At 61.5% G+C, this 56422-nt stretch carries 55 protein-coding genes and 2 tRNA genes (2 of these 57 only partly in view); 22 read left to right on the top strand and 35 right to left on the bottom strand.

Annotated features, from left to right (window positions below; all coding sequences use genetic code 11):
• Nucleotides 1-289, bottom strand: partial view of an IclR family transcriptional regulator gene (locus CHC01_RS26220; RefSeq protein WP_089267268.1) — the start only. It extends 680 nt beyond the left edge of the window; only the first 289 of its 969 coding nucleotides appear in the window; it begins with the start codon at nt 287-289; its stop codon lies off the left edge, out of view.
• A 238-nt stretch (nt 290-527) separates the two neighbouring features.
• Between CHC01_RS26220 and CHC01_RS26215 the strand changes: the two genes are divergently transcribed.
• The 3 genes from CHC01_RS26215 (at nt 528) to CHC01_RS26205 (ending at nt 4330) form a co-directional block, all read left to right on the top strand.
• On the top strand, nt 528-749 hold the full coding sequence (locus tag CHC01_RS26215; protein WP_068730696.1) for an acyl-CoA carboxylase biotin carboxyl carrier protein subunit: 222 nt from the start codon (nt 528-530) through the stop codon (nt 747-749).
• Between the two features lie 179 nt (nt 750-928).
• Entirely contained in the window at nt 929-2080 is a 1152-nt protein-coding gene (locus CHC01_RS26210; RefSeq protein ID WP_089267267.1) for a TAXI family TRAP transporter solute-binding subunit, read from the top strand.
• Nucleotides 2081-2125: 45 nt separating this feature from the next.
• Complete coding sequence (locus tag CHC01_RS26205) at nt 2126-4330, top strand: TRAP transporter permease (protein ID WP_089267266.1); 2205 nt, start codon at nt 2126-2128, stop codon at nt 4328-4330.
• A 35-nt stretch (nt 4331-4365) separates the two neighbouring features.
• Here CHC01_RS26205 and CHC01_RS26200 read toward each other — a convergent pair whose 3' ends face one another.
• Nucleotides 4366-4818 (bottom strand): hypothetical protein, encoded by a 453-nt coding sequence (locus CHC01_RS26200; RefSeq protein ID WP_089267265.1) that lies wholly within the window; start codon nt 4816-4818, stop codon nt 4366-4368.
• Nucleotides 4819-4977: 159 nt separating this feature from the next.
• Nucleotides 4978-6495 carry a threonine ammonia-lyase, biosynthetic gene (gene ilvA, locus CHC01_RS26195; protein ID WP_068730692.1) on the bottom strand — a complete coding sequence of 506 codons (1518 nt, stop codon included), beginning with the start codon at nt 6493-6495 and terminating at the stop codon, nt 4978-4980.
• 228 nt (nt 6496-6723) lie between these two features.
• Between ilvA and CHC01_RS26190 the strand changes: the two genes are divergently transcribed.
• Nucleotides 6724-7797 (top strand): acyltransferase family protein, encoded by a 1074-nt coding sequence (locus tag CHC01_RS26190; RefSeq protein WP_089267264.1) that lies wholly within the window; start codon nt 6724-6726, stop codon nt 7795-7797.
• Here the strand turns inward: CHC01_RS26190 and CHC01_RS26185 are convergent.
• Nucleotides 7794-9224, bottom strand: a complete 1431-nt coding sequence (locus tag CHC01_RS26185) for an O-antigen ligase family protein (RefSeq protein WP_210421712.1) — start codon at nt 9222-9224, stop codon at nt 7794-7796. The two genes, CHC01_RS26190 and CHC01_RS26185, sit on opposite strands and share 4 nt — an antisense overlap.
• Before the next feature lie 105 nt (nt 9225-9329).
• On the opposite strand from CHC01_RS26185, the gene CHC01_RS26180 reads away from it, so the two are divergent.
• Nucleotides 9330-9406 (top strand) — tRNA-Arg (locus CHC01_RS26180).
• 46 nt (nt 9407-9452) lie between these two features.
• On the opposite strand, the gene CHC01_RS26175 is transcribed toward CHC01_RS26180, so the two are convergent.
• Nucleotides 9453-10376: a hypothetical protein gene (locus CHC01_RS26175; protein WP_089267263.1), complete on the bottom strand. Its 924-nt coding sequence runs from the start codon at nt 10374-10376 to the stop codon at nt 9453-9455.
• Between the two features lie 275 nt (nt 10377-10651).
• On the opposite strand from CHC01_RS26175, the gene CHC01_RS26170 reads away from it, so the two are divergent.
• Entirely contained in the window at nt 10652-10963 is a 312-nt protein-coding gene (locus CHC01_RS26170) for a pilus assembly protein PilZ (RefSeq protein WP_089267262.1), read from the top strand.
• Between the two features lie 420 nt (nt 10964-11383).
• A complete protein-coding gene (locus tag CHC01_RS32770) occupies nt 11384-11722 on the top strand; it encodes a hypothetical protein (RefSeq protein WP_176454711.1) in 339 nt (112 codons plus the stop codon).
• Here the strand turns inward: CHC01_RS32770 and CHC01_RS26155 are convergent.
• A complete protein-coding gene (locus CHC01_RS26155; protein ID WP_089267261.1) occupies nt 11691-11930 on the bottom strand; it encodes a hypothetical protein in 240 nt (79 codons plus the stop codon). The two genes, CHC01_RS32770 and CHC01_RS26155, sit on opposite strands and share 32 nt — an antisense overlap.
• Before the next feature lie 497 nt (nt 11931-12427).
• Between CHC01_RS26155 and CHC01_RS26150 the strand changes: the two genes are divergently transcribed.
• Complete coding sequence (locus CHC01_RS26150) at nt 12428-13630, top strand: MFS transporter (protein WP_210421711.1); 1203 nt, start codon at nt 12428-12430, stop codon at nt 13628-13630.
• A gap of 4 nt (nt 13631-13634) precedes the next feature.
• On the opposite strand, the gene CHC01_RS26145 is transcribed toward CHC01_RS26150, so the two are convergent.
• A complete protein-coding gene (locus CHC01_RS26145; RefSeq protein WP_089267260.1) occupies nt 13635-14087 on the bottom strand; it encodes a hypothetical protein in 453 nt (150 codons plus the stop codon).
• 402 nt (nt 14088-14489) lie between these two features.
• Here CHC01_RS26145 and CHC01_RS26140 point away from each other — a divergent pair, with 402 nt between their 5' ends.
• Nucleotides 14490-14849 carry a GrlR family regulatory protein gene (locus CHC01_RS26140; protein ID WP_089267259.1) on the top strand — a complete coding sequence of 120 codons (360 nt, stop codon included), beginning with the start codon at nt 14490-14492 and terminating at the stop codon, nt 14847-14849.
• Between the two features lie 9 nt (nt 14850-14858).
• Here CHC01_RS26140 and CHC01_RS26135 read toward each other — a convergent pair whose 3' ends face one another.
• On the bottom strand, nt 14859-17540 hold the full coding sequence (locus CHC01_RS26135) for a PAS domain S-box protein (RefSeq protein ID WP_089267258.1): 2682 nt from the start codon (nt 17538-17540) through the stop codon (nt 14859-14861).
• A 102-nt stretch (nt 17541-17642) separates the two neighbouring features.
• A complete protein-coding gene (locus tag CHC01_RS26130) occupies nt 17643-19823 on the bottom strand; it encodes a PQQ-dependent dehydrogenase, methanol/ethanol family (protein ID WP_089267257.1) in 2181 nt (726 codons plus the stop codon).
• Nucleotides 19824-20066: 243 nt separating this feature from the next.
• Between CHC01_RS26130 and CHC01_RS26125 the strand changes: the two genes are divergently transcribed.
• The gene (locus tag CHC01_RS26125; protein WP_089267256.1) at nt 20067-21635 is read left to right on the top strand and encodes a long-chain-fatty-acid--CoA ligase; all 1569 of its coding nucleotides are present in this window, start codon (nt 20067-20069) and stop codon (nt 21633-21635) included.
• 9 nt (nt 21636-21644) lie between these two features.
• Here CHC01_RS26125 and CHC01_RS26120 read toward each other — a convergent pair whose 3' ends face one another.
• The 9 genes from CHC01_RS26120 to CHC01_RS26080 all read right to left on the bottom strand — a co-directional run bounded on the left by CHC01_RS26120 (nt 21645) and on the right by CHC01_RS26080 (nt 30641).
• On the bottom strand, nt 21645-22445 hold the full coding sequence (locus tag CHC01_RS26120) for an NUDIX hydrolase (protein WP_089267255.1): 801 nt from the start codon (nt 22443-22445) through the stop codon (nt 21645-21647).
• Nucleotides 22446-22606: 161 nt separating this feature from the next.
• Nucleotides 22607-23563 carry a dihydrodipicolinate synthase family protein gene (locus CHC01_RS26115; protein ID WP_089267331.1) on the bottom strand — a complete coding sequence of 319 codons (957 nt, stop codon included), beginning with the start codon at nt 23561-23563 and terminating at the stop codon, nt 22607-22609.
• Between the two features lie 79 nt (nt 23564-23642).
• Nucleotides 23643-24521, bottom strand: coding sequence for an SDR family oxidoreductase (locus CHC01_RS26110; RefSeq protein ID WP_089267254.1), 879 nt, complete (start codon nt 24519-24521; stop codon nt 23643-23645).
• A 203-nt stretch (nt 24522-24724) separates the two neighbouring features.
• Complete coding sequence (locus CHC01_RS26105; RefSeq protein WP_089267253.1) at nt 24725-25585, bottom strand: MaoC/PaaZ C-terminal domain-containing protein; 861 nt, start codon at nt 25583-25585, stop codon at nt 24725-24727.
• A 242-nt stretch (nt 25586-25827) separates the two neighbouring features.
• Nucleotides 25828-26217 (bottom strand): Zn-ribbon domain-containing OB-fold protein, encoded by a 390-nt coding sequence (locus tag CHC01_RS26100; protein WP_089267252.1) that lies wholly within the window; start codon nt 26215-26217, stop codon nt 25828-25830.
• Nucleotides 26217-27365 (bottom strand): thiolase family protein, encoded by a 1149-nt coding sequence (locus tag CHC01_RS26095; protein WP_089267251.1) that lies wholly within the window; start codon nt 27363-27365, stop codon nt 26217-26219. The genes CHC01_RS26100 and CHC01_RS26095 overlap by 1 nt, the downstream gene beginning before the upstream one ends.
• 1029 nt (nt 27366-28394) lie before the next feature.
• Entirely contained in the window at nt 28395-28832 is a 438-nt protein-coding gene (locus CHC01_RS26090; protein ID WP_089267250.1) for a DUF1489 family protein, read from the bottom strand.
• A 50-nt stretch (nt 28833-28882) separates the two neighbouring features.
• Nucleotides 28883-29836, bottom strand: a complete 954-nt coding sequence (locus tag CHC01_RS26085; RefSeq protein ID WP_089267249.1) for a hypothetical protein — start codon at nt 29834-29836, stop codon at nt 28883-28885.
• Nucleotides 29837-29984: 148 nt separating this feature from the next.
• Complete coding sequence (locus CHC01_RS26080) at nt 29985-30641, bottom strand: glutathione S-transferase family protein (protein WP_089267248.1); 657 nt, start codon at nt 30639-30641, stop codon at nt 29985-29987.
• A gap of 128 nt (nt 30642-30769) precedes the next feature.
• Between CHC01_RS26080 and CHC01_RS26075 the strand changes: the two genes are divergently transcribed.
• Nucleotides 30770-31486 (top strand): DUF599 domain-containing protein, encoded by a 717-nt coding sequence (locus CHC01_RS26075; protein WP_081421764.1) that lies wholly within the window; start codon nt 30770-30772, stop codon nt 31484-31486.
• On the opposite strand, the gene tolA is transcribed toward CHC01_RS26075, so the two are convergent.
• A complete protein-coding gene (gene tolA / locus CHC01_RS32765) occupies nt 31461-32396 on the bottom strand; it encodes a cell envelope integrity protein TolA (RefSeq protein ID WP_089267247.1) in 936 nt (311 codons plus the stop codon). The genes CHC01_RS26075 and tolA overlap by 26 nt on opposite strands.
• A 116-nt stretch (nt 32397-32512) precedes the next feature.
• Here tolA and CHC01_RS26065 point away from each other — a divergent pair, with 116 nt between their 5' ends.
• Nucleotides 32513-32827, top strand: a complete 315-nt coding sequence (locus CHC01_RS26065) for a DUF3253 domain-containing protein (RefSeq protein ID WP_089267246.1) — start codon at nt 32513-32515, stop codon at nt 32825-32827.
• 4 nt (nt 32828-32831) lie between these two features.
• Here the strand turns inward: CHC01_RS26065 and CHC01_RS26060 are convergent, their stop codons facing one another.
• The 5 genes from CHC01_RS26060 to CHC01_RS26040 form a co-directional block, all read right to left on the bottom strand.
• The gene (locus CHC01_RS26060; protein ID WP_089267245.1) at nt 32832-33635 is read right to left on the bottom strand and encodes a YdcF family protein; all 804 of its coding nucleotides are present in this window, start codon (nt 33633-33635) and stop codon (nt 32832-32834) included.
• A gap of 86 nt (nt 33636-33721) precedes the next feature.
• Nucleotides 33722-34540: an aldo/keto reductase gene (locus tag CHC01_RS26055; protein ID WP_089267330.1), complete on the bottom strand. Its 819-nt coding sequence runs from the start codon at nt 34538-34540 to the stop codon at nt 33722-33724.
• A 96-nt stretch (nt 34541-34636) separates the two neighbouring features.
• The gene (locus CHC01_RS26050) at nt 34637-34969 is read right to left on the bottom strand and encodes a helix-turn-helix domain-containing protein (protein ID WP_089267244.1); all 333 of its coding nucleotides are present in this window, start codon (nt 34967-34969) and stop codon (nt 34637-34639) included.
• 278 nt (nt 34970-35247) lie between these two features.
• A complete protein-coding gene (locus CHC01_RS32040; protein ID WP_141137168.1) occupies nt 35248-35910 on the bottom strand; it encodes an HAD family hydrolase in 663 nt (220 codons plus the stop codon).
• A gap of 186 nt (nt 35911-36096) precedes the next feature.
• The gene (locus CHC01_RS26040) at nt 36097-36582 is read right to left on the bottom strand and encodes a lysozyme inhibitor LprI family protein (RefSeq protein ID WP_089267242.1); all 486 of its coding nucleotides are present in this window, start codon (nt 36580-36582) and stop codon (nt 36097-36099) included.
• A gap of 562 nt (nt 36583-37144) precedes the next feature.
• Between CHC01_RS26040 and CHC01_RS26030 the strand changes: the two genes are divergently transcribed.
• Nucleotides 37145-37540 carry a hypothetical protein gene (locus CHC01_RS26030; RefSeq protein ID WP_089267240.1) on the top strand — a complete coding sequence of 132 codons (396 nt, stop codon included), beginning with the start codon at nt 37145-37147 and terminating at the stop codon, nt 37538-37540.
• 89 nt (nt 37541-37629) lie between these two features.
• Here CHC01_RS26030 and CHC01_RS26025 read toward each other — a convergent pair whose 3' ends face one another.
• Entirely contained in the window at nt 37630-38853 is a 1224-nt protein-coding gene (locus CHC01_RS26025; protein WP_089267239.1) for a CaiB/BaiF CoA transferase family protein, read from the bottom strand.
• 285 nt (nt 38854-39138) lie between these two features.
• Between CHC01_RS26025 and pstS the strand changes: the two genes are divergently transcribed.
• A complete protein-coding gene (gene pstS / locus CHC01_RS26020; RefSeq protein WP_244558525.1) occupies nt 39139-40422 on the top strand; it encodes a phosphate ABC transporter substrate-binding protein PstS in 1284 nt (427 codons plus the stop codon).
• Between the two features lie 322 nt (nt 40423-40744).
• On the opposite strand, the gene CHC01_RS26015 is transcribed toward pstS, so the two are convergent.
• Nucleotides 40745-41137, bottom strand: a complete 393-nt coding sequence (locus CHC01_RS26015; RefSeq protein ID WP_089267237.1) for a hypothetical protein — start codon at nt 41135-41137, stop codon at nt 40745-40747.
• Between the two features lie 411 nt (nt 41138-41548).
• On the opposite strand from CHC01_RS26015, the gene CHC01_RS26010 reads away from it, so the two are divergent.
• Nucleotides 41549-42439, top strand: coding sequence for a tetratricopeptide repeat protein (locus tag CHC01_RS26010; RefSeq protein ID WP_244558524.1), 891 nt, complete (start codon nt 41549-41551; stop codon nt 42437-42439).
• A gap of 189 nt (nt 42440-42628) precedes the next feature.
• On the opposite strand, the gene mgtE is transcribed toward CHC01_RS26010, so the two are convergent.
• The gene (mgtE, locus tag CHC01_RS26005; RefSeq protein WP_089267235.1) at nt 42629-44059 is read right to left on the bottom strand and encodes a magnesium transporter; all 1431 of its coding nucleotides are present in this window, start codon (nt 44057-44059) and stop codon (nt 42629-42631) included.
• Between the two features lie 172 nt (nt 44060-44231).
• Between mgtE and CHC01_RS26000 the strand changes: the two genes are divergently transcribed.
• Nucleotides 44232-45005 carry a polysaccharide deacetylase family protein gene (locus CHC01_RS26000; RefSeq protein ID WP_089267329.1) on the top strand — a complete coding sequence of 258 codons (774 nt, stop codon included), beginning with the start codon at nt 44232-44234 and terminating at the stop codon, nt 45003-45005.
• A gap of 117 nt (nt 45006-45122) precedes the next feature.
• Nucleotides 45123-46421: a polysaccharide deacetylase family protein gene (locus CHC01_RS25995; protein ID WP_089267234.1), complete on the top strand. Its 1299-nt coding sequence runs from the start codon at nt 45123-45125 to the stop codon at nt 46419-46421.
• 11 nt (nt 46422-46432) lie between these two features.
• Here CHC01_RS25995 and CHC01_RS25990 read toward each other — a convergent pair whose 3' ends face one another.
• Together CHC01_RS25990 and CHC01_RS25985 are read right to left on the bottom strand one after the other, a co-directional pair.
• Entirely contained in the window at nt 46433-46804 is a 372-nt protein-coding gene (locus CHC01_RS25990) for a hypothetical protein (protein ID WP_089267233.1), read from the bottom strand.
• A 152-nt stretch (nt 46805-46956) separates the two neighbouring features.
• A complete protein-coding gene (locus CHC01_RS25985; protein ID WP_089267232.1) occupies nt 46957-48171 on the bottom strand; it encodes an ABC transporter substrate-binding protein in 1215 nt (404 codons plus the stop codon).
• 207 nt (nt 48172-48378) lie between these two features.
• Between CHC01_RS25985 and CHC01_RS25980 the strand changes: the two genes are divergently transcribed.
• A complete protein-coding gene (locus tag CHC01_RS25980; protein WP_089267231.1) occupies nt 48379-49245 on the top strand; it encodes a helix-turn-helix domain-containing protein in 867 nt (288 codons plus the stop codon).
• 42 nt (nt 49246-49287) lie between these two features.
• On the opposite strand, the gene CHC01_RS25975 is transcribed toward CHC01_RS25980, so the two are convergent.
• Nucleotides 49288-50934 carry a UGSC family (seleno)protein gene (locus tag CHC01_RS25975; protein WP_141137167.1) on the bottom strand — a complete coding sequence of 549 codons (1647 nt, stop codon included), beginning with the start codon at nt 50932-50934 and terminating at the stop codon, nt 49288-49290.
• Between the two features lie 334 nt (nt 50935-51268).
• Between CHC01_RS25975 and CHC01_RS25970 the strand changes: the two genes are divergently transcribed.
• From CHC01_RS25970 to CHC01_RS25955, 3 genes are all read left to right on the top strand, one after another.
• On the top strand, nt 51269-52465 hold the full coding sequence (locus CHC01_RS25970) for an MFS transporter (RefSeq protein ID WP_089267229.1): 1197 nt from the start codon (nt 51269-51271) through the stop codon (nt 52463-52465).
• 187 nt (nt 52466-52652) lie between these two features.
• A complete protein-coding gene (locus CHC01_RS25960) occupies nt 52653-52964 on the top strand; it encodes a type II toxin-antitoxin system RelE/ParE family toxin (RefSeq protein WP_176454710.1) in 312 nt (103 codons plus the stop codon).
• Nucleotides 52951-53295: an addiction module antidote protein gene (locus tag CHC01_RS25955; RefSeq protein WP_089267228.1), complete on the top strand. Its 345-nt coding sequence runs from the start codon at nt 52951-52953 to the stop codon at nt 53293-53295. The genes CHC01_RS25960 and CHC01_RS25955 overlap by 14 nt, the downstream gene beginning before the upstream one ends.
• 48 nt (nt 53296-53343) lie before the next feature.
• On the opposite strand, the gene CHC01_RS25950 is transcribed toward CHC01_RS25955, so the two are convergent.
• Nucleotides 53344-53428: transfer RNA gene (locus CHC01_RS25950), tRNA-Leu, on the bottom strand.
• Nucleotides 53429-53529: 101 nt separating this feature from the next.
• On the bottom strand, nt 53530-53772 hold the full coding sequence (locus CHC01_RS25945; RefSeq protein WP_068730739.1) for a FliM/FliN family flagellar motor switch protein: 243 nt from the start codon (nt 53770-53772) through the stop codon (nt 53530-53532).
• 81 nt (nt 53773-53853) lie between these two features.
• Here CHC01_RS25945 and lipB point away from each other — a divergent pair, with 81 nt between their 5' ends.
• Nucleotides 53854-54582 carry a lipoyl(octanoyl) transferase LipB gene (gene lipB / locus CHC01_RS25940; protein ID WP_089267227.1) on the top strand — a complete coding sequence of 243 codons (729 nt, stop codon included), beginning with the start codon at nt 53854-53856 and terminating at the stop codon, nt 54580-54582.
• 15 nt (nt 54583-54597) lie between these two features.
• On the opposite strand, the gene CHC01_RS25935 is transcribed toward lipB, so the two are convergent.
• The 3 genes in view from CHC01_RS25935 to CHC01_RS25925 are tightly spaced (at most 56 nt apart) and all read right to left on the bottom strand, a layout consistent with a single transcriptional unit that may run on beyond the window.
• Nucleotides 54598-54897, bottom strand: a complete 300-nt coding sequence (locus tag CHC01_RS25935; RefSeq protein WP_089267226.1) for an acylphosphatase — start codon at nt 54895-54897, stop codon at nt 54598-54600.
• Nucleotides 54898-55704, bottom strand: coding sequence for an isocitrate lyase/PEP mutase family protein (locus tag CHC01_RS25930; RefSeq protein WP_089267328.1), 807 nt, complete (start codon nt 55702-55704; stop codon nt 54898-54900).
• 56 nt (nt 55705-55760) lie between these two features.
• Nucleotides 55761-56422 carry the 3' end of an acetyl-CoA carboxylase biotin carboxylase subunit gene (locus CHC01_RS25925; protein ID WP_089267225.1) on the bottom strand. The gene runs 1354 nt beyond the window's last position, so 662 of the gene's 2016 nt are visible here — the last part of the coding sequence; its start codon lies beyond the right edge, outside the window; its stop codon occupies nt 55761-55763.

Here is a 56422-nt window from a genome sequence, read left to right as displayed (position 1 = left end):
TCATCGAAGCACTCATCGCGACCGCACTCGATCCGATGCGGTACTTCTGATCTGCCGGCAGATAGGCGAGCTGGCCCATGCGCGTCAGCGTATGCGTCAGGCGCGATACGGTGGAGCGCGGCAGGCCGCAACGATTGGAGATTTCGAGATTACCAAGCCGGGCATCATGGCCCTCGAAGCAGCGAAGAATATCAAAGGCGCGCGAGACCACCTGGATCACATCGCCGTCGCCTGCCAAGTCGCTGGCGAGCATGCCTTGTTTGCTGAGCCGTTCCGAACGTCGTCCCATGATGCGTTTCCCTTAAAACGACGCATCTCGCGGGGAGCCAATCCGTTGGATTGCCCCGATGTGCGCCGCCGTCCCGTTCCACTGTGCGGAATTATATTCCACTTGCGGGCTACGCTACCTCAGGCAATCTGCGGCGACAACACCAAGCTGCTCGTTTCTTCTCATTCTTAGGAATTGTCCGGTCGCGTCGGCGCTACACCTATAGCGAGCAGCCGCCCACGTGATCGCGGAGAACACCATGCCAGAGATCAAGATCCTCAGCGAAGTCGCCGGCCGCATCTGCTCACTGCCGCTCGCAACCGGCGATTCCGTGAATGAAGGAGACGAAGTGGCTTTTGTCGAAGCCATGAAGATGGAAATTCCGGTCGCTTCTCCTGCCGCAGGTAAAATCAAATCGATGATCGTCGCGGTCGACGACGTGGTCGCTGAAGGACAGTTGCTCGGCACAGTCGAGACGTGAGCAGACATGCAGTCACGGCCTCGACTGCCGTACCAATGTGCTGCGGCATTCTGTCTGAGATGGTGACCGCTCCCATCATCCAGCGAACAGCCTCAGGACATTGCCAGCGCCTGACGGCGATGACATGATCGCCGGACAATAAAAAGCAATTCGCAAAGCGAATGCATCTGGAGGGGAAAATGCTTCACCGGCTCATCGCGCTGGCGTCCGTTGCCGTGCTCACTACAACCGGCGCCGTATGCGCACAGGATATCAAGCTTCCACCGACCATGGCGGTCACCGCCTATGACACCGGCACTGCCGGCTTCAACATCGCCGTCGCCGTCGGCAAGATGATGAAGGACAAATATTCCACCGACGTGCGTGTGCTGCCTGCCGGCAATGATGTCGCGCGGCTGGCGCCATTGCGCGCCGGTCGCGCAACGATCGCCTGGATGGGCTCGGGCATCTACTTCGCGCAGGAAGGCGTGTTCGAATTCGGCGTCAAGGAATGGGGCCCTCAGCCAGCGCAGGTCACGCTGTCGACCATCGACTGTAATGGCGCCTCGCTCGGCGTCGCTCGTGATATCGGCGTGAAGGAGATCAAGGATCTACGCGGCAAACGCGTCGGCTTCGTCGTCGGCTCACCTGCCCTGAACCAAAACTCGCTTGCGATCATGGCGTTCGGCGGTCTCACCAAGGCAGACATCAAGCCGATCGAGTTCGCAAGCTACGGCGCAATGTGGAAAGGCATGGTGAACAACGACGTCGATGCAGCCTTTGCTACCACCATCACTGGCCCGGCCAAGGAAGTCGAGACATCGCCGCGCGGCATCATCTGGCCGCCCCTCCCCGCGGAAGACAAGGCTGGCTGGGAGCGCGTCAAGCGTGTGGCACCGTTTTTCAATCCACATGTCGCGACCTGCGGCGCGGGCATCACGGCATCAGCGCCCGTCAACATGAGCACCTACCCCTACCCCGTCGCGACCGTCTACGGCTTGCAGGCGGAAGATCAGATCTACGCGATCACCAAGGCGATGATCGTCAACTTTGACGCCTACAAGGACAACGCACCAGGCGCGTTAGGCCTCGCCGTAAAGGCGCAGTCCATGAAATGGGTCGTTCCGTTTCATCCCGGCGCCGTGAAAGCCCTCAAGGAAGCCGGCAACTGGACGCCAGAAGACCAGGCACACAATGACGGACTGCTGAAGCGGCAGGACGTCTTGAAAGCGGCATGGAACGAATACGCCAAGGCCAGTGCATCAGCCGGCGAAAAGGAGTTTCTCGACGGCTGGATGACGGCCCGCGCGGCTGCGCTCAAGAAGGTCGGCATGCCGAACGGCTTCGAATAACGTCGTTATTTTTAGCTGTAACCGCGAACAATAATCGGGGCCATTATGTCAATTTCGTCACCCGATCATGCGCGGCCCGCATCCGACATTCCCGTAAAAATGGAACTCGACGATCCCCATGGAGTCGCCGACCTCCAGGAGTCCGAGGTCTCGCGCGTTCGCGCCTTGCACGGCGTGTGGCGCTGGGCGCTGATACTGGCCACGCTCGCAACCATCCTGCTCTGCATCAACCAGCAATTTTCGCTGCGCTTCTTTGTGGATGTCACGCAACTCAACACCGAATATTTCTATCTGCTAATCGCGCTGATGCTGCCGTTCACGTTCCTGATCTTTCCGGGAACGTCGAAGGCCGATCTCGACCGTGTGCCATGGTACGACGTCGTATTGTTCGTCGCCACTTTCGCGGCCGCGATCTTCCTGATGATGAACATCCGCAAGGCCGCGCAATTTGGCTGGGAATTCGACGGCGCACCTAAACCCGTGATCGCCGCAGGCCTCGTGATGTGGTTCGTGCTGATGGAGGCGCTGCGCCGCACCGGCGGCTGGAGCCTGTTGCTCAGCGTTTTTCCCTTCACGCTGTATCCACTGTTTGCCGACGCCAAATGGCTCGGACCGTTCCGCGGCACCCAGTCGACGCTGGAGCAGACCACTGCCTATCACGTGCTATCGGGCGAGAGCCTGCTTGGCATTCCGATCCAGGCCTTCGCCGACACCGTGATCGGCTTCCTGGTGTTCGGCACCGCGTTGATGATGACCGGCGCCGGCAAATTCTTCATCAATATCGCCTTCGCGATGTGCGGCACCTTCCGCGGCGGCGCGGCAAAGGTGTGCATCTTTGCATCCGGCCTGCTCGGCACCGTAGGCGGCAGCATCGTGTCCAATGTGCTCACCGCTGGAACGATGACGATCCCCGCGATGAAAAAAACCGGCTTCACGCCGTCCTATTCAGGAGCGATCGAAGCCTGCGCGTCCACCGGCGCCGTGCTGGCGCCACCGGTGCTGGGCGCGACGGCCTTCGTCATGGCGCAATTCATGAACACGAGCTATGCCGACGTCGCACTCGCCGCCACGATTCCATCGATCCTGTATTACTTCGGCCTGTTCGCGCAGGTCGACAGCTACGCCGCGCGCCACAAGCTCGAAGGCATCCCGCGCGAGGAACTGCCCCGCTTCATGGATGCGCTCAAGGAGGGCTGGTACTATCTCTTTGTCATCGCGATCCTTGTCGTGATGCTGCTGTACTTCAAACGCGAGAGCCACGCGCCGTTCTACGCCACCGCTTTGCTGGTCATCCTGCATCAATGGTCAGGCCCGGCACCATGGAAGAAGGGCAACACCGCCGTCCTGGCGCTCTCGATTGTGCTGACCGGATTGATGGTCTGGCTCGATCTGCAGAACGCCTATCTATGGGGAATGTGCATCCTCGCAGCGCTCAATGAATTCTTCCCCGGCAAGAACTGGGGCGGTGCACGATGGATCCACTTCCTCGAACTCAACGGCAAGACCTTCGTCGAACTGATCGCCATTCTCGCCGGCTGTGGCCTGCTGATCGGCGCGTTCTCGCTCACCGGCGTAATCTCGAGCCTGGCCAACGACCTTCTGGCGATCGCCGGCGGCAACGTCTTCCTGCTGCTGATCATGTGCGCCTTCACCAGCCTGATCCTCGGCCTCGGCCTGACGACGACGTCCTGCTACATCTTCCTCGCTATCCTTGTCGCACCGGCGCTGGAGAAGCTCGGCCTCAACAAGATGGCCGTACACATGTTCATCTTCTATTGGGGCATGCTGTCGTCGATCACGCCACCGGTCGCCATCGCATCCTTTGCCGCCGCCGGCATCGCCGGCGCGCCGGCGATGAAGACCGGCTGGGAGTCGATGTGGGTCGGCAGCATCATCTATTTCATCCCGTTCTTCTTCGTGCTGAATCCGGCGCTGCTATTGCAGGGCGACAGCCCCTACCTCGAAGCGTTCGGCCTCACCGGCCTTGCCTGTCTCGGCATTGTCTTCATCTGCGGCGGCATTCAGGGCTATCAAGCCTATGTCGGCGATCTCCGCCGTGCGGGCGCGATGGAATGGCCACTACGTGTGCTGCTGGTGATCGGTGGCTTCGTGATGGCGACACCCGGCGGCGGCATCAATCCGCTGTCGCAGTGGCAGATCGTCGCCCTCGCCGCCTGCATTCTCGCGCCGACGGTGCTGATCGCGCTGGCGCTGATCAGGCGCGGCGATGCCCGGCTCGCGGTGTCATGACCGCGAAGGCATTCAGGTCGATTGAAGATTGAAAGCTAGAAAAACTCTTCCGGGCAGGGATCGACGATCTTCCAGAGATCCATGCCGTTCTTGATCTTTTTCATTTCCGGCGTGAGACCGCCGTTGCGCGCTAGCCAGTCTTTCACCGGCGGCGGATAATAGGCCATCAGGTCCGAGGTGCCCTCGTAGCTGATCACCTTCATGCCGAAGGTGAAGGCCTTGTCGTAATAGGCCTGATGGAAGCCCAAGCTGGCGCGCGGAGTCACGCAGACCTTGTTCATCGGCACGATGCCGAACACCAGGGTGCAGGCCGAATTGCAGATGCCGTCGATGATCACCCGCTCCTTGCGGTCGCGGATGCGCTCATACTTAGCCTTGTATTCCTCGACATAGCCGCCGTGGTCGCGGGTGATGCGCAAATCTGCCTTGGCCGGAGCCACGGACAGCACCAGCAGGGACATCAGGACAGGCAGCAGCGAAAGGCGCATCGCGTGATGAAACCGGTAAGGGACCCCAAGCCAACGCCCTTTTCCGGCATCAGCACACCGCCCGACTCTGGCCGGACAGTGCTAGTATTCCGTTAAGCATCGCCTTTGAGCGAAAAAAAGGCAGGAACCGGCCCTGCCTCACTCTCTGCCTCACCCGGCCTAGCCGTTCAGGAACATCCGGTAGACCGGATTTTGCGTTTCGTCCTCATAGGGATAGCCGAGCGAAGTCAGCCGCTGCGTCAGGGTCGGCCGGTCGGCCTGCGGGACTTCAATCCCAACGAGCACCCGGCCGTAATCCGCGCCGTGGTTACGGTAGTGGAACAGCGTGATGTTCCAGTCCGCCCCCATCTGGTCGAGGAATTTCAGCAAGGCGCCTGGACGCTCCGGAAATTCGAAGCGCAGGATAACCTCGTCCCGCAAAGCGGGCGGTGCTCGCCCGCCAACCATATAGCGGATGTGCAGCTTGGCGGTTTCGTCTGCGCTGATGTCCAGCACCTTGTAGCCGAGCGCCTGCAACTGCCCGATCAGCTCGCCCTTGTCGTTCTTGGCGCCGCTCAGCTTCAGGCCGACAAAGACATTGGCTTCCTTGGCGTCGGCATAGCGATAGTTGAACTCGGTGATGTTGTGATTGCCGATGGTCTGAATAAAGCGGCGATAGCTGCCCGGCTGCTCCGGAATGGTCACGCCCAGCAGAATCTCACGCGCCTCACCGACTTCGGCACGCTCTGCGACGTGCCGCAGGCGATCGAAATTCATGTTGGCGCCGCTGTTGATGGCGACCAGCGCCCCCGTGCGCGTGGGATTGTTCGCGGCATAGCTCTTCAGTCCTGCCAGCGCCAAGGCGCCGGCCGGCTCCGCGATCACGCGCATATCCTCGAAAATATCCTTGATGGCAGCGCACATCTCGTCGGTGTCGGCCGTGATCACATCATCAAGCAATTCACGGCAGAGACGGAATGTTTCGACCCCAGCCTGGCGCACGGCCACACCGTCAGCGAACAAACCGACGCGATTGAGAACGACGCGCTCGCCAGCATCTATCGCGGCTTTCATCGATGCGGCATCGACGGGCTCGACACCGATGACCTTGGTCTCCGGGCGCAGAAATTTGATGAAGGAGGCAACGCCGGCCGCAAGCCCGCCGCCGCCGATCGGCACGAACACCGCCTCGATGGGATCGGGATGCTGCTGCAGGATTTCCATGCCGATGGTGCCCTGCCCCGCGATCACGTCGGGATCGTCATAGGGATGCACGAAGGTCAGCTTCTGCTCGGCCTCGAGCTTGCGCGCATGCGCCGCTGCTTCGTCGAACGTGTCGCCGAACAGCACGGCATTGCCGCCCCAATATCTGACAGCATCGATCTTGATCGGCGGCGTGGTCACCGGCATCACGATGGTTGCCTTGATCCCGAGCCGCTGCGCCGACAGCGCCACGCCTTGCGCGTGATTGCCAGCCGAGGCGCAAATCACGCCGGCCGCGCGCTGCTCCGCGGACAGCCCCGCAATGCGGTTATACGCGCCGCGAATCTTGAACGAGAAGACCGGCTGCAAATCCTCGCGCTTGAGCAGCACGGGGCTCCCCATGCGCGCGGTCAGCCGAACCATCGGGTCCAGCGGCGTCTGGATCGCGACGTCGTAGACGCGGCTGTCCAGGATTTTGCGAACGTAGTCAGTCACAGGTAGTCCTCGAACATGTGGCAGAGACCGAACTGGCCACAGAACGGCTTGCCGACAGCTTGTTGGCGCAGATGGGCACCGAAATGACCGAGAAATCAAGCCTGTTTTCCAGAAAAGCACCTATGAACGCCCGACCGCCATTTCATGGATCGGCGTTAACGATGGTGTACGGCTCTCGGCGTATGTTGTCTTGCTGATCCAAACATTCCGAACCAGCGATGCCCTACGATGCAACTATCGCCAGCCGAAGATGCAGAAGCACCAAGATCGCAGACCGATCGCACGCGTCAGGTCTGGATTGATTTTGCACGCGGAATAGGCGTCATTCTCGTGGTCTATGGCCACGTGCTCGGCGGCCTGATACCGCCACATCTGTTTCCTGACGGACCGCTCGCGCAGTGGATGAGCTACACGCTCTACACGTTCCACATGCCGCTGTTCTTCTTTCTCGCGGGCCTGAACGTACAGCACAGCCTCACACGCGGCGTTCGGCCGTTCCTCGCCAGCAAGGCATGGACGATCGCCTATCCCTATGTGCTTTGGTCGCTGATCCAGGGCAGCGTGATCATGCTGATATCACGCAATGCCAATATTCCCGTCACAGCCAGCGACCTCGTGGCGATCGGGTATCGGCCGATGGCGCAATTCTGGTTTCTATATGCCCTGATGATTTGCCACATATTGGCGGTGCTCATTCCCAATCGCACCATCATGATTGTCGTCGCGCTCGCCGGTCTGATCGTGTTCATGCTGTTGCCGATCCGCCCCGATCTTGCGCTCACCATGCATCACCTACCGTTCTATGTCGCGGGACTCTATGCAACCCGCATCGTGATGGCGTGGCAGCCTCATGGGCGAACGGGCTGGACCATGTTGACCGTGATCACCACCGCTTTCGCTGCTGCAGTCGCCGTTGGAGGACAGCTCTCCGGCTTCGACGCAAATGGTACGACTTCGCTTCCGGCATGCATTCTCGGCATCAGCGGCGTGGTGCTGCTTTGCAAATTGCTGAACGAGACGCGACATCGCTGGCTGGCGCTCGTCGGCGTCATGTCCATGACGATCTATGTGCTGCACATCATGGCGGGATCCGGCACGCGGATCATCATGCAGATGCTGCACGTGCCGCCAATGCCGTGGGCCTATCTCCTCGCAGGCACCGCGGCCGGCGTGATCTTGCCCATGGTAGCCCATGTCGTGTTGCAGCGGCTGAACCTGCTGGCACCACTCGGGCTTGCGCCACTGCCGAGGCGCAAACCTGCACCCGCTCCGCTTGTCAGCCAGGCGGCCCGACCGGACTAAACTCTGCCGGTCCGCGCCTGCTCCAGGGGCATCGCGGCATCCTCGGTAGGTCTGACAGTCTGGTCGTGCGGACAGGCCATCGCGAAAATCATCCAGAACAGAGCGGATATCTCACCTGACGAGATACTGGTCAGTGGCAAGTGAATCAGGATGCCGCCGAGCGACAGAGCGCCGAGCACCACGCCTTCTTTGGTTGGCATCCGCCATGCCGCAGACGTGCTCCAGACCCCGACCCAGATATAGGCTGCCAAACAGAGCAGTCCGACAGGAATACCAAGCGTGAGCCAGCTCGCAATGATCTGGCCATCGACCGGCATGGTGCCCGCGACACCGATATCGGTGAAGCTGAAGCCAGATCCCACCACCATGCTGTCAGGTGTATTCCATAGCGTCACGAATTCCTCGAGGCGTTCGTTGCCGCTGCCATCCTCGGAGCCACTGCCGAGCGACTGCAGCCGCTCGGTGATCACATCGCCGAAGGGCGTGAACAGGACCGCCGCCATGGCTGCGCCGACGATGCCAAGTCCGGTCGCAAGCGCCCGCCGCCGTGTGGATTGAAACACCATGCAGAACACCACGGCCAGCGCGAGCGCGATCCAGCCGGTCCGATACAGCGACAGCAACAGGCCCAGTGCCGCGGGCGCCAGGGCAATCAGAGACTGCCAGCCGGGTCTCAGAAAGCCCAACAACAGCAATCCCGTTGCGGTGAAGGTCGCGTAAGTGGCGGGCCCGTTCATCGTGCTGAAGACGCGCACCATATAGGGCAGCGGATATCCTGCCGACAGGATCGAGGCATAGTTCATCCAGAACCGGTCCCAACTTGGGGGATCGACATATTGCCAGATGCCGTAGAGACCCGTCAGCGGCAGCACCACCAGAAAGATGCGCGCCATGGCATTGACGAGTTCGCCGTCGGACCTTGCGCGCTGCTGCAAAGCGATGCCGTAAAGCACAGGTGCCGCCCACTTCAACGCACCTGTCGCGGCGCTCATCCAGTCATTCTGAAAAACCGACAGCATGGCACCGTAAGCGATGCAGGCCAGCACGATAGCCGGCGCGATCAGCCAGGGATCGCGCAACTGCTCGCGGGAGGACAGCAACGTCCACAGGCTCGGTAACGGCGTCAGGATGAACAACAGCGGCCCGATCAGCATGATGCTGGCCGCGTCGTAGCCGACCGACACATCGACCACGCGCCGCACGAATGGTGCGAAGGCAAACAGCAGGATGGCCGATTGGATATGGGCCGCGGTGCTGCGTTGCCAGGCCAGCCAGCCAGCAGCGGCGCAGCCGACCACGAAGAGCGGACGCGACAATCCGCCCAGCGCGGGACCGACCACCAAGGTCACGATCAGAAGCAGCGCAGTCGGTAGCCACCCGGACAGGACGAAATCCACCGGACCGGATTTGAGTCGGCCTTGATTCATAAAGGCAGACTATAGCGAGCAGCCTCCCCGACGTTAGGCAAAACCGCTGCGCTCCCCCATCGCGGGGCTAGCTTTTGCGACTTTCGCCGCTATGGTGCCGCCGTCGCACTCGTAGCTCAGCTGGATAGAGCATCGGATTTCGATTCCGAGGGTCGGGCGTTCGAATCGCTCCGAGTGCACCATGACAGGTGCCCTTAAACGCCTGTGTCCATTCGGTTTTTCCAGAGACTAGGCGCTCGCTTCGCGCTCGATCGTCCGCAGCCGCACGAAGGCCGCCCAAGCCTGAGGAAACTCCGCACTCTTGGCATCAATGGCCATCAGAGCCCGGAGGGCTTCCCGAATTTCGTCCGGCGAAGGCCGCTGAGATGAGGTTCCCGCTTTGGACTTCGCCCAGAGATCTTCAACCGATTTTGCCAGCACCAACGCCTCGGCATTCGTCCGTTTCTGCACAGGTTTTGCCAACACGTGATCCGGCGGAAAGACTGGCCAGACGGTCGGCGGCTTGTCAGAACGCCAGTCGGCTTCGGGGCCGGGCGTGGTTTTGAATGGCTGGTTTCCCGATTGCTGCCCGCCCGAGCCGGGTTGGCCCGCCAGACGACCGAGTTGCTGCTCGGTCGTCCCGGCCGGTCCACTGCCCGCAGGTGATAGTTGCGACGCCATGTCCGTGAGCACTGACGGATCGGCTGCCGGCAGCGTCTTTTGAACAAGCTTGATCGCCTGGAGCGCACTGGGTGATATGCCGATCTTCTGTTGAGCCAGCTTCTCTTCTTCTTCAGAGACCGGACAAGCCTTGTACGCATCGTGCCGTTGCGCGATCTCTCCATCGTCGTCGATACGCGCAAAGTCGATGGCGACCGTGTAAACGAAAGCTCGATGCCCGGTGTAAGCTCCCGATTTGTCCTTGGCGTTCACGCTGCCGCAAACATATTTCCTGTTATCGACCTGGACCGACCGCAAGCCATCGAATTGCGCAGATGACGGATTGAGCAAGAGTCGCGTGACTGCAGCACGCGCCTTCGAGTTATTGGTTGTCAGGATGGCATCCAGCGCATAGTCGGGCCGAATGAAGGACGGCTGATAATAGAACACGGATGCGGCCGCAAAAAACGCTGCACCCACGCCGGCAGATATCAGGGCAGCTGGCGTGTTCATGCAGTAACGTGCTCCGCCGAGGCCCTTCAACAAGCCATGGATTCCACTTTACATTGCACCAGCTTGTAACCATTCCGTTAACGCGCACCTCCACAACGGCCTCGTCTGAAACCCGTCGTTGCGGTTGCACCGTTCAACCGAATAAGGCTGTACGCCGCGGCGCTCTTTGAAAACAACATCTTGATGGCGTGCTGAACCGCAAAGCCTGCCGTCAGCGGCATTTACCAGCCGTTACCACCATCCAATTTAAAATCCCCGGCGCCAAGGAAGCGTCGATGACCCCTGAAAAACCAAATGCTGGCCGCGTCGCGTTCGAGCGCGGTTTCCCTGTCTGGCTCATGGCCATTGACGGCACATGGCGCCGCAGTTGCCGCATCATGGACGTGTCCGAGACGGGCGCACGCCTTATCGTCGAGAGTTCGATCGAGGGCATTAATCTCAAGGAATTCTTCCTGCTGCTGTCGTCCACAGGACTGGCGTTCCGTCGCTGCGAGCTGGCCTGGGTCAATGGCGAGGAAATCGGCGCGACATTTCTGCGACAGGGCGCCAAGAAGAAAGCCGCTCGGCCGGCTGACACCGAATCCTGACATCCCTGCGACCGTTTCCGGAACCTGGCACCGACACGCAGCGGCTGACGCCCTCCACGGATCTGCACAACTTTGCGGCAGGAACATTCGCGCGCCCGAACTCTTGTTGTCCCGTGAACAGTTGGGTGCGTTTATCCGTTTGAACCCGGGAGCCACCGTGAAGAATTTTTCTCATGCCGCGTTTCCGCCAGACACAATCTCAGTGATGAAATAAGCGCTGGACGGGGCTGTTTCAACGCTGCCGCATCCCGTCAACTCCGCTCACGTGCAATCCATCGCCGAAAGCATCCTGCGCACCACAAGCGAGGGTGAACGCGATCCCACGATGCTCCAGACCATGGCGCTGCTGGAATTGCGGATTACCCAGCGGGACTGACGGCCGACCGATCATCACGACCTCGTGGATAACGAAAGTGGGGCTTGCTGCAGCGCAACCAGATGCCATATTCCGCGTTATCGCCTCATCACGGAGGTTGCCGCATGCCCTACGCGCTGTTTTCAAATTCGGTCAAAGTCAGCAAGGCCTTCCCCAGTAAATCCGATGTCTGGCGGCATGCCGTCGAGAGTGGCTTGGTGATGGAAGTCGGCCTGGGCGAGGAAGATCCGCCGCGTCGTCTTCTCGATATCGGCTATGCGATCCACGCATGTGCCGCCGATCCAGTCGAGAAATCGGCCGCTACAGGCATGAGCGAGCACGACATCAGCCAGATGATTGCCGCCTGTCAGCTCAATCAGCGGTCCGCAGCCGCCGCATCGTAAATTCAATGTCGCCGTCTGGCAGCTCGCGCCAGCACTCAACTTCACTCATGTAAGCCTGCTTCGGAAACCGGTCCAAAAACGCCCGCGCCGTCTTGCGGGCGTTTTCGCGTGGCTGTGTGAAGCTCTCGCGCACATAGCCGTCATCGATGGCACGCCGCTGCTGGCGCGCGGCCATTCTCTCCGCCAGATCGCGCGGTGTTCCCGGCATTGCTGCTACTCCGGACACAAGCAACGTCTGATAGATTGTCACGGATGACCGGCAGATCAAGCGTCATGTTTCACGGCGCGACAGGTTTGCGCTCAGAAGAAAGGGCGCACCGATCACTCGGCACGCCCCTTCCCTGTTCTCGCTGAACCAGGCGCCGAGACGCCCTTCCGAAGCTCAAAGAGTGAGCCTAGCGGGCGGCCTCAGCGAGGTGACAGCGCTTGGAATTAGACACTGGACCACCTCCTTTCATTGTTCGTGACAGCCTGAGTATAGGAAAGATTCGCGCCGTGTTAAGGGGCGCGATCCAGACGAGCCATGCAATCTCGCACAGGGCGCGCGAGCCAGCCGCCGTTGTGAAGGCTTGGCCATGCATGCATCATCTTTCTCTGCTGTTGCTTCGCGCATCACCTGAGCAAGCATTGGACAGCGGTAAAATCAATCAAGGACGGAAGCGACCATTGGGCTTGCCCCACCTTGTCCATTAGGTCCCTTCCCCGATGTCCAGCAATCTCGACGCCCGGCCGAAAGGCGTGATGACGCGTCGCGCTGCCATTATTTTTCAGATCGCAACGCTCGGCACTGTCGCCATGTTCGCCAGCGCACCGACACCACTCTACCGGATCTATCAGGACCACTGGCACCTCTCGCCGGTCATGGTCACGACGGTGTTCTCCGCCTATGCGCTCAGTCTGCTGGTTGCGCTGCTGACGGTCGGGGGATTGTCGGATTATATCGGTCGCCGGCCCGTGATGTTCTCGGCGCTGATCCTGAATGTCCTGGCGCTGCTGGTTTTCATTACGGCAGATTCCGTCGTGGCACTGATCACCGCCCGCACCATTCAGGGATTTGCAACCGGCATTGCCTTCGGCACCATCGGTGCTGCCATGCTCGATCTGAATCGCGCGCACGGATCGCTGATGAACAGCCTGACGCCTGTAACGGGCACAGGGATCGGCGCGTTGCTATCCGGCGTACTCGTCAGCTACGCGCCGCCAATGCCGACCCAACTGGTCTATCTGCTGCTCCTCGCAGTAACGCTCATACAAGCCATTCTGCTGTGGTGGATGCCGGAAACAGTCGCCCGTCGTCCCGGTGCGTGGGCGTCGCTCCGGCCGATCGTGACCGTACCGCCTCACGTGCGACAACCCCTGACCCTGGTCTCGCCGGGCAACATCGCCGTCTGGGCGTTGGGCGGATTCTACTTGTCGCTGATGCCCTCGCTGCTCCGGCTCATCACCGGATCGAATTCGCCTCTCCTTGGTGGACTCGCCGTGACAGCGCTGACCTTGAGCGGTGCCGCTTCGATGCTGGTGGCACACAAATGGCCTGGTACCACCATTCTGATCCGCAGCATGGCGTGTCTTATTCTCGGCGTGCTGATCACGCTGGGCGGGGTCTACACACAAAGCGTCCCACAACTATTGGTCGGCACGGTCATTGCCGGCTTTGGCTTCGGCGCCGGATTCTTCGGTAGCATCCGGACCGTTGTGCCGCTGGTCCCCGCGCATGAACGCGCTGGATTGCTCTCCGTAATTTTCATCATCTGCTATCTCGCCTTCAGCCTGCCGACTATCGTCGCAGGCTTGGCGATCCCGACGCTCGGCCTGCCGCTCACGCTCGATATCTATGGCGCCGCGGTCATTGTCCTCGCGGCGATCTCGCTGATCGCCGCGCTCGCATCGGTCCGCCGGGCGTTGTGACCAGCTACGTCATGCTACCTGGCATGAAACAACGGATCACTGTGCCGGACGAACCCTGTATCGGCCACACCATGGTGCGACCGACGCGGTTCGGCACCGTGATGACAGCTTCGTCAGGTACGTCGAGCCACATCCCGTCGATCCGCACCTTGTAGTGTCCACTGTTGGATTCCCAATCCACATCGCTGACGGCGCTGCCGTCTGCATCGGAACAACACGGCCCCTTGCCGCTGCGCAGACTATCGAACCAGGCTTTCAGATCGGGGCTGGTATTGGCGAATTGTCCGCGATCGCGCGCAGCGACCGATTGCATCAGCGGCACTGATAACAGAACCGCAATACACAAGGTCGGCGCTCCCAGCTTCAGCCAGCCTGCACGACGCCGGACGCGTCGATCGTGAGAGATAGTAGTTGGCGAACACGGCGCATCGGCGCCGGAAGTCATCCAGTCGCTCATTTGCTTGCTCCAGCCCCCGGCCGGCACAATGATGTTCAGGTTTGTCGCGGGCAAAGTACCCGCCTCTTCCGTAGTCACTCACGTAAAGCGCATCATACGACTATCGAAGAACGGCTGCGCTTCAACTTCGCGACAGACGCCCAATCAAACGATAGGCGATTCTCCATTAGCACCGGCAGGCTCTCTTCGCACTGCAGCGAATTTGTGGTGATAACTTCAATGGCAGAGGTATTTAAGAACGCCCTCGTCGCGAAGTGCCAAGGCGGCAAGCGAGCGCACCTGCGTCACTCGGTCTTTCGCTCGTGCACCAACAGCGCCCGCGAATGCGTTGACGTTGGTATACGGTCTTTGCAATACTTCTGATTGCGCAACCAAGGGACGGGTTTGCGCCATCGGGCTATTATGAAGAATGGACTCTACTCGATCCATGTCGAGCTTCTCGACGGGCGTTCAGGCAAGGGCAGCGGTGTTGTAACCTTTCGCGAAGGCGAACTGCTCGGCGGCGACGCGTACCTGTTCTACGTCGGTACCTATGTTCTCAACAAGGAAGCCGGCACCTTCAAGGGCGAGGTTTCCGTCATGCAGCACACGCCCAGCCCTGACATGAGTCCACTGTTCGGCGGCCAGAGCCAACCGGTCGGTATCGGTCTGTCGGGTACTTTCACGGATACGTCGGCGACGATGAACGGCACAGCGCTCGTCGGCAAGCACAGCCAGATATTCCGCGCGACACTACGCAAGCTTGCGGAATTTCAGCAGTAGCAGCGTCTACTATTCCGCTGCCATCTCCAGCGGCGCGACGCGCGGCAGGATGATCTGGATGCGCGTTCCCTGCCCCGGATCGGACTGCAGATGCAGACGACCACCGAGGCGGCTGGTGACGATGCTGTAGACGATGTGCAGACCCAGGCCTGTGCCACCCTGATCCCGGCGCGTCGTGAAGAACGGGTCGAAAGCACGCCGCCGGACCTCCGGGCTCATGCCGACGCCGTTATCCGCAAAAAGAATCTCCACATGATCGTTGCCGGCTTCCTGCACCTTGATCTCGACCGAGCCACCATTGCCATCGGGGAAAGCATGAGCGACGGAATTGAGGAACAGATTGGTCAGCACCTGACCATACGGACCCGGATAGCTGTTCATCGTCAATCCCGGCTTGCAGTCGACCGAAAGCGCCAGCTTCTGTTTCCGTAATCCTGGCTTCAAACTCATCACCACCTGCTCGGTGAGATCGGCGAGATCAAAGACGCGCTGGTCCGAGTAATTGCGGTCAGCGGAAACCTGCTTGAACGACTGGATCAACTCAGCCGCGCGATTGAGATTAGCAACCAATTGTGCCGCTGCGTCGCGGTTGGACTCGATGAACTCAGTCAGGGTCGAGCGGCGCAGCTCGCCGCGCGCAACCTCCTCGCCGAACAGCGCGATCTTGCGTTCCAGCGATGACGCCACGGTCAGGCTGATGCCCACGGGATTGTTGACCTCATGGGCCACACCGGCAACCAGCCGCCCAAGCGCCGCGAGCTTCTCCGCCTCGATCAGCGAATTCTGCGTCTCACGCAGATTGCGTAGCGCCGTTTCGGCGGCGTCCTTGGCCTTGAGCATCTCCTGCTCGCTGCGCTTGCGCTGGCCGATATCGAGCGCCACGGTCACGATGTTCTGGATATCACCATCGGTCGTCAGCAAAGGCAGCTTATTGACCAGCCACTGCCGCATCACACCGGCAGCGTCCTTGTACTCTTCCTCGTAGAAACCAAGGCCCTTTCTGGTCGCCAACACCATCTTGTCAGGCGAGTCGGTCTTCGACGCGCCAAAGCGCATCATCAACTCGCCAGTGGTTTTCCCAATCGCCTCACCGGGCTCGATGCCGAAAATCCCCGCCATATACCGGTTCATCAAGACGTATCGCAGATCGGTGTCTTTTACGTTGATGACGGCAGGAACGGTATCGATGACCTGCTGCAGCAACCTGCGACCTTCCCTGATCGCGGCTTCGGCATGTTTCTGGTTGGTGATGTCGCGGACTGTTCCCTCATAGCGCACAACCTCGCCATTCTCGTCGCGGACCGCCGTGGCGCTGTCGGACAGCCAGAGGACCGTGTCGTGCCGTTGACGGACCTGATACTCGAATTCGCGCACCATTCCGTCGCTTGCCATGCGCTGCTGATACTCGGCGCGCGCCGCGGGATCGACATAGATGTTGCGCGAGATATCCAGCGTGGCGCGGATCAGGTCTTCCGGTGAATCATACCCCATCATCCGCGCCAGTGCCGGATTGGCATTGAGCAGCGCACCAGCCGGCGTCGTCACATAGATGCCGTCGACGGATCCTTCAAACAGCTTGCGATAACTCTCTTCCGCCAGCCTCTGCTCGGCCAACGCATGCAAGGCCGCCTCGCGCGCGGCATCGGCATCGACCAGCGTCTTGCGGAACACCTCCGCGGCGCGCGCGATGTCACCGATTTCATTCTCCAGATCCATGGCTGGGATCGGCGTGTGCTTGGCGCCCCCAGCTAGCGCACGGATCGACTTGGCAATCGCCTTCAGCGGCTTCACGATCCGCCGCACCACGAACAGTGCCGCCAACAGCCCGACCAGAACGCCCGCCGTGCCAAGGATGATGCTTTGCCATCTTGCCTCGGTCAGCGTGCGCGCGAACTCACGCGACAGCACCCGACCACGACGGGCGCTAAGCTCGCGCAACAATTCGGTCACCCGCCCGATTAATCGGCCTTCGGCGCCAAGCACATCCCTGTCGAGATCGGCGATCTCGCTCTCGGTTTCCGAGATCGAAATGATTGCATCGGTGTACGCATCGGCCGCCGCACGAAGCGCGGGCGTGCTGATCGGCAGCGCACGCATGCGCTGGGCGGCCTGCTCGGCTCCGATCGGATCGCGCGCCAGCAAAGCCGCCGCGATCTCGTTCTGCGCCCGGAACATGGCGTTGGCGGCATTTGAATTCGTCACATCCGGAACGGCGTTCTCGAATTGCTCGCGGAGCGGCGGAAGCGTCGCCAGCATAGCGGAGCGACGTGCGATCAGCGATGAGACGCGCTCAATCCCTTCGCGGTACTTGGTCAACCGCGCGTCGACACCGTCGATCATGTCGCGCTGCTCGGGCGCAAGCTCGATCCGGGTCTTCTTCAGGAGATCGCCGAGCGCCGTGGCAGCCTGCGAGACCTTTTCCGGCTGTGCGTCGGGATCGGTGACGAAATCGCGTGCTGCCAGCCGCAGGCTGATCAGGCGGCGGTCGATGTTTTCGGCCAGATCGCCGACGCTCTGCAGCCGCTCAAGCTCGGCGAAGGTATTGTCAATATGACGGATCGCAACCACGCTGGCGATGCTGGTGATCAGGATCACCGTCAACACCAGCAGGAACCCGCTGAAAGTCAGCTGGCCGATCGAGAGCGAGGACGATCGGACCCGCTGAAAGAATGCCGCAATGGCAGAGGACATGGTTGTGGGACCGGACTTCAGAGCGTCCCAATATATCCCGACTTCAGCCGCCGGGGGAACATGCTGGACGGCCCGATCGGGCCGAACCGTCCAGCATGGTGTTTATTTCGGCCTAATCGCGTCGGCCGTGCCCTGGATGAAGGCCTGGATCTTGACCACATCCGCTTCGGTGAGCTTGCCGGTAAAATCAGGCATGCCCTTGTCCTTGAATGGCCCGTTGAACACGATGTCCTTCAGGTTGGTGATGGTCTCGGTGGAGACATAGCCCAGGTTGGGCACATTGCCGCCCTTATCCACGCCGGGCACGCCGTGGCAGGTCGCACAGGCATTAACGTAGATCGAAGTCCCTTCCGGCACGTGAGCGGGATCGTATTTGACCCCGGTCAGCAGATTGCCGATCTGGTACTTGGTGAAGGCCGGCAACGGCGCCTTGCCGCCAATGGCGAAGGTGTAGACCGTGCCGGGCGCCTCACGATCCGTCGCGCGCTGGGTGATCCCGAATACGCCGCCCCATCCAACCGCCACCGACACGTATTGCACGCCATCGACCACATAGGTCGCAGGCGCCGCCACCACGCCGGTGCCGACGGGCGTCTCCCAGAGTTTCTCGCCTGTTTTGGCGTTATAGGCGATGAAGCGGCCATCGGCGGAGCCCTGGAACACGAGATTGCCGGCCGTCGTGAGCGTGCCGCCATTCCAGGGTGCGATATACTCAGCGCGCCAGGCTTCCTTCTGCTTCACCGGATCCCAGGCGATGAGACGCCCGAACGGCAGATTCTTCGGTGGCGCCGCATTGAGCGAGAAGCCGACATTCCAGCCGGTGGTGCCGCCGAATTTGTTCTCCGCCGGCGCATTCTGCACTAGCGCCTTCTCGCCCGTGAGGTTCAAAGGCACACCCTGCGCCGGCAGATAGACCAGCCCGGTTTGCGGATTGAACGACATCGGATGCCAGTTATGGGCACCGAACGGTCCGGGAATGCTGTCGAAGGATTTGCCCGGCGAGCGGGCTTCCGGCACCTCGATCGGACGACCACTGGCGTCGTAGCCGGTAGCCCAGTTCACATCGACAAAGTTCTTGGCCGAGATGAACTTGCCGTTGGTACGATCGATGACGAAGAAGAAGCCATTCTTGGGCGCGTGCAGCACCACCTTGCGCGGTGTGCCGTCGATGGTGAGATCGGCCAGGATCATCGGCTGCGTCGAGGTATAGTCCCAGTTGTCGCCGGGCGTTTCCTGATAGTGCCAGAGATATTTCCCGGTATCGGCATTCAGCGCGACGATCGAGCCGAGATAGAGATTATCGCCGCCTCCCGGACTGCGCAGATTGCGATTCCACGGCGAGCCGTTGCCGGTGCCGATATAGACCATGTTCAGGTCGGGATCGAAGGTGATCGTATCCCAGGCCGAGCCGCCGCCGCCATTGACCCAGTATTTGCCAGCCGGATCCCAGGTCTTCGCCGCGGCAGCCATCGAGTCGTCCTCGAACGGCTTGGCCGGATCGCCGGGCACCGTGAACCAGCGCCATGCCTGATTGCCGGTCTCAGCGTCATAGGCCGTAACGTAACCGCGCACGCCATATTCGGCGCCACCATTGCCGATGACGACCTTGCCGTTGAACACGCGCGGCGCGCCGGTGATCGTATAGGACATCTTGCGGTCGATGACCGTGTCCTTCTCCCAGACCTTCGTGCCGGTCGCGGCATCCAGTGCGACCAGCCGACCGTCATAAGCCCCCACGAACACCTTGCCCTTGTAGAGCGCGACGCCGCGATTCACGACATCGCAGCAGCCACGATAGCCCTTCTCGCGATCTACGCCGGGATCGAAGGTCCATAGCCGCTTGCCGGTCCGGGTATCGACGGCATGCACCACGCTCCATGGCGCCGACACATACATGATGCCGTCCACCACCAGCGGCGTCGCTTCAACGCCACGGATGGATTCCAGATTATAGGTCCACATCAGGCCGATATCTTTGACGTTCTCGGCCGTGATCTGATTGAGCTTGCTGAAGCGCGTCTCGGCATAATCGAGGCCGTAAGTCGGCCAATCCTTGGACGTCGCCGTATTGGCCGTGATCGCGGCACTATCGATTGCCGATGTAACCGCCTTTATGTGATCCGGTGTGCCCTTGGTCTGTGCGTTGGCGGCACCGCCCAACAACGTCGCGCCGAGCGCTACTGCGATGGATGTTCGGAGCCAACGGTGCAGTATTGTATGTGAGTTGAGTGTCCCGTTGAAAAATGGACGCGAAGACGCGCCCCGACGAGCAAGCTGTCTCATGCATTTCACTCCCAATGGCCTCTGGCGGGCCTGTCACGATGTTACGCGCAGGAGTTGAATCGTCAACAGATGAGAACAGTTCCAGATTTTTCTCTGACGCGTTTTGCATCGCAAAGATCGCGGAGATCCTTTGAACCATCTGGTGAGATATAAGCGATCGGCTACGCTTGCCCGCCCCTCACCCATCGCTATGATCGCGCTACAGAGATGCACGCAGCATCCGCAATACCGAGGGGAAGCGCCATGAATATCACGCAAGGCCTGCGCCGTGCGCTGCAGACCAGCCCGCAGACGATAGCGACCATCGACGGCGATCGCCGCCGGACATGGCGCGAGGTTGGAGATCGCGTTGCGCGGCTCGCCGGTGCGCTGCAAAAGCTTGGCGTCAAGCACGGCGACCGCGTGGCGGTGCTGATGCTGAACTCTGACCGCTATCTCGAACTCTATCTGGGTATCGCCTGGGCCGGCGCTGTAATCGTGCCGACCAATGTGCGTTGGAGCCAGGCCGAAATTCTCGACTCCCTACTTGACTGCCGCGCCAGAGCTCTGGTCGTCGACAGTGCCTTCGCCGCCATGGGCGTCGAACTCGCCAAGGCCATGCCACTCACGTTGGTCTATGCGGACGACGAAAAAGGTCCCGCGGAAGCGCACAACTACGATGAGCTGATCCAATCGACAGAGCCCGTGCTGGATGCGATGCGGACACGCGAGGATCTCGCGGGTATCTTTTACACTGGCGGCACCACAGGCCGTTCCAAAGGCGTGATGCTGAGCCACGGCAATATCATGAGCAACTCGCTGCACATGATGAGCGAAGGCCTGCTGCCTTACGGCTCGGTCTATCTCAACGCCGCACCGATGTTTCACGTCGCCAATGGCGGCGTGATGTTCACCTCGCTGGCCTCTGGCGGCACCAATGTCATCGTCCGGATGTTCAATCCGGAGTTGGTAATGCAGACCATCGCCCGCGAGAAAGTATCGGCGACGTTGATCGTCCCGACCATGATCCAGATGCTGGTCGATCACCCCGCTTTCGCGACCGCCGATCTGTCATCGCTGAAAATCATGATGTATGGCGCCTCGCCGATCAACGACGCGCTGCTGAAGCGTGCGATGGCCGGCATGCCGGGCACCGAATTCCATCAGCTCTACGGCATGACCGAACTGTCGCCGCTGGCGACGCACCTGCCGTGGGATCAACATTTCGGCGAGGAAGCCACCGCCAAGAACCGTCAACGCGCCTGTGGCCGCGCGGCAATCGGCTGCGAGGCGCGCATCGTCGACGCCAATCGCAAGCCCGTGCCGAATGGTGAAGTTGGCGAAGTCGCCGTGCGCGGGCAGAACGTCATGATGGGCTATTGGGAACGCCCCGAAGAAACTGCGAAGGCCGTCATCGACGGCTGGATGCACACAGGCGACGGCGGCTACATGGACGACGAAGGCTATATTTATCTCGTCGACCGGATGAAGGACATGATCATCTCCGGCGGCGAGAACGTCTACTCTACCGAAGTCGAGAATGTCGTTGCTCAGCATCCTGCCGTAGCGCAATGCGCTGTGATCGGCATTCCCGCCCCGCAATGGGGCGAGACCGTGCACGCCTTCGTCATTCCGAAGCCCGGTGCGAGTGTCAATGCAGCCGAGATCATCGCCTTCTGCAAGGAGAAGATCGCCGGCTACAAGTGCCCACGCAGCGTGGACGTGCGCAATGAACCGTTCCCGCTGTCGGGTGCGGGCAAGGTGCTGAAACGCGAGTTGCGGCGGCCATTCTGGGAGAATGCCGCCGCGGCGCCGCAAGCCAAAGCGGGATAGACCAGCGCGCTATGGCGCGCCGGTGAGTTCGAATACCTCGCCGTCGTAGCCTGCCTCAAGCGGGATTCGCAGCTGGCGCTTGTCACCATCCTTGGTGACGATCGGCGTCACGCTGACGATGGTGCTGCGGTTGGCATCGTCGAGTGCCCCCGCGACGCTGGGTTGCTTGCCGAGCTTGATCAGATTGCGCGTGGTCGGGAACGGCAAGGTGAAACGGCCGGACGCCCCGCCCTCCAATGCTTCGCGCGGCGACAGCCAGATCGAGTCCGTGGACTCCTTGCCGTCATGCATGCCGACCTGTTCAGGCGGCGCCTCGGCGAGGAAGAACCAGGTGTCGAACCGCTTCTTCATGCCTTCTGGCGTGATCCAGTGTGCGTAGGGCACGAGCAGATCGAGCGCGAGCTCCAGATCGTTCTCGGCGATGATATCGGCGAATTTGACCTTGCCCTCATTCAGCGCGTCGCGATGCTGATCGGCGATGGCGCTCGCCTTCGTCGCGGCGATCAGGTCGTTAGAGCCGCGTGGCCGCGCCAGCAGGATACGGCTTTCCTCGAAAGTCTCGCGGATCGCGGCGATTTTGAAAGCCAGCGTATCGGGATCGAGACCGTCACCGCCGCTATAGAGTTCGGGCCGTGTGCCGATCTCGCGATCTCCGGCATCGACGCTGCCGCCTGGAAACACCAGCGCACCGGATGCGAATTCGATCTGATAGTGCCGCACCATCATGAAGACGTCGATGGCGTCGGTTGCACCCTTGCGCAGCAGGAGGATGGTGGAAGCAGGACGCACAACGCCGGGCTCGCTTGGCATTCAGTTTCTCCCTGATCGGCATTCTGTGATGCCTGTTGTGCCGGCGCTCGCCGACCTCTCGTTTGTCATGCCCGGACTTGATCCGGGCATCCATCTTCTACTTGGCAACCCTGAAGATGGATGGCCGGGTCAAGCCCGGCCATGACACCTTTGGGGAGTTATTAACCCGCAGCACTCGACTGCGGCGCGATATTCGCGCGTTTGTCGTAGCGCGCGACGCGCGAGAGGAGATAATCGACCTCCGCCTTCGCCTGCGCCGTGATCGCCACACCCGGCTTGCGCTGCGCGCTTGATGCAATAACGCCGCGCTTCTGCAGCACGTATTTACGAACGGCGAGACCGATGCCGAGCTGCTGCTCGTAGCGGATCAGCGGCAGATGAGCGTCGAACAGATCATGTGCCTTGTCGCGCTCGCCCTTCTTCTGGAGATTGACGACGTCGATCAACAGCTCAGGGAAGGCATAACCCGTCATCGCGCCATCGGCGCCGCGCTCCATTTCGAAATCCAGGAACACGCCGCCATTGCCGGTGAGGATCGAGGTTTCGCGCAAGCTGCCGTCCTTCTGGAAGTTGCGCAGCGCGGTGATCTTCTCCAGGCCCGGCCAGTCCTCGTGCTTCAGCATCACGCAGGACTTGGAGTCCATGATGATCTTGCGGATCACCGCGGGGGTCATCACCACGGTGAGGGTCAGCGGATAATCCTGCAGTACCCACGGCACGTCATCGCCAATGGCATCCACCGCCTGCTTGAAATAGTTGGTGATCTGGTCGTCGGTGCGCAGATGCGGCGGCGGGGCGATCATGACGCCGGCAGCGCCGGCATCCATCGATTTCAGCGCCAGCGAGCGCATGGCCGCAAAACCCGGCGCGGAAACGCCGACGATGATCTGCATCTTGTCGCCGGCACGCTTGATGAAGCGGGTGGCCACGGCCTCGGACTCGGCCCCCTCCAGCTTCGGCGCCTCGCCCATGATGCCGAGCACGGTTACGCCGTTGCAGCCGACCTCCGCATAGAAATCCGTCAGGCCGTCGATCGATTTGTCGTCGATGCGGCCGTCGTCGAGGAACGGGGTCGGTGCGATGGCGAAGGTGCCTGCGGCTTTGGCGGTCAGTTTCATCATGGGCCTCTGTGAATGGATGCCGGCATTCTACCGGGAAATATCCGGTCTGTCCGCCCGAACCGAGCCCAACTGCCCCTCAAAAACGCCGTGCCCCGTGCTGGCTCGCCTCGTCCGAGAAGAAGATCTCGCCGGCATGGGTCACCACGTCCTGCGCAGACCAGCCGTCATGGGGTGGCTTCCAGCCTTCCATTTCCATCATCTTCATCTCGCGGACGCCGCGCGGGCCGGACACGCCGAGCACCTTGCCGGTCTGGCTGCCGGAGAGATCGCTGACCATGTAGAGCACCGCCGGCGCAATACCGTCCGGACCCAGGGCCGCGCCGGGATTTTCGATATAGCGCGGCAGGTCCGCGGTCATGCGGGTCAGCGCGCCCGGCGCCAGCGTCCAGACGCGGATATTGTATTTGCGGCCCTCGATGGCCAGCACATTGGACAGGCCCCAGATGCCGCCTTTGGCTGCGCCGTAATTGCTCTGGCCGAAATTGCCGATCAGGCCGGAGGTCGAGGAGGTGTTGACGATGACGCCGCCGCCATTTTCCTTCATCCACTTGAAGACTGGCTGGGTGACGCAGAATGTGCCTTTGAGATGCACCTTCATCACCTTGTCCCACGCCGCCTCGGACGCCTTGGCGAAGGTCTGGTCGAGCAGGATGCCGGCATTGTTGACGAGGATGTCGACCTTGCCGAACGCCTTGATGGCATCGTCGAACACCGACTGGCCGCCTGATATGGTCGAGATGTCGGCGCCATTGGCGACGGCCTTGCCGCCTTCCTTCTTGATGGCGTCGACGACCTGCTGCGCCATGGAGAGATCGGAGCCGGAGCCGTCGCGCGGGCCGCCAAGGTCGTTGACCACGACGGATGCGCCTTCGCGTGCGAACAGTTTTGCGTAGGCTTCACCGAGGCCGCCGCCGGCGCCTGTGATGATGGCAACCTTGCCGTCGAGAAGACCCATGGCACGCTCCCTGTGTTTGTTTTTTTGTTATTCAGCTTCGTCATTCCGGGGCGAGATCGACGCCGCAGGCGGCGAGACCGAACCCGGAATCCCGACATGTTCATCACCTCATACCTCCCGGCCGGAGAGAGGTGGTGAGCATTTCGAGGTTCCGGGTTCGCGCGCAAAGATGCGCGCGCCCCGGAATGACGAGTGTGTTGTTGTTAAGCCAGCACCGTCTTGCCGCTCTTGATCACGGTGACGCCGCGTTCCTTCACCTTGGCCTCAAAACTCACCACGTTGCCGTCCTTCCACAAATCCATGCTGACGGTTTCGCCGGGAAACACCGGCGACGAGAACCGCACCGCGTGCTGCTTGAAGGCTGATGGATCGTAGTCGGCATAGGTCTGCAGCACGCCGCGGCAGGTGATGCCGTAGGTGCACATGCCATGCAGGATCGGACGCGGGAAGCCGGCGCGTTTGGCGAATTCGGGGTCCGAATGCAGCGGGTTGCGGTCGCCGCAGAGGCGATAGATCAGCGCCTGATCGGGCCGCGTGGTGATGTCAACGGTCCGGTCCGGCGCGCGCTTCGGCATCGCATGCGGCTCGGGCTGGCCTTCCGATTTGCCGCCAAAGCCGCCATCGCCGCGGGCGAAACGTGAGGCTACCAAGGTCGCCAGCGCCTCCCCGGCTTCATCGCGCAGAATGGTCTGGTGCAGGATCACCGCACCCTTGTCCGCGCCCTTGTCGAACACGCCGAGCACGCTGCTATCGGCGGTGATCTTCGCAGCCACCGGCAGCGGCTTGTGGAAAGTGATGTCGCGCTCGCCATCGACAACGAGCAGCTTGTTGAGGCCCATCTCGCCCGGGCCCGAACCCCATGCGGCGACCGAGGCGTAAGTCGGCACGACTTTCAGCGGACGCGGCGTGTAGGTGCCTTCATTGACGAAGGCCAATTCCTTCTCGTCCATCGGATCGGCGCCCATGCCGATACCGTAGGCGTAGAGCATGACTTCGCGATCGGTCCAGGCATACTTTTGGCCGATGTTCTTCATCGCCATCAGGGCTTCGTAGTTGATGGGCATTTGAGCTCGCTCCTCGATTGTTCTTTTTGCTTTGCGGCGCCGATAATTGCGCCCTCTCCCCTTGCGGGAGAGGGCAGCACAGGCGCCCACTCCACACTTTGCAGGGAGAGGGGTAGCGGCAAGCACCGCCCTCTCCCGTCTCGAACGCCCCTGCGAAGCGAAGCTTCGCTAGAGCGTTCGATCCACCCTCTCCCGCGGCGCGCGGCTTTGCCGCGCTGGGGGAGAGGGGAAGAAAGCGAGCGCTACGCCGGCGTGAAGAACGGCAGCGGCGCGCCGTCGGTGGGCTTCCACACCAGTTTCACCTTCTGGCCGATCTTCAGACTGCCCGGATCGCAATCGACGATGTTGGTCTGCACCGAGGGGCCTTCCTTCAGCGTCACATAGGCGATCACGTAAGGACCGGTCGCCGACTTGCGCATGTGGCTGTAGGTGTAGATCTCGCCCTCGCCCGATGACTGTTCCCATTCGGTCTTGTCGGAGAAACAGAACGGGCAGATCGCGCGCGGGAAGAAATGCGCTTCGCCGCAGGTCGTGCAGCGCTTGATCATGAACTTGCCGTCCTTGGCCGCATCCCAGAACGGCTGCGATTCAGGATTGCCGGCGGGCGTCGGATACTTCTTGGCTTCAGTCATTACACGCGCTCCAGAATAGCGGTCGATGCGGCGTGACGTACGCCGAGCAGGCCTCCGGTGCCATGGGCGATCGCCAGATCGCAATTCGGCACTTGCACCTTGGGATGGGCTTCGCCGCGCAGCTGGCGCACGGCCTCTAAGATCTTGGTCATGCCGCCGCGATTGACGGGATGGTTGCTGCACAACCCGCCGCCATCGGTGTTGAACGGCAGTTTGCCGACGCCCGAGATCAGGTTGCCGTCGGACACGAACTTGCCGCCGTCGCCCTTCTTGCAGAAGCCCAAGTCTTCAAGCTGCATCAGCACGGTGATGGTGAAGCTGTCATAGATCGACGCATACTTCATGTCCTGCGGCGTCACGCCCGCTTCTTCGAACGCGCGCGGACCGGACCACACGCCGGCGGAGTAAGTGAGGTCGAGATCCTTGCCGCCGCGCGGCCCCTTCATGGCTTCGCCGTGGCCGATCAGGCGGACCAGCGGCTTCTTCAGGCTCTTGGCGATTTCCGGCGTAGTGACGATCATCGCGCCGCCGCCGTCCGAGACGACGCAGCAATCCATGCGATGCAGCGGATCGGAGATCATCGGCGAGTTCAGCACGTCCTCGACGGTGACGACGTCCTTGAGCATCGCGTGCGGGTTGTACTGCGCGTGATGCGAGGCTGCGACCTTGATCCAGGCGAGTTGTTCGCTGGTCGTACCGTAGTCGTGCATATGACGCATGGCACACATGCCATAGGCATTGTGCGTGGTCGCACCGTAAGCGGTCTCGAAATCGGCTTCGGCGCCCTGCAGACGCGGCGGCATCGCGCCGGTGCGCGGCTTGCCGGCCAGTGTGACGAGTGCGATCGAGCACTTGCCGGCGGCAATCGCCTGCGCGGCATGGCCGAGATGGATGATGTAGGAGCAGCCGCCGGTCTCGGTGGAGTCGACGTGACGCGGCTTGAGGCCGAGATAGTCGACCATCGGCCACAGGCCCCCCTGCGCATCGCCCGCGCAGAAATAGCCGTCGACGTCCTTGTGCGTCAGGCCTGCATCCTCGAGCGCGCCCTTGGCGACTTCGGCATGCAACTGCGCGATGGATTTGTCCGGCGCATGCCGGGTCGGGTGTTCGTAGATGCCGGCGATATATGCCTTGCCCTTGATGCTCAAACGTCTCTCCGATTGGTGTTTCGTCCCAGTTCAGTTTTTTGTGACCTTTCACGGCAGCCTTGGCAAGCGACAACATTTCACGCTGCGGACGTGAATTTCACAGAGCGGAATGGATGCAACACAGCCGGGGAGCTTTTTCGCCAGTGATTTAGCTGTTTACCAATCTGGTCAGCGAGCTCTCACAAAAGCGGAGGTCAGGATTTCCGGAAGTGGAGGGCTGGACGGCGCCGACGACAGCGCGCGTTACGCGCAGGCCGCGACGCCTGACATGGATTCAACTGTCAAACAGCCACTGCTCTTCAGACATGCGTCATCGCCCCCATTGTTTGCGGCGCGGGGGCGCCGTCGTGCTTCGCATTCCCGCCCCCTTGTGAGAGGGCGTGCGGAACGCCGGGTGCCCGTTGCACCCTTGGGCCTGATGCGAATGCGGTCTTCCGCAGGTTAGTGTGCATCAGGACTTTCGGAGGCGCCGAGCGATTGCCCGACGTTCCGCATGCGGTGTTTTTTCGGTTGCTTGCACATCTGCCATGGCGAACGGTCCCATCACCAAAATTAATGTCCCAGGGCGGAGGGACAGGGTAGCCGCAAAGCACTTGGCCGAACGCGTTTCGATTTGGTCGTCCGTCACACTGTCCAGGGCTCTTTCCATCTCAAGGCCGGCCGTGTCCTTGCCAGTGGCAGTGCTGGCGCAGATCCGTCCTGCCCGAAGACAGACGTCCCCCCATGAACCGCGTGACGCCGCATCTCCGGCGTCCACCGCATCCTGCCCCGCGAACGTGACGATCGCGATCGCCCCTCTCGGTGGGGCAGGACGGAGGGGAATATAATCAAGGAAGGGATACTGTCAACGGGATATAGGAATAAATGTTTGGGTACGCCAAACTGTCATTCCGGGGCGTGGCCGGCCCTTGCCGGACGCGAACCCGGAATCTCAGCATGGGAGTCTCCGACGGCGCAAAACACTGCGGGATTCCGGGCTCATTCCGGTCCGCTGCGCGGCCCGGCCTGCCCCGGAATGACGATTGTGGGCTACAGCAGCCCCAATTCCCGCAGCTCGCGCCGCATCGGCTCCGGCATTGCCTCGATACTCGCGGCAGCCTTGCCGAGATCCGGCGGGGCGTCCTTGTCGGTGAGATAGCGCCAGCCCTGGAACGGGCGCAGCGGGCGCGGCGCGACCGTGACCGGCTTCGGCTGCATCACCAGACGACAGCGATTGATACCGTCGCTGTCGCGGAACGGTTCGATCGCAAGAATCTTTTCGCGCAGCGCGATCTCACCCTTGATCACCCAGTAGAGCGAACCGCCGTCGAGCAGTTCGACATCGCGTTTCGGCACCATGCGGGTGATGTGGATGTGATGCTGGGGCGCGCCGCGCGCTTTTGCTGCGCGCATCCGTTCAGCGAGATAGCTCTTGAAATCCGCGATGGATTCGCAGCCAACGGCGAGCTTGATGAGATGCAGGGGCATGGGTCAGAAATCGGCAGTGCGACACGGTTTTACAAGGCGTTATCCACCGCTCAGTTATCGGCCGGCGGAGCCTCCGGTGCAAGCTGCACGGGCGCTGGGGCGGCAGGCGCCTGTGGACGAGCGGCGGTCTTCGGTGCGGGTTGCTTCTTCGCAGCAGCAGGTGGCGGCGTTGCCGTCGCGGCGCGCGGCGGAGGCGCCTGCGCATTGGCGGCGGCCGGCGGCTTCACGGGCGTTTCCGTCATGATCGAGATCGGCGGGATCGAGGACGAGGACGGAAAATCGGCCGTGGTCGGCTTGCCGGTCGGAACCGACGCCGGCAATCCGGCCAGCGCGCCCGTCGCTGCGGCCGCAGCTGCAGGCGGCGCGTTCCAGCCGGGCGCATAGCGCGTCACGAGACCCTCATAGGCCCGCTCTTCCATATTCGCGGCAATCCGCTTGTGATCGGTCAGCGCGGCATAGGCAGCGCAGCTCTCCGGCATGCAGCGATCGCGCGATTGCAACACATAGGCGATCAGGCCGTAGCGATCGCGCTCGATCGCGCGGCGCAGCCCGGCCAGTTCAGGCGTCATGGATTTATTCGCTGCGGCGACATCGCCATACGACGTCAAACGATTGATCTGCGCAGCCGAGGCGGATACGGCAGCCGCCACCGAATCCGCGGAGCCAAACAGCACCTTCTCGCAGCCCGCGAGCACCATATCGCCGGCGAGATCGTCGAGGCAGGACAGCGCCGGCAGCGAGGCATTCACCTGAGGCATTGCAACGACAGCGTGCGAGGCGTCCTGCCCGGCGGTTTCGGATTTGCGCAACGTCGCAGCAGCGGCAACGCCGATCGCCAGCAGCGTGATCACGGTCAACGCACCATTGGCGACGGACTTCTCGGCGCGCAGCAGCGTCGCCAGCACGATCAGGGCGAAGAAGATGGAGGCAGCCAGCGCGAGCCACATCGGAAGCGTCGGCGCGCGCCAGATTTGATCGAGCGAATTCGCCCATACCCCGTTCATCGAGTCGTCCCCGCATGTGTGGAAGCCAATTTTCCAAAGAAAGCCCTGCTTCCGAAGAAAATGCTTCCAAAGAAAGTCCGGCTGCCATGAACCCGCAATATGCGGTTGTTATGGCACGGCCCCGGTCATGACGAAATCGTGGCGGCTTTCAGTCATCCTCGAAGCGCGGAATGACGATGGTCTCGGCGAGGCCCTCGTCGGTCCATTGCCGGAACGCCGGCAGCGCCTGCATCGTATCCATATACGTACGGGCTTCCGGCGTGACATCGATGTCGTAGGTCAGGAAACGGTGCACCACCGGCGCATACATGGCATCCGCGCCGCTGAAGGCGCCGAACAGATACGGTCCATACTTGCCATAACGCGCGCGGCAATCGGCCCAGATCTGCTGGATACGCCGGATATTGGCCTTGGCATCGTCGGACAGCGCCTTCGCGCGGACCGGCCGGTGCAGGTTCATACCGCATTCGTTGCGCAGCGGCATGAAGCCGGAATGCATCTCGGCGGACACCGAACGCGCATGAGCGCGCGCGGCCCGGCCTTCCGGCCACAGCTTTGCATCCGGAAAGCGCTCGGCGGCATATTCGATGATCGCCAGCGAATCCCACACCGTGATCTCGCCATCGACGAGCGCCGGCACCTTACCGGACGGGGTCACATCGAGAATGCGCTGCTTGTCGGCGGCATCCGTGTACAGCGGGACAAACACCTCCGCGAAGGGGATGCCGCAGGCCTTCAGCGCAACCCATGGCCGCATCGACCACGACGAATAATTCTTGTTACCGATCACCAGCGACAGCGACATCAACCACTCCTTGCGACACCGGTAAATTGCCACGCATACGCCTCTGCAAGCAAGCCGCGTACACAGGCTTGTTGCTGCATCACGGCATGCGTGTCAGAAGTGCCAGCTGATACAATAGGTGCTTCATGATCAACTATTCCTGGGTCGACGTCTTCGCGCTGGGCTTCTTCATCCTGGAGTGGACGACCTATGCGATCACGCTGGAGCACACCAAATACGGCCGCGACAGCCTGTCCGCACGCATGCACGCCTATCGTGAGGTCTGGATGCGCCGCCTGCTGGAGCGCGAGGCGCGCATCGTCGATACCCATATCATGACCTCGCTGCAGAACGGCACGGCGTGGTTCGCCTCGACCACGCTGATCGCCATCGGCGGCTCGCTGGCCCTGCTGCGCGCCACCAACGAAGTGATGCCGATGATGCAGAACCTGCCACTCGGCTTCAACACCACGCCCGGCATGTGGGAGATCAAGTGCTTCGGGCTGATTCTGATTTTCGTCTATGCGTTCTTCAAATTCGCCTGGTCGTACCGGCTGTTCAACTACGTCGCGATCCTGATCGGCGCGATGCCGCTGGCCTCGAAGCGCGACACGCCGGAGGCCGAAGCGCATGTGGTGCGCACGACGCGGATGTTTGGCGCGGCGGCCCGGCACTTCAACCGTGGGCAGCGCGCCTTCTTCTTCGCGCTCGGCTATCTCGGCTGGTTCGTCAGCCCCTGGGTGTTTCTGGTCTCGACGGCTGCCGTGGTGATCGTGACCTGGCGCCGGCAGTTCGCCTCCAATGCCTGGCAGGCCATGGCACCGGATGCCGAAATCAGGGTTACCCCGCGAAATCCTGCGGCGTAAAATCGAGATCGAGCACTTTCCACTCGTCGTATTTGTCGGCCGGCAGCATCGCATAAGGCTGGCAGGCTTCCAGCGCCTGTTTGGCCGCTTGCATCAGCAGCGCGGCCTTGGCCGGCCGCCGCACCTCGATCACCGTCGGCTCCGCGACCAGCCGGCCATCCGGCGAGAACACGGCGCGCAGCTTGACCTTGGCGTCATCGCCGCGCGCGACGGTGGTGGGCAATTTCGAACAGGTTTTGAGATGCCGCCGAAAAGCGGCGATGTCGAGCTTGGACAGGTCCGCCTGCTCCGATGCGCCGCCGCCGAAGCCTTCGGGCAAGCCCAGCATGACGCCGTATTTCACGGTGATATCGGCCTCGGGCTGCGGCGGCACCTGCTGTGGGCCGGGTTGCGGCGCCGGCGGCTGAGCCTGCAGCGCAGCCTGCTGCTGCAACGGCGGCTGCGTAGCGGGAGGCGCTGACGGAGGCGGCGTTGCGGGAGTGGCCTGCGGCTGTTGCTGGGCTTGCTGCTGAGGTGGCGGCGGTTGCTGGGCGGCCTGCTGCTGCGGTGACGGCGCGGGTTGCTGCGGCGACGTCTTCTGCGGCTGCGGCGGGGTGTTCTGCGCCGACGACTGCGGCTTGGCGGCGACGGCCTGCGTCTTCTGCTCTTCCAGGGTCGGCTTGTTGGTCAGGTCAGGCAGCCGAAATTCCGGCTCCGGTTTCTTCTCTGGCTTTTTCTCAGGCTCCGGCGGCGTCTCCTCGGCCTTCTTTTCGGCCTCTGCGAGCTGCTGCGGCGTCACCAGATCGACGGCAACGCTCTCCTCATGCTGCTCCATCGGACGCGCATCGGCGAAATAGACCCCGGCCGCCAAAGCGAGGTGGCCGACCACCGAGACGGCGATCGCTGCGCGGATGAGGTGCCTTGGTTCCATGGGGCTAATGAGACTTCTGTACGCCGACTGGCCCGATCATAGCGTCGCGCCCTGCCCCGCGCCATGTCCGCCAAGCCACAGCTTGCGTCATGCGGTACGATGAGTCATGGCAGAGCATGTCCAAGCCCAGTTCGAAGACCCCGAAGCCGTCAGCCGCCACCAAGCTGGCCCCGAAACCGAAGCCCTTGCCGCTCGACGAGGCCATCCTCGACGCGCTCACCCGCAACGGCGCGGGCACGCTGAGCCCGCCGGAGATCGCGCATGTGATCGAGCCTGAGGGCGACTGGCACGCGCTCTTGATGCCGATCCGCCGCGCCGCCGTGACGCTAGCGCTCGCCGACCGCCTCGTGATCTATCGCAAGGGCAAGCCGGTCGAGGATCCCAACGACTTCCGCGGCGTGTACCGTTTGGGACTGCCGAAGGCGGAGTAACGCATCACCGCTTCTTCGGCGCCGGCAGCAACTCGCTGCTGCGGCCGGCGAGCCAATAGGTGATCAACCCGACCCATTCGTGAACCGCGATGTCGCTCCGGCCGAGGCCGGCGCTGGCGGAATCGAATGTCTCGGTGGCGTCGATCCAGCCGCGCGTGCGCCAGTCCACCGGATAGGCTTCGACATCGAATCCGACCCTGCGGAACGCGCCGATCGCGCGCGGCATATGCCAGGCGGATGTCACCAGCAGCCAGCGCTCGCCGGGCTTCGGCGACACCAGGCCTGCGGTGAAGGCGGCATTCTCGTCGGTGGTGCGGGAAGCGGTTTCGAGCGTGACGCGTTCCGGGGCCACGCCGAAACGCTGCAGCAGCTCGCCGGCAACGGGCGCTTCGGACAGCGACTTTTCAATCAGGCTGCCGGCGCCGCCGGTAAAGACGATACGCGCCTGCGGATAGCGGCGCGCCAGCTCCAGCATCGCCGTTATCCGCTCGCCGGCCGAATTGATCTCCAGCGAGCCGCGTGCCGCGGACGAATCCGAATCGATGGCGCCGCCGAGCACGATGATGCCATCGGGTGCACGGCCATCGTCCTGCCATTTCGGAAAACGCTCGGTCAGCGACAGCATCAGCACATTGCCAACAGGCGAATAGCCGAACAGCAGCAGCAACAGGATGCCAAAGGTCACCAGCAATGTCCCGACACGCTGGCGCTGCAACAGCACCAGCACAATGCCGACCACGCAGATGATGGCGATCGCATTGGACGGCTCCGTGAAGAAGCCGAGCATCTTGGAGAACGTGAAAAACATGAGGCCCTTGGCTTGCCGGACGGTGTCACTGCATGAGCCATCCTGCCCACAAGATCAATGCGGCAAATGCCGGTCGGCCTGATGGATCAATCCCATTTCGGCGCGAAGCCGTAGTCGGTCAGCCGCCCCTTCAGATGCGCCAGATGCGAAATCCGGGACATCTCGTTTTCGGACAGCATGAAATCGAACACGTCGATATTCTCCGACAGACGCTCGACCTTGGAGGTGCGCGGGATCGCCACCGCGCCCTGCTGGACCAGCCAGCGCAGGCAAACCTGTGCTGCACTCTTGCCATGTGCCTTGCCGATCTCGGCAAGCGTTTCATCGCCGCGAACATTGCCCTGGGCGATGGGGCTGTAGGCGACCATGGCCAGACCATTCTGCCGGCAGGCGCCCTGCACCTTCACCTGGTCGAGATAGGGATGGTATTCGACCTGATCGCAGACCAGCGGCTCGGGGCACACAGCGACCGCCTGTTCGATCAGCGCCACGGTGAAATTCGACAGGCCGATATGTCTGGTCAGGCCCATCTGCTTGGCATGCGCCAGTGCGCCGAGCGTTTCCTCCAGCGGCACCTGCGGGTTCGGCCAGTGCAGCAACAGCAGATCGACCTCGGTCATCCGCAGCCGCGTCAGGCTCTCCTTCACCGAGCGTTCGAGATTGTGAGGCGCGAAATGCGTGGTCCAGACCTTGGTGGTGACGAACATCTCGTCACGGCGAATGTGCGCCGCGTGGATGCCCTCGCCGACATCGCGCTCGTTCTCATAGACCTGTGCGGTGTCGATGTGGCGATAACCGAGCCGGATCGCCTGCTCGACGACGCGTGCACAAATGCGGCCACGCAATTCCCATGTCCCGAGGCCAATGGCCGGGATGCGGGCGCCGTTTGCTTCCACGAACTGCATCATCTTCTCCTCTGACGGAGCAACGATACGAACGCCGACAAGCTTTTCCCGGACATCGCCGGTGCGTCAGCAAAGGCGATAATCCACAGTGATCGTTCAGGCGTCCGCAGCAACCGGTGCAAGCGCCGCGAACACCGTGTCCGGTGCGTGTGCGATCACCGCCAGCAAGGCACGGGCCGGACCGCGCGGCATGCGCTTGCCCTGCTCCCAATTACGAATCGTCTCGACGGGAACGCCAAGACGCGCGGCAAATTCCATCTGGGTCAGCTGCGCGCGGCGGCGCAGATCGCGCACTTCGGCTTCGCCGGGTCGCACCGCGACCGGCTCCGGCACGACAGGCATATCGGGAACCAGCGGCACCTCGTGCCCGTCCCGCAATTCGACGATCCGTCCGTCAGCCTTCAACCGCAAGCGCATGTTCGACCTCATTGCGCGTGATGGTCGTCGATTGCAGTTAAGGAGCCGTGAAGACAAGTGAGCCGGCGATCCCGATGTTGGCGATCGTCGGCCCCAAGAGATGCGGGATGGCCGGGCACCCTTGTTGCTGAAACCGCGTGAAACATGCTTCGGCGAGCGAGGCCGCTTTGAACCATGAGCCGCCATCCGGGCATCGATAGGCATTCGGCTCGGGTATGTGATGCAGGTCGTGCGGGAGCGGGCATGGCTCGCTCATCCGTCGCAAAGCGCGAACGCTGCTCGCAGCCACTTCAATTCGTTGTGGTCTTGCCGCCGCGCATGGACACAAGCTTGTTTTCACGAAATCGGAGAATGAGCCAAGCGGTCTCATCGAAACCGTCTGCGAGCTTCCCCTCGTGCGAATACACGATCTGAGCAGCTTCCAACTTCGACGGCGGTCCCAACGCCGTGATTACCTTCTGACGCGACATACCTAAATGCAGCTTGCCGTCGAAGATGACGGGCGAGAATTTTTCCGGGATAATGCCGCAATCGGTCGAAACCCCGGCGTCTTTCTCGGTGAGCTCTTCAACGATTTCCGTGACGAGATGATCCGGGCCGCCTATCTCCCCGCCGGACACGATCCACAATCGATGCTGCGCGCGCCGATAACACAGCCAATAGATACTATCTCCAGCGTCGCCTCGGTGTTGGATGGTCCCTTCGCCCAGGGCTTCGCGAACCGCGTCGAGCCGCGTCTCCTCGAAGCGGCCCGCAAATGAGCCTAGCGAAAAGCGGGTCGCCAACCTCGTTACGACTGTCGGCGGCACGCGCTCGAACGCACGTTCGTTGATTGGGGGCGGCGGTGTCTGCGCGGAGCAGTCATCCGAGGGGATCGCAAATAAAAGCAGGAGCAAGAAGAGCGACTTTCGACCATCAACTCTGCATTGGCTTACATTAGAAATTGAGCGCATCTGCAATAGCTTCTCTCGTTTAACAAGGATGGTCGAACCATATAAAATCGTGACGAAAGAGGTACTTCAGGTTTTGTTCGAAGGGCTGTCACGTCGTTTGCAAAAACAGCGGAAAGCTCTCGCGCTCTGCCGCCACATCGACGATACGCCTATGCGAGAGACAATCGAGAGTGGGACTAAGAGGTCTCAGTGCTCGTTGACCGCAGCGCCGAGCTTGATCAAGCTCAGCGCGCGGTTCGCGGTCTCGCGCAGGCGGCAGTAGTTCGCGTCGCCCCGGTACATGCCGGGCTCGACTTTGTCGAAGACCGCGCAGAAGCGATCACGCGACGCGGCGAAGGTTTTCTGCGAGTCCTTGACCGCCTTGATCTTGTCGGCGAACCCGCCGGCCTCAACCTTCTTTAGCGCCTCATTGGTTTTCTGCGTCCAAATGGCGAGTTCGCGCGCCGCGCAGGCTTTCCATTTGGCGACATCGTCATTCACGCCTTCCGCCTTTTTAATGCAGGGGTCGGCGACGAGCCCGACACACGCGCCACCGAAACCGCCGGTTTCCTCCGCGGTCTTCAGGCAAGCATTGATCACTGTAACGTCGGCGGGCGCGGTGCCCTGGGCGAAAGCTATCGATGAGAGCGGGAGGCTTGCGGCGAGCAGCGCGGCGGAAAGTTTGAGCTTCATTTGAGATCTCCGTTCGGCGCATCGAAAATATGGAACGCAATGCCACTGTGAGCAAATGAAGCCCCGCGAGCCGGTACACCGGCGGGTGGGGCGGAAGGGCCGGACGTCGAGTGGGAAAGCGAAACGAGCGGGTACGCGGCTTTCGCTACGCTCTCTTCAATCGATGCCTTTGAATATGCCTTGACCTGGCTCACGAGATTTTCAGACAATAAGTGACGCATGCAACTTTGGTCATCGAAGGCCCAGCATTGGTTCATCTGAATGTGGAATAGGAGCGCCGACATGGCGACTCTGAAGATCGCAATTCAAGTTGTACGGACGATATCTGTAGTTGGAGCGGCCACATTTTCAGTGCTCCTTATGGCTGGCAGCAGCACGGATTTGTTGGCGCTCTCGCCCTAGGCTCTGTCTGCTTCGCTTTGAGTGCCGTTGTCGCCGCAAGCCCGACCTTAGTGCTGCAATTGTTGCGTTGAGTACGCTGCTACGTTGACGGATAACGACGGCAGGACCGGTTTGGGGCACCCACCGGCTACGCCGCTGGCAACACTATGAGACTTCAAAATTGAACAAGATCGCCACGAAGACTGACGAAGGTGGCATGAAACGTTTTCTGATTTTCCCGGCTCTCTTTCCGCCTCTTGCGTTGGTCGTATTCACGGCGCCTGATGGGTTTAAGAATCTTCTCGATTGGATGGTTGAGTCCTACGCAATCGCGGTTATCCCGGCCTTGCTGCTGGCTTGGGTCGATTGGATGCTTTCTGCAAAGCCACTCCGAGTTATGGGAACGGCGGTGACGGCAGCACTCCCTGCAGTCTTGATCATGCTTTTCATGTGGGGAGGATCAAACGACTTATGGCCAATCTTGATGGTTGGGCTCGTCGGAGGACTACCAGCCGCGGTGTGTTCGTGGCTATCCGATGGCCGAACGTTGAGCATGAACGCGCGAGCGAACAGCTAAAGTTTAATTGGCTCTCCGACCGACTTGCGGTCGGTCGGAGATGAGAGCGAATACAGGTGTGACGCCATCGATCGCCTGCCCCGACCAGCCTAGACGATGCCCTTCGTCCTCAGCGCGGCGATCCGTTCGCCGTCGTAGCCGATGGTGGACAGGATTTCGTCCGTGTTGGAGCCGAGAAGTGGCGGCGCGTGATATTCGGTGATCGGCGTGCCCGAAAACATCAGCGGATTTCGTACGAGCGAAAGCGCCGGCTCGAAGGGATGGTTCGAGCTCACGCGCATACCGCGGGATTTCACATGAGGGTCCGCGAAAACCTGATCGAAGTCGTTGATCGGGCCTGACGGCACGCCGACGGCCTCCAGACGTTCCAGCCAATGGGCGACGGGCTGCTTCAGGAAAAGACCGGCGAAGATGGCCATGATCTCCTTGCCATGCTGGACACGATCGTTGTTCTTCAGGAAGCGCGGATCCTTGGCCAGGTCCGGCTCTCCGAGCACTTCGCAGGTCCGCTGGAACTGGCCGTCATTGCCATTCACGAGCATCAACTCGCCATCGGTGCAACGGAAGACACCGGCAGGCATGCCGCCATTGCCCCAGGTTCCGCGCCGCGGCGGGACTTTTCCGCTGATGAGATAGGGTTGGAGCCAATGTGAAAGGGAGGCGATCACCGTATCGAACAGACAAGCATCGATTTGCTGTCCCTCGCCGCCGCCGGCATCGCGATGATAGAGCGCCGACATCACGCCGATGGTGGCATTCAAGCCGGTCATATAGTCCACGATCGAGGGACCGACCTTCATGGGGCCCTCGCCCGGCTCGCCATCGAGATGGCCCGTCACGCTCATGAGACCACCCATCGCCTGCAGGATCGCATCATAGCCGGCGCGTGTGGCGTAGGGACCGGTTTGTCCGAAGCCCGTCACCGAGCAGTAAACGATGCGCGGGTTGATGGCTTTGATCGCGTCGTAGTCGAGGCCATAACGCTTGAGGTCGCCGACCTTGTAGTTTTCCAACAACACGTCGGCGGTCTTGACGAGTTCGCGAATGATCTCCTGGCCTTCAGGCTTGGCCACATTGACGGTGACCGATTTCTTGTTGCGATTGGCGCAAAGATAGAAGGAGTTGTCTCGCCTGCTGCCGTCCGGGTCGTTCAGATAGGGAGGGCCGAATGCGCGGGAATCGTCGCCGGTTCCGGGGCGTTCGATTTTGATGACTTCGGCGCCGAAATCGCCAAGCATCTGACCCGCGATCGGGCCGGCAAGCACCCGCGTCATATCGATAACCTTGATGCCCGAGAGCGGCAGAGCCGGCATGTATTCCTCCTGTATGTTGGTTCGTCACGTCGGCCACGGAGAACGTGTGAAGCGAGCGCTTACAGGAAAATCACCCCGAGTGCACCGCTTTGTGAGCATGAGGGCTATCCCATTCAAGAGGGTACGGAACAGCGCTCTTGATTTCCGGATGCCGAAATTTCAAGACTGAGCAGCCCCCTATGCATCATCAGGGGTAAGACCGCATCCAGAGTAAGGCCGACCGCTTTGCACCAGAAGGAGACATGAGCGCGGCGTCCCGCAGGCAACACAACGTTCAGCCCTTGCTTGCCAATCTACGATGATTGCCCCGCGCTTGAAGAATACGACAGTCAGTTGGCCGGGAGCGAACCTCCGCAGAACACGACGTTCTGCAAATCGAGAGCACGCTTTGAACCTATCATCCCGCCGATGGACACATGTCTCATCGGCAGGCTTCCGCCGCTGCGGGAGTCCGCGAGGCTCGTGCACGAAGAACGGGTTCCGATATCTTGCGCCCGACCCGCACATGGGGACATTAAAATGTGCAGATATATCGCGCTGGTTCCTCTGCTTCTTCAACTCCTCTCCCCAGGCACTTCACCGGCGGCGGAAGCCAGCGGCGCGGGCTCGACATTCGCTGCCCCGATCATCGAGAAGTGGAGCGCCGCATACAAAGCGGTCAGCGGCGATCGCGTCAGCTATCAACCGGTCGGCTCCAGCATCGGCGTGGACATGATCAAGAAAGCCGCCGTCGATTTCGGCACGACCGATCGACCATTGAGCCCCGCGGAACTGAAGAAGCTCAATATGCTTCAATTCCCTCTCGCCATTGGTGGCGTGGTCCCGGTCGTCAACGTTCAGGGTATATTGCCCGGGCAGATGCGTTTCACGGGACCTGTTCTGGCGGACATCTTCCTAGGGAAGATCCGGCGATGGGACCATCCGGGCATTCGTTCGATCAACGCGGAACTGGTTCTGCCGAATTTGCCGATCACCGTGGTGCATCGTCTGGACGGGTCGGGTACGACCTTCAACTGGACAAACTACCTGTCAAAAATCAGCACGGATTGGAACACGAAGGTCGGGCAAGGCAATTCGGTGGACTGGCCGCTCGGACTTGGCGGCAAAGGCAACAATGGCGTCGCTTCGCTGGTCGCCATGGTGCCAGGCGCGATCGGCTATCTCGAATATTCGTATGCGCTCCAGAAGTTCGACCGAATATCATTTGGGTCGGTGCAAAACGGATCCGGTCACTTCGCCATGCCGACGGTGGCCTCGTTTCGTGCCGCGGCCGAGAACGCCGATTGGAAAGCCGCTGAAGACTTCGCGGTGATTCTCGCAGATGCCCCCGGCGCAGACGCCTATCCGATCGCGGCGACCACCTATGTGCTCATGCCCAGGAAACCGGCGTGGTCAAAGAGCGAGACCAGCGCGCTGGCATTTCTACGTTGGGCATTGGAACACGGACAGGCCCACGCGGAAGCACTCAACTACGTTCCGCTCCCGTCGAAACTGGTAAAGCAGATAGAGGCTTATCTGGACGCAGGGCCTGCGCAGCAAGATGACACGACGGTCGCAAAGGGCAATTGAGAAGGCCGAAGCCTCGCACGACGACCGGCTCACGCACCACGGGCCTATCCGGTACGAGCGGCACTTCGTGCCCGTCCCACAATGCGACGATCGGCAGAACTCCCCGCGCTCTATGAGCGATGGAAACAGTCGTCGGCCGACATCGCGTCGACTCCGCTTGCGCCACGGCCCTGAAGGCTAGGGCTTCGGCCGTCATGGAGTGAGATTGATGGAATGGTTTAGCGTGGCCGAGAAGCCACCGCCGATCGCCGTTGACGCGATGCTGACGAACAAGGGGCTGACCGAGACCCGCTGAGGCCGGTCGGTGCCTAGGCTAGTCCTATCAATCGTTTACAGCGAAATCCGTCATTTTCCAGCCGGCATCATCCTTGGCGAAACTGTAGATGAGCTCGCCGCAGAAAGCAGAATAACTGACCTTACCCTCGTGGGTGTCCATGACGGGCTTCTGCTTGGCAAGACACTTCCGCTGCGCCGGTTTGAAAGCACCCTTCCAGATCACAGGGAAATCAGCCGCTTGTCGTAGATCTTGGTAAAGGATCGGATATTTGACCATCTGCGATACGGCCTGCTGGTCGCTCTTGCCGACGGCAGCATTGAATTGCGTCCAGAACGCTGCGAAACCGTCATCACTCCCCGCCTCCAGCGCCGATCCCGCCGATATCAGCAAACCAGCCACAAGCAGCCCTCTCCCGATCACCAATCCGATCGACTTCATCTTCGCACCTCCATGCAATACTTAAGCATTGTTCAATATGTCGCTGATTGCCTCACAAGGTTCAGAGCCGAAATTAGGATAGCTCAATGGCAAGAACGCCTAAGAGCGCGGCCTCCCCCCCGCAGACGGTCCTAAAATAAAAGCGTCACCACCACTCTCACGCTCAATGTAAGACGGCCTTTCTCAAGCGGGGGCGCATGGGAGAAAACCAAGGGGACGTTGCGGCCGTATAAAGCCAAGTCGCACGCCGGCATCCCGCCTCATTGAACTTCTTCCCGTTGAAAAGCACAAATAGAGCGAACGCTTGAAATCCAATCGAGAGATTTTGCAATGTTAGCTTTCAGAGCATCGATTTGTGCTGCCTTCACCGTAATTGGCCTATCCCTTTCGTTTGTCGGGCCCTCGTTTGCGATGGAAGATACCGAAACTGCTTTCAGCCTCACCATGCAGATGAAAGAATTCTATCGTTCGGGCAAATATTTGGAAGCGTTGCCGTTAGCTCAAAAAGCGTTGTCCCTTCGCGAGGCGGATCCCAACTCTAACGAGTCAGACACCGCTATGGCGCTGAATGACCTTGGAACCATCCACTACCAATTAGGCCAATACGCCGTGGCGGAACCGTTTTACAAGCGGTCGCTCGCTTTGCGCGAAAAGACGCTCGGTCCGGATCATGCGGAAATTGCCATGGTGCTCAACAATCTGGGCGACCTGTACCGCGCAGAGCAGCGATACGCGGAGGCAACGATATTCCTTAAACGGTCCATCTTGATCACCGAAAAATCGCGTGGCCCTGACGATCCGTCTATTGTCCTTGCGCTGAGCAATCTCGGTGCTGTCGCCAGCATGCAGGGCAACTATGCCCAGTCCGCGCCAATGTTCAAGCGAGGACTAGCCATACTGGAGAAGGCGAAAGGTCCCGACGATCCCGAAGCCACGGTGCTGATGAACAACCTGGCCGATGCTTACTTCCATCAACGGCGTTATGCTGATGCGGAGCGCTTGCTTAAACGGTCGATTGTGGTGAACGCGAAGGCTTTCGGCTCCAGCCATCCCGACATCGCACAGGCTCAGAACACTATGGCCGTGCTCTATTGGCGCCAAGGTCGAAAAGCCGATGCTGAGTCTCTGTTCAAGAAATCAATCGCCACGTTGGAAAGTTCACTAGGTCCGAGCCATCCAGATATTGCGGGGATTCTGATGAATCTTGCAGGTCTATATAAAGAGCAGGGTCGGTTTGAAGATGCACGGATATGCTTGAAACGGGTTGTGGCGGTACGCGACAAAACCGGATCGAATATCTAGGAGAAGCTGCTCGTGCGAACTGCGGTGTGCGAGGCTATGGACTGTTAACGCCGGTCGGGGTCCGCCTCCAGCGCGAGCGCATGGCTCAAGTAACAATTTTCAAGGAAAGTTCGCCGAGCGCGACCTTGAAAATATCCTGCCTAAAAAGGATGGGTTTCGCTGTGCTTTATCCATCATACGGACTGCGGACTACTTCAGACCGAACCACAGCGTCGCGATCCCCAAGAAAGCGAAGAAGCCGACCACGTCGGTCACGGTGGTCACGAATGTACCGGAGGCCACGGCCGGGTCGGCCTTGACGCGTTCGAGCACCATCGGGATCAGGATGCCGCCGAGTGCGCCGGCGATCAGATTGCAGATCATTGCAAGGCCGATGACGATGCCGAGACCGGGCGTCCTGAACCAGGCATAGGCGGCGATGCCGGTGATCACGGCAAAGGCCAGTCCGTTGATCAGGCCGACAAGGCCTTCGCGGATCACGATGCGCATGGCGTTGTTGGGATTGAGCTGCCGCGTCGCCAATGCGCGCACGGCGACCGTCATGGTCTGGGTTGCGGCATTGCCGCCCTGGCTGGCGACAATGGGCGCCAGCACAGCCAGCGCCACCATCTGCTGCAGCTGGTCCTCGAACAGGCCCAGCACCGACGACGCGATGAAGGCGGTGGCGAGATTGATCAGCAGCCAGGTAAAGCGACCCTTGGCGATGGTCCAGAAATTGTCCGACAGTTCTTCGTCCGACGTGACGCCGCCGAGCGCCTTGAGGTCCTCGTCGGCCTCCTCCTCGATGACGTCGACGACGTCGTCGATGGTGATGACGCCGACCAGCCGGTCATCAGTATCGACCACAGGCGCGGCGACAAGATTGTACTTGCCGAACATCCGCGCCACTTCCTCCTGATCGTCCAACACCGAGACGCGGCGGCGGTCCTCATCGATCAGATCAGCCAGCAGCACCGGACGGCGCGCGCGCAGCAGCGCGTCCAGCGACACTGCGCCCTGCCAGCGCTGATCGGCGCCGACGGAATAGATCTCGTAAAACCGGTCCGGCAGGTCCGGCGTTTCGCGCATATAGTCGATGACCTGACCGACATTCCAGTCCGGCGGGACCGCAATGAACTCGGTCTGCATCCGCCGGCCGGCGGAGTTTTCCGGGTAAGTGAGGCTCCGCTCCAGCGCCACGCGCTCGGACAGCGGCAGCTTCTCGAGAATCTCGTCCTGGACCTCCTCGTCGACGCCTTCGAGCAGTTCGACGGCATCGTCGGAATCGAGTTCGCGGACACCCTCGGCGACAGTTTCCGGCTCCAGTTCCTCGAGCAGTTCCTCGCGGACGGTGTCGTCAACTTCGTTCAGCGCCGAGAAGTCGAAATCCGTGCCGGTCAGCTCGATCAGGGGCGCGCGTTCGTCGGCATCGAGGGCTTCGATCAGATCGCCAAGATCGGCCTCATGGAGCTCGCCGACGATCTCCTTGAGGAATGCGGTATCGGCTACCTGAACCGCGTGCGAGATCGCCTCGACAAATTCCGGGCGGATGTCGCCTTCGGCATCGCGCATCGGCATCCTGTCGAGCGCCGACAATTCCTCGGGAGCGACCGATTGGGCGAGATCGACGTCATCGGCCATGCCGCACCTCGCCTGCTTGTTTGGGGGGTGACGGAGCTAGCGCTATCCTGTCGGAAATGCGCTAATCCATCTGTGAACGGAAGCTCGCATCAGGCATTACCCAATGCGCAATGCCTGATGCAATCGGAAAAATGCGGTGCGCCAAATCAGCGGCCGGGAAAGTGTCGTGAACGTGTTGAAGGCCGCCATTTTTGCCTTGATTGCTTCCACCATTGCCGCCCATGCCGAGGACTGCCCGCGCAAGGATACGCTGGGCACTGCGCGCGTTCTGACGGTCGATCCGAAGACCACTCCGCGGGTCGGAACGCAGAGTTTTCCGGACACGCTGCCGCTGGAAGACCGCGAGGTCGTGCTGACCTTCGACGATGGCCCGAATGCGCCGACCACGACGAAAATTCTCACGGCGCTGTCGCGCGAATGTGTTCGCGCGACCTTCTTCCTGATCGGCAACAGCGCGATGGCCAATGCGGCGCTGGTGAAGCGCATGGCAGCCGAGGGCCATACCATCGGCCATCACACCCTCGCCCATGCCGACCTCAAGAAGATCAGCAATGCGGCGGCCGTCGAACAGATCGACCGGGGCATCAGCGCCGACGAAATGGCGCTGAACGGCAAGGCCACCACCGTGCCGACCACGCCGTTCTTCCGGTTTCCCTATTTCGAGTCTACCCCGGCCCTGCTGGACATGCTGCAGTCCCGTCGGATCGCCGTATTCGGCGCGGATTTCTGGGCCAGCGACTGGAATCCCATGACCCCGCAGCAACAACTGGAGCTGATTACCGGCCGGCTGAAGGCCGCCGGGCGGGGAATCATCCTGTTTCACGACACCAAGGCGCAGACTGCCGCGATGCTGCCCGATTTCCTGCGCTATCTCCGGGAGAACCGCTACCGGGTCGTGCATATCGTGCCGCCGGCCGCAGGGTCCGCCCGCTCCAGTTCCCAGTAGAACGCGCGACCATCAGGATGCGGAAAATACCGTCGGCGGGCCGACATGATTAACATTGCGTTCACAGCCGCCCCGGTAACTTCACAGCCGACATCAAAGCGAGTGACGGATCGACCAATGAACAAGGCGACGACTGACCGGGCACGACGCCTTCTGTGCCTGAGCCTGCTCACCGGCCTGACCCTGTTCACCGCCGCCGCAGCCTCCACCACCAGCGCTTTGTCGGCCGAGGCGTGCCCGGGCAATCCCCGCGCGCTCGGCACTTCGCGCACCATAGTGGTCGATCCCCGCGAGCACCCCAAGATCGGCACCATGCAATATGCCGAGACGCTGCCGCTCCAGGACAAGGAGGTCGTGCTGACCTTCGACGACGGTCCGATCCCGAAACACTCGAACGCGATCCTCGATATCCTGGCCTCCGAATGCGTGAAGGCGACGTTCTTCATCATCGGCCGGATGGCGAAGGAGCATCCCGAAGGCGTACGCAAGTTGATCGCGCTCGGCCACACCGTCGGCACCCACAGCCAGAACCATCCCCTCAGCATGAACCGCATGCCGATCGAGAAGGCGCAGCAGGAAATCGAGGACGGCATCGCCAACACCACGGCGGCGCTCGGCGATCCCGCGCTGCTGTCGCCGTTCTTCCGCATTCCCGGCCTGCTGCGCGCCAGCGTCGTCGAGGACTATCTGGCCTCGCGCGGGATCCAGACCTGGAGCGCCGATTTCCCCGCCGACGACTGGCGCCATGTGTCGTCGCAGAAAGTCCATGACCTCGCGATCTCGCGCATCGCCGCCAAGGGCAAGGGCATCCTGTTGCTGCACGATATCCAGCCGCGCACCGTCGCCGCCCTGCCCGGCATCCTGCGCGACCTCAAGGCCGGCGGCTATCGCATCGTCCATGTCGAGGCGGCGACACCCGACAAGCCCAAGACGCCCACGGAGCCGCAGCAGTGGCAGTTGCATCCTGTGTCGGAGACCGTGGCCGTCACGCGCTGGCACAAGGTGCCGACATTCGCCTTTGCCCATGACGACATGCTGCCCGCGCCGGCGATCTCGGCATCCGACCAGATGCTGTCACTGACTGAGAATTTCGATCGCATGCGTCGGCCGCGCAATGCCGTGCCGCAGCCCGAACAGGCACCATGGCCCCGTGAAGCACCGCTGCAGACGATGACCGACACAGCCACATTACCGGTGCCGGCAAAGACCCTGTTCGAGCTCGCCGAACGTCACGGCAAGCCGATCAAGGCACTCGTGCAGCTACCACATCACGCACAACAGACGGCGCCTGCCCGCGGCAGCGATTCAGACGCGATTGCGAAACTGATCTCGCTCGATGCCAGCGCTGCCAAACGCACCATCCCCGGCGCCATTCCGCCCGGCCTGCATCCGACGGCAGTTGCCGCCCCGCACTGAGCGCGACGGGATCAGCTGACGATCTTGGCGATGCACAGCACCACGATGATGCCGAGGAACAGCAGGTCGATATAGGACTTCATCTCGCCGGCCTGGCGCTGCTCGACCACGTCCTTCACGACCGTCCTGCGTGTTGCCACGGCAGCCGGGCCCTCACCAGACAAGCCGCCGAGCCGGCGTGCTTCGAGTTCGAGCTTCTCGATCGCCTTGAAGAAGATGAAGGTGCGCAGCGCCGAGATCGCCCGCATACCCGCATAGGCCAGCACCAGCGCCGCCACGATGGCGCGCTGCTGGTAGGTGCCGACGAAATTCAGGCTGAAATAGACCAGCGCCAGGAAGGCAAAGTTGGAGATGAAACGATAGGCATAGCTCAGATATTTCATGTCCGCTCCGGAAGATCGACCGGCACGGGATGGTCGGCGCCGGGTTGCGGCACTGCTAGCGGTAGATCGTTACGGGAGCACTAAAACACAACGACAACTGCGATCGATCTTTCGATTTGGTTAAGCCAAGTCCGCTTTGCCCTGCAACACATCTATTTGAGCAGCGTGCATTCGCTTTCCGCTACGGGCCTGAATGCGTCCTCGCCCCGAACGGTCGAAAGGTACTGGTAGTAATCCCAGGGTCCTGTGGACTCCGATGGAGATTTAACCTGAAACAGATGCATGTCGCGCATAACGCGACCATCCTTGCGGATCTTGACGTCCTTGCTCATGAAATCGTTTACGGGCAGCGACTGCATCGTATCGGAGACGGCTGGTCCGGCGATCGAGTCCGCCTTCTGAACGGATTTCAGATAGTGAGTGACTGCGCTGTAAACGCCCGCCTGGATCATGTTGGGCTTCTTCTTGGCGAGCGCTTCGAAACGTTTGGAAAAGCGGCGCGTCTCGTCGTCCAGGTCCCAATAGAAGGCCTCGGCGATAACGATGCCTTGCGATGCCTTGAGTCCGAGACCATGCACGGTGTTGATGAGAAGAAGAAGGCCGCCAAGTCGCTGGCCTCCCTTCACGATGCCGAATTCATCAGCCTGCTTGATCGTGTTCAGCGAGTCATCGCCGGAATTGGCGAGACCGATGATCTTGGCACCGGATCCCTGTGCCTGCAGCAGAAAGGATGAGAAATCGGCCGTCCCGAGCGGATGCCTCACGCGGCCGAGCACCTTTCCGCCCAGCCGCTCGATGGCTATCGTTGCATCGCGCTCGAGCGCATGACCGAACGCATAATTGCTCGTGATGAAGAACCAGGTGTCGACGCCGGATTTCGCCATCGCTCTCGGCAGCGTATTGGCCAACGCATAGGTGTCGTAGGTCCAGTGAAAGCCGAGCGGTGAACAGGCCTTGCCGGTCAAGTCGGACGTCGCCGGGCCGGAGAACATGGCGATCTTTTGTTTCTCCCTGACGATATCCTGGATCACCAGCCCGGCGGCGGAGGTGCCACCGTCGACGATGGCGCTGACATTCTCGACGTCGATCCATCGGCGCGTGATCGCCGCTGCGATATCGGTCTTGTTCTGATGGTCGGCCGAGAGCAGCTCGATGCGACGCCCAAGCACCTTCTCTCCGAAGTCCTCAATTGCAAGGCGCGCCGCGATCACCGACCCCAGCCCGGTCACATCCGCGGTACTGCCCGACTGATCATTGAGAACGCCGATCCGAAGCGGCGCATCTTCAGCGCGGCCGTCGCCGAGCGTCGCAAAGGGCGCAACCAATGCAAGCGCCAGCAGTATGAAACAAGACCTTGAGCCTGGCATTCCACCTTCCCCTCACGACAGCCGACCTCGCCGATCGGCTCCCCCCGTCCAAAACGCGCTCGAAACCAGTCATGCAAAAACATGGCCGGATTCTCGAATGCCAGAGGTGGAGCGTGAAAGCTTGAACGTTATTGGATATTTCGCACGCGTAGGCCGGAGCGGCGCAAAGCGCTTGCGTCCCGCCGCGCCGTCCTCCTAAGCTCAAGCATGGCAATCGACGAGACTCTTCCCCGTGGCCTGAAACTGCACAATCTGGGTGGGATAGAGGTGGTCGCAGGACGATATCGCGACCATGTCCTGCCCCGGCACAGCCACGACGGACTGATGCTGTCGCTCTTGAGCGACGGCGTACAGGCGCTGCATTGCCGGGGCGTGACGCACTTCGCCGATGCGGGGAAAATTCTGGCGGTGCCTCCGCATGAAGTGCATGCGGCCGAACCAGGCGTTGAAGGTGGATGGTACTATCACACGATCACCATTCCATCGGACGTGCTCGAACGGCACCACCCTCAGGGCGCACGCTTTCTCTGCGAGACCGCAATTTGCGACGACGGCATGAAGCGCGTTCTGCAGACGCTGTTCCGCAGCTTCAATGGAGCACCCGTGCTTGCACAAGAGGAAGCGCTGCTTGACGTGCTGGAGCACTTTCTGACCCGACACACCCGCCTTCCGCAGAGGGCATCTCACAAACCGATCGAACTGCGCGCGGTCGAGACCTGCAAGGCATATCTCGCCGCCTATCTTCACCGCAACGTCACGCTCACCGAGCTTGCGCAACTTGCGCGGATAGATCGCTTTCTGTTGGTCAGGTGCTTTACGGGTATCGTCGGAATCCCCCCGCACGCCTGGCACATGCAACAGCGCCTTCACAGGAGTTTCGAAATGCTGTCCAAGGGACAAAGCGTGGCAGACGTTGCCGCTGCAACGGGGTTCGCGGACCAAGCCCATTTGACACGCGCCTTCAAGCGGGTGACCGGCATCACGCCCGGCCGGCTCAGGAAGGACCATCTTGCCTTTCAGTCGCAGCCGGCAACCAGCCGTCCGCGCATCGCGTGGCCGCTTCCCGGCCTGTAACGACTGACGGTCGCAGAGCAAGGACCGCACGGCCACCGTCGATCACGCAAGCCGTATTTCCTGGCTGGTCGGAAAGCCGTGAAGTCCGTTGCTGCCAAAGACCATCGCGTTGGACCGATACGGATCGCCCGACACCACGATCAGGATATGTTCCGCGCGCTCGACGATGGGCACCAGCCGGTTCGGATCGTCGCTTTCGGCGAAATGCGCGGCAGCAAGCCCGTCTTCGTGAAGTCGCCGCAGCGTTCTGCGTCCCGGAACGCAGTTGGAGTATTTGCCGATATAGGCTTCGAACTTCCAGGCGGGAATCCGGGCATGGCGATAAAGCCGTTCGCGAAGATCCTCGATATTGCTTCCGGCCTTCGCCAGCGTCTTGGCGACCATCGGACTGATCGCCACGAGCGGCCGGAGGGTGCCCGGCGCAAGGCCGGCCGTGAAACATAGTTCCCAACAGCTTTGACGGATCAAACCGTCAGCAAGATAGATCGCGATGTCTTCGGGATCGCGGCCGTAAATGGAGCCGACAACAGTGTCGCCCGTGAACCGTCCGACCGTCACAACACTGGCGCCCTTTGCGAAGCCCTGGCGCCCTGCGAATGTCGTCCAGCCCAGCTTTGCGACTTCCAGCTCATGCTCGGCGAGAACCACGCGGGCGGAATGGCCGAACGTGCATTTGTCGCCCTCTCCCGGCCGCAGCCCGACAACATTGCGCAGGAAGAGACGCAGGAACCGTCCCACCGTGGTGTTGGCCCTGCTCCCTTCACGCAGCGCGCCGTTTTCGCAATTGAACCCGAGCGCTTCAATGACCGGACCACAGAGCACGATCAGCGGATCGCCGCCCGTCGTGTCGCCGCTGTGCTCGACCCCGAAGGCAGGGCTGGCCATGATCTCGGCGATGGCGACCAGGACCGGCATATAGTCTGGCGCACACCCGGCCATGACGCCATTGACCGCTACATTCCAGATCGTCACGCCGGATCCGGATGGCTGGACACAACCGATCAGCCTGTCCGGCGGATAGGACGTAAACTTCAAGAACTCTGCCACCGCGTCACGTGTCGGCGGAACGACCGGCAGGCCGTCGGACCAGCCTTCGACCCGATAGATCTCGTTGATCTCTTTGAAGTCGCCCGTCGCCACGATCTCGGTCGGCGAATATATCCCGGCCGCTTTTCCCTGCGGCGCCGGCTGTGCAGTCAGACATGTCACGACGGCATTCGCCGTGTGGGACAACACCATGTCACGCAATTCGGCATTGCTCAGGCTGTCGACATATCCTGGCATCTCCACCACAGGCAGCCAGGCGCAACCAAGACCCGGAGATACTGCACGGGCCTGTCCGGCAAAGCCCTCGCACACCAGCGAGGCTGTTGGAATGCCGGCTTTCTCGATTGCGGCACTGGCACGCATGACCGCCGGCGTGCATGCGCCGCAGCAGCCGATGCCGGATATCACCACATCGACGCCATGTTCAGCGAGCTTGCCGGGCAGTTCGGCGAGCACCTGGCGATCATTGCCGCCGAGTGTATTGCCGAACTTCTCGTAGCTCACGAAGGTTGCGCCCGGACAGGCTTCGCCCAGAGCTTCCTCCAGAAGCGCAAAGATCTCATCGCCGCGAAAGAGGTAGTCCCAGACGAAAGCGATCCGGCGGCCTGCAAGGGTCGCGGGGCGGTTCGCTGGATAAAACATCTCGATCGAAGGCGCCCCTCCCGGCGAGACCGTTCGATAAGGCGTCGCTGTCATCATCCGATGCTTCCTTGCACTGACCTGTTGCAAGGACCTTGCTCGGAGCGGGCGTGCGAATATTGAATGATGTTGGATAAGTTTCGTTATCTTGCGCGCGTCCGGGCACAAACCCGTCAACGGGCACGGCCGGCCGGTGCATCGCAACCTTGACAGAGGAACCTGCTTCGCCGTAACCAGCCGCTTGCAGGGTATCTCCCAGCCGTAAGCGTTAACGTCACTCAACGTGCTCAGCTCCGGACAGCCCCAACGTGGCTGGCCGCCTCGAAAGCACGTCGACATGAACCAGAACGCTCCTCCAAAATTCAAAGCTGCGTCCAGACCTGCGCCTCTCAGCCGCGACGACCGCAAGAGCCTGATCAAGCAGGTGCTGATCGTCTTTTTCGGCTTCCTCTCGGTCGGCCTGCCGCTGCCGCCGATCTCGCTCTACATCCATGACCAGCTCGGCTTCTCGGCCGGCGTGATCGGCTTCGCCATCGGCATCCAGTCGGTGGTGACCGTGCTCACCCGCCACCGCGCCGGCACGCTGAGCGATCATCACGGCGCGCGCTACGCGATCCGGCTCGGCCTGCCGCTCTCAGCGCTGGCCGGCCTGTTCTATCTGCTTGCTGCCACCCTGCCGCTGCCGGCCGAAGGCAAGCTCACGCTGCTGCTGATCGGCCGCGTCGCGCTCGGCTTTGGCGAAAGCCTGTTCATCACCGGCGCCATGAGCTGGTGCATCGGACGGCTCGGCCCGCATCGCACAGGTCTGGTGATGTCGTGGCAGGGCATTGCCATGTATTCGGCGATTGGATTGGGCGCACCGATCGGCCTCGCGGTCTATGCATCGATCGGCTTTGCCGGCGTCGGCGTGCTGGCGGCGATCTCGCCACTGATCGCACTGGGGATTGCCTACGCCATCCCTGATGTGCCTGTGTCGGGCAGCACCGAACGCACGCCGTTCTACAAGGTGATCGGACTAATCTGGCGTTCAGGCACGGTCCTGTTTCTGGCCACCGTTCCCTTCGCGGGGATCACCGGCTTTCTCGCCCTGACCTATGTCGAACGCGGCTGGTCCGGCGCCGGCATCGCGCTCGCCGCCTTCTCGACCGGATTCATCTTCGTGCGCCTGGTCGGCAGCCACCTGCCCGATCGGTTCGGCGGCGCGCGCGTCGCGATGACGTCGCTGGCCATCGAGGCGCTCGGCCAGGCGCTGATCTGGCTGTCGACGAATCCGATGCTCGCACTGCTCGGCGCACTAGTCACCGGCATCGGCTTCTCGCTGATCTTTCCCTCGATGGGCGTCGAGGCCACGCGCCGCGTGCCCATCGAACAGCGCGGCCGCGCCGTGGCGAATTTCATCGCCTTCTTCGATCTGGCGATCGGTCTGACCGCACCGGTGGTGGGATATGCGGCGGGGCTGTTCGGGTACGGGACGGCGTTTCTGATCGGCGCCGTCGCAGCGATCTGCGCCCTGGTGCTCGCAGCGAGCGGGTAAGGCCCGTAGCTCTCTGGCCACCTCAATAATGATACCGGCACTGAACGATATCGAGCTGCTGCGTCTCGCCTTTGCCGGTGACCCGGCAGACCAGCCGGTGTTTACCGGTGATGCGCAGCGCGATTGATTGCACCCCATCCATTACTTTTTGCTGGCGGCTATGTAATCTATAGATTACAATCCCCACATGGTAGAAATTCGCGAAGCACCCGAATTCACCAACTGGCTAGCTGCTCTGAAAGGCCAGCGCGCCATTCTGCATATCGTTCGCAGGATCAACCGTCTCGCAGCGGGCAACCCCGGGGATACCAAGTCAGTCGGCGGACCAGTGATGGAACTCCGGATCGATCACGGGCCGGGCTATCGCGTCTATTACACCCGGCGCGGCCAAGTGCTCGTCATTCTGCTCTGCGGCGGCGACAAGCGACGCAGAGCAAAGACATACGAAAGGCCATCGAAGTGGCGGAAGCATTGGAGGACTGAACATGAAAGTCAGTAAACTCAAAAAGTTCGACGCTGCCGAGCATCTTCGGACCCCCGAGTCGCGCGCCGAATACCTCAGCCTGGTTCTCGCCGATGGCGATCCCAACGAAGTCCGCGATGCCCTGAATGTCGTAGCGCGCGCACAGGGCATGGCCGAGGTCGCAAAGGCGGCGGGCGTTACCCGCGAGGGGCTCTACAAAACGCTCGGCGAGACCGGAAATCCGGAATTCGCGACTATCCTCCGCGTGATCGGAGCTATGGGAATGCAGCTGACGGCACACGCAGCGGCTAGCCAAGAGCCCGCGTCTGGCGGCAACGCAACAGTCCGCCCGGCGCCGCGAACTTAACCCGTTTAGCAAGATCCGCCGTCAAACTCTTGGATTTATTGAGGTCTGTGGTGCGCTCGGAGGGACTCGAACCCCCACCCTGTTACGGACTGCCACCTCAAGGCAGCGCGTCTACCAATTCCGCCACGAGCGCTAAAGAAATCCGGCGAGGGCAAATCGCCCGGCCGGATCAACCGGCGCCGATGTAACAAACCAATGATGGGGAGACAAGGCCTCTTGGCCTCTCCGGGTCACCTATCTGTGGTCAGGCGACCGGGGCAGCATCTGCTTGACCTCGACCGCAATCCGGTTGCGATCGACCATCACCACGCCTGACGCGACAGGCAGGTTATTGGCGAGGATTTTGACCTCGTCCTGCTCTGTGGCATCCAGTTCGATGATGGCGCCGCGGCTCAGCCGCATCACCTGATGGACGGGCATCGACGTGGTGCCGAGAACCACCATGATATCGACGGTAATTTTATCGAGGGTTGGCACGTCGGCCTCAAATTCCCAGATGCAGGATCGCACAGATGCAAGATTGCGGTGCCTGTGAGATCAACATGTTATGGTTAGCCAATGGTTAATGACCGCCAAACCCTCGATTTGACAGTGTTTTCGCGAGGCCTCGCTGGCCGGCCGGTGGAATGGCGGGTATCCGATGCCCCGATTCCCTATCCCGAGGCCGTCGCTGAGATGGAAGCCCGGGCTGCGGCCATTGCCGACGGCACCGCGCCGGAACTGGTCTGGCTGCTGGAACACCCCCCGCTCTATACGTCCGGCACGTCAGGCAAGGCGGACGACCTGCTGGATGCCCGGTATCCGGTGTTCGAGACCGGCCGCGGCGGCCAGGTGACCTATCACGGCCCCGGTCAGCGGGTGGCCTATGTGATGCTCGACCTCAAGGCGCGCCGGCCCGACGTTCGGGCCTATGTGGCGGCACTGGAAGACCTGATCATCCGGACGCTGGACGCCTTCAACGTGAAGGGCGAACGGCGCGAGAACCGGGTCGGGGTCTGGGTCACCCGGCCCGACAAGGGCACAGGATATGAAGACAAGATCGCCGCCATCGGCGTGCGGCTCAAGCGCTGGGTCTCGTTCCATGGCATCGCCATCAATGTGGAACCGGACCTCGCGCATTTCGACGCCATCGTGCCCTGCGGCGTGGTCGATCCGCGTTACGGCGTCACCAGTCTGGTCGATCTCGGCTTGCCCGTTAGCATGACCGATGTGGACGTGGCGATGCGGCAGGCGTTCGGGGAAGTGTTTGGCGAGGCAGAGCAGTTCGCGGCGGAAACGGCGGTCTGAGCGACGCGATCGAAATTACAGCGTCGGCAATTGCGAGAAAACCTCGCCGTTAACGCGTAGGGCAAGCATGTCGGGCGTGGCATCGCTCACCACGACACTATCGACACGCGCGGCCGCTGGACCACGGCGGCACGCCTCGATCATGTCAGTGACAATATCGGCGGGTCCCGCAAACACAGCTTCCACGCTGTTATCGCGGCGGTTGCGCACCCAGCCTTCGAGGCCGAGCAACGAGGCTTGTTGGCCGGCCCAGTAGCGATAACCAACGCCCTGCACGCGGCCGAGGATCATCACGTGACGGATCACGCCGGTCATTTATTTCTTGAGTCCCAGGAAATCGATGCCGCGCTGTTTCACGACGGCACCGCGGGTGACGCTGTCCATCAACTCGCTTGAGGCAAGATTCTTCAGCTCCTTCGGCCCCGCACCTTCGCGTACTGCTTTAAGAGTCGCATGGACGGCGGCGGTCGCCGCGGAGATCGGCGCATGGCCCTGAATGGCGATGCGGACGCGCTGGGCGCTGAGGAAATCCCAATCCATGTCGTCGGTGGGGTTGCCGAGCACGATCGGCAGCGTGGTCGCCGCAGCCGCTGCCTGCAATTCGGCGCGCGACTTCAGACCGGTGAACATCACTGCATCGACGCCGGCGGCTTCATAGGATTTGGCACGCGCAATCGCGTCATCCACGGAAGTGATCGATGCAGCACCAGTACGCCCCACAATTACCAGCGCCGGATCCTGTCGCGCATTCAGTGCAGCCTTGACTTTGCCGAGCCCCTCTTCCGGAGAGATCAGCTGCGCCTTCGCTTCGCCAAAGGCGGCGGGCAGCAGCGTGTCCTCGATGGTCAGGCCGGCGGCGCCAGCGGCTTCCAGTTCTTCCACCGTACGGCGGACATTGAGCGCATTGCCATAGCCGTGATCGGCATCGACCAGCACCGGCAGCGAGCCGGCGCGCGACATCCGCCGCATCTGCTCGGTGAGTTCGGACAGCGTGATCAGCGCGATGTCGGGATCGCCGAGAATGGCGAGCGACGCCGCCGAGCCGCCGAACATGCCGACCTCGAAGCCGAGGTCCTCGGCGATACGCACCGAGATCGCGTCATAGACCGATCCCGGACGCATGCAGCGATCGCCGGACAGGATCGCCCGGAGCCCGTAACGGCGTTGCCGGAAGGTCGTCACGCGAATTCAAGAATGAGCGCATCCACCGCCAGCGTTGCGCCAGCAGCGGCATGGATTTTCTTGACGGTGCCGTCGCGTTCAGCGCGGAGCACGTTCTGCATCTTCATCGCCTCCACAACGGCGAGGGTCTCGCCGGCCTTGACGTCCTGACCTTCGGTCACGGCAATCGAGACGACGAGGCCCGGCATCGGGCACAGCAGCTTCTTGCCGGTGTCGGCCTTGACGCCCACCGGCATCAGGCGCGCAGCGGTAGCCTCCGCCTCGGTGAAGACATTGACCGCGACTTCATAACCCTGATGCGCGATGCGGATGCCCGACGTCTGAGGGCGCACCTGCATGGCGACGTTATGGCCATCGATGGTGCCTTCCCAGACCGGCACGCCCGGCTTCCAGGACGACGAGAGCTTATGCGGCGCACCCGTCTTGCCGTCAGCACCGACGAAGGCCACCGTCACGACATCGCCGTCACGGGCCACGTCGAGCGCGATCTCCTCGCGCTCCAGCCACACGGCGCGGCGACCCGCACGGGTCACCGGACGGCCGATCAACTGGCCGGAAATCTGCCGCTTGCGTTCGCCGTAGATGGAGTCGACGGCCGCGGCCACCGCGGCGATACGGCGGGCGACTTCGCCCTCCGGCGCCCTGGCGGCGAAGCCCT

It is taken from the genome of Tardiphaga sp. OK246 (genome assembly GCF_900188215.1).
Classification (GTDB): domain Bacteria; phylum Pseudomonadota; class Alphaproteobacteria; order Rhizobiales; family Xanthobacteraceae; genus Tardiphaga; species Tardiphaga robiniae.
The sequence above is the reverse complement of the archived record's forward strand: the minus strand, read 5'-3'. Positions and strand labels throughout refer to the sequence as shown.

Coding starts and splice junctions, on each gene's coding strand:
- CHC01_RS26190 (WP_089267264.1), top strand. CDS start 6,724: ATGCAACTATCGCCAGCCGAAGATGCAGAAGCACCAAGATCGCAGACC.
- CHC01_RS26170 (WP_089267262.1), top strand. CDS start 10,652: ATGACCCCTGAAAAACCAAATGCTGGCCGCGTCGCGTTCGAGCGCGGT.
- tolA (WP_089267247.1), bottom strand. CDS start 32,396: ATGGAACCAAGGCACCTCATCCGCGCAGCGATCGCCGTCTCGGTGGTC.
- CHC01_RS25975 (WP_141137167.1), bottom strand. CDS start 50,934: ATGTTTTATCCAGCGAACCGCCCCGCGACCCTTGCAGGCCGCCGGATC.
- CHC01_RS26135 (WP_089267258.1), bottom strand. CDS start 17,540: ATGTCCTCTGCCATTGCGGCATTCTTTCAGCGGGTCCGATCGTCCTCG.
- CHC01_RS26090 (WP_089267250.1), bottom strand. CDS start 28,832: ATGCCCCTGCATCTCATCAAGCTCGCCGTTGGCTGCGAATCCATCGCG.
- CHC01_RS26125 (WP_089267256.1), top strand. CDS start 20,067: ATGAATATCACGCAAGGCCTGCGCCGTGCGCTGCAGACCAGCCCGCAG.
- CHC01_RS26055 (WP_089267330.1), bottom strand. CDS start 34,540: ATGCAGTTCGTGGAAGCAAACGGCGCCCGCATCCCGGCCATTGGCCTC.
- CHC01_RS26080 (WP_089267248.1), bottom strand. CDS start 30,641: ATGTCGCTGTCGCTGGTGATCGGTAACAAGAATTATTCGTCGTGGTCG.
- CHC01_RS26175 (WP_089267263.1), bottom strand. CDS start 10,376: ATGAACACGCCAGCTGCCCTGATATCTGCCGGCGTGGGTGCAGCGTTT.
- CHC01_RS26185 (WP_210421712.1), bottom strand. CDS start 9,224: ATGAATCAAGGCCGACTCAAATCCGGTCCGGTGGATTTCGTCCTGTCC.
- CHC01_RS26040 (WP_089267242.1), bottom strand. CDS start 36,582: ATGAAGCTCAAACTTTCCGCCGCGCTGCTCGCCGCAAGCCTCCCGCTC.
- CHC01_RS26150 (WP_210421711.1), top strand. CDS start 12,428: ATGTCCAGCAATCTCGACGCCCGGCCGAAAGGCGTGATGACGCGTCGC.
- CHC01_RS26205 (WP_089267266.1), top strand. CDS start 2,126: ATGTCAATTTCGTCACCCGATCATGCGCGGCCCGCATCCGACATTCCC.
- CHC01_RS26100 (WP_089267252.1), bottom strand. CDS start 26,217: ATGACTGAAGCCAAGAAGTATCCGACGCCCGCCGGCAATCCTGAATCG.
- CHC01_RS26140 (WP_089267259.1), top strand. CDS start 14,490: ATGAAGAATGGACTCTACTCGATCCATGTCGAGCTTCTCGACGGGCGT.
- CHC01_RS26025 (WP_089267239.1), bottom strand. CDS start 38,853: ATGCCGGCTCTGCCGCTCTCGGGCATCAAGGTTATCGATATGACGCGG.
- CHC01_RS26115 (WP_089267331.1), bottom strand. CDS start 23,563: ATGAAACTGACCGCCAAAGCCGCAGGCACCTTCGCCATCGCACCGACC.
- lipB (WP_089267227.1), top strand. CDS start 53,854: ATGGTTAATGACCGCCAAACCCTCGATTTGACAGTGTTTTCGCGAGGC.
- CHC01_RS26050 (WP_089267244.1), bottom strand. CDS start 34,969: ATGAGGTCGAACATGCGCTTGCGGTTGAAGGCTGACGGACGGATCGTC.
- mgtE (WP_089267235.1), bottom strand. CDS start 44,059: ATGGCCGATGACGTCGATCTCGCCCAATCGGTCGCTCCCGAGGAATTG.
- CHC01_RS25970 (WP_089267229.1), top strand. CDS start 51,269: ATGAACCAGAACGCTCCTCCAAAATTCAAAGCTGCGTCCAGACCTGCG.
- CHC01_RS26215 (WP_068730696.1), top strand. CDS start 528: ATGCCAGAGATCAAGATCCTCAGCGAAGTCGCCGGCCGCATCTGCTCA.
- CHC01_RS26155 (WP_089267261.1), bottom strand. CDS start 11,930: ATGCCGGGAACACCGCGCGATCTGGCGGAGAGAATGGCCGCGCGCCAG.
- CHC01_RS25930 (WP_089267328.1), bottom strand. CDS start 55,704: ATGCGTCCGGGATCGGTCTATGACGCGATCTCGGTGCGTATCGCCGAG.
- CHC01_RS26145 (WP_089267260.1), bottom strand. CDS start 14,087: ATGAGCGACTGGATGACTTCCGGCGCCGATGCGCCGTGTTCGCCAACT.
- CHC01_RS26010 (WP_244558524.1), top strand. CDS start 41,549: ATGGAAGATACCGAAACTGCTTTCAGCCTCACCATGCAGATGAAAGAA.
- CHC01_RS26210 (WP_089267267.1), top strand. CDS start 929: ATGCTTCACCGGCTCATCGCGCTGGCGTCCGTTGCCGTGCTCACTACA.
- CHC01_RS26015 (WP_089267237.1), bottom strand. CDS start 41,137: ATGAAGTCGATCGGATTGGTGATCGGGAGAGGGCTGCTTGTGGCTGGT.
- CHC01_RS25990 (WP_089267233.1), bottom strand. CDS start 46,804: ATGAAATATCTGAGCTATGCCTATCGTTTCATCTCCAACTTTGCCTTC.
- CHC01_RS25935 (WP_089267226.1), bottom strand. CDS start 54,897: ATGACCGGCGTGATCCGTCACGTGATGATCCTCGGCCGCGTGCAGGGC.
- CHC01_RS25955 (WP_089267228.1), top strand. CDS start 52,951: ATGAAAGTCAGTAAACTCAAAAAGTTCGACGCTGCCGAGCATCTTCGG.
- CHC01_RS26060 (WP_089267245.1), bottom strand. CDS start 33,635: ATGTTTTTCACGTTCTCCAAGATGCTCGGCTTCTTCACGGAGCCGTCC.
- CHC01_RS26200 (WP_089267265.1), bottom strand. CDS start 4,818: ATGCGCCTTTCGCTGCTGCCTGTCCTGATGTCCCTGCTGGTGCTGTCC.
- CHC01_RS32040 (WP_141137168.1), bottom strand. CDS start 35,910: ATGCGCTCAATTTCTAATGTAAGCCAATGCAGAGTTGATGGTCGAAAG.
- CHC01_RS25980 (WP_089267231.1), top strand. CDS start 48,379: ATGGCAATCGACGAGACTCTTCCCCGTGGCCTGAAACTGCACAATCTG.
- CHC01_RS26065 (WP_089267246.1), top strand. CDS start 32,513: ATGTCCAAGCCCAGTTCGAAGACCCCGAAGCCGTCAGCCGCCACCAAG.
- CHC01_RS25995 (WP_089267234.1), top strand. CDS start 45,123: ATGAACAAGGCGACGACTGACCGGGCACGACGCCTTCTGTGCCTGAGC.
- CHC01_RS25985 (WP_089267232.1), bottom strand. CDS start 48,171: ATGCCAGGCTCAAGGTCTTGTTTCATACTGCTGGCGCTTGCATTGGTT.
- CHC01_RS26105 (WP_089267253.1), bottom strand. CDS start 25,585: ATGCCCATCAACTACGAAGCCCTGATGGCGATGAAGAACATCGGCCAA.
- CHC01_RS25960 (WP_176454710.1), top strand. CDS start 52,653: ATGGTAGAAATTCGCGAAGCACCCGAATTCACCAACTGGCTAGCTGCT.
- CHC01_RS26110 (WP_089267254.1), bottom strand. CDS start 24,521: ATGGGTCTTCTCGACGGCAAGGTTGCCATCATCACAGGCGCCGGCGGC.
- CHC01_RS26120 (WP_089267255.1), bottom strand. CDS start 22,445: ATGCCAAGCGAGCCCGGCGTTGTGCGTCCTGCTTCCACCATCCTCCTG.
- CHC01_RS26130 (WP_089267257.1), bottom strand. CDS start 19,823: ATGAGACAGCTTGCTCGTCGGGGCGCGTCTTCGCGTCCATTTTTCAAC.
- CHC01_RS26085 (WP_089267249.1), bottom strand. CDS start 29,836: ATGAACGGGGTATGGGCGAATTCGCTCGATCAAATCTGGCGCGCGCCG.